This window comes from Rhodanobacter sp. FW104-R8, from assembly GCF_001617365.1.
Taxonomy (GTDB): domain Bacteria; phylum Pseudomonadota; class Gammaproteobacteria; order Xanthomonadales; family Rhodanobacteraceae; genus Rhodanobacter.
In genome coordinates this window covers 1-57,139 of sequence record NZ_LVJR01000008.1, presented here as the reverse complement: position 1 = coordinate 57,139, position 57,139 = coordinate 1, and the positions used below count along the sequence as shown (strand labels likewise).

Annotated in this window: 50 protein-coding genes and 1 tRNA gene (1 of these 51 cut by a window edge); 32 read left to right on the top strand and 19 right to left on the bottom strand. The window is 66.9% G+C overall.

Annotated features, from left to right (window positions below; all coding sequences use genetic code 11):
• Positions 1-187, bottom strand: the 5' portion of a protein-coding gene (flgB, locus tag RHOFW104R8_RS01755) for a flagellar basal body rod protein FlgB (RefSeq protein ID WP_068096573.1). The gene continues 215 nt to the left of window position 1, outside the view; only the first 187 of its 402 coding nucleotides appear in the window; it begins with the start codon at positions 185-187; the stop codon falls past the left edge of the window.
• 169 nt (positions 188-356) lie between these two features.
• Positions 357-1,295: a chemotaxis protein gene (locus RHOFW104R8_RS01750; RefSeq protein ID WP_068096575.1), complete on the bottom strand. Its 939-nt coding sequence runs from the start codon at positions 1,293-1,295 to the stop codon at positions 357-359.
• 195 nt (positions 1,296-1,490) lie between these two features.
• Between RHOFW104R8_RS01750 and RHOFW104R8_RS01745 the strand changes: the two genes are divergently transcribed.
• The 5 genes from RHOFW104R8_RS01745 (at position 1,491) to RHOFW104R8_RS01725 (ending at position 5,776) form a co-directional block, all read left to right on the top strand.
• Complete coding sequence (locus RHOFW104R8_RS01745) at positions 1,491-2,795, top strand: methyl-accepting chemotaxis protein (protein WP_068096577.1); 1,305 nt, start codon at positions 1,491-1,493, stop codon at positions 2,793-2,795.
• Entirely contained in the window at positions 2,792-3,499 is a 708-nt protein-coding gene (gene flgA, locus RHOFW104R8_RS01740) for a flagellar basal body P-ring formation chaperone FlgA (protein WP_082823483.1), read from the top strand. Before RHOFW104R8_RS01745 ends, flgA begins: the two co-directional genes overlap by 4 nt.
• Positions 3,500-3,608: 109 nt before the next feature.
• Positions 3,609-3,932, top strand: a complete 324-nt coding sequence (flgM, locus tag RHOFW104R8_RS01735) for a flagellar biosynthesis anti-sigma factor FlgM (RefSeq protein ID WP_068096579.1) — start codon at positions 3,609-3,611, stop codon at positions 3,930-3,932.
• On the top strand, positions 3,929-4,375 hold the full coding sequence (locus RHOFW104R8_RS01730; protein ID WP_068096580.1) for a flagella synthesis protein FlgN: 447 nt from the start codon (positions 3,929-3,931) through the stop codon (positions 4,373-4,375). Before flgM ends, RHOFW104R8_RS01730 begins: the two co-directional genes overlap by 4 nt.
• A gap of 108 nt (positions 4,376-4,483) precedes the next feature.
• Entirely contained in the window at positions 4,484-5,776 is a 1,293-nt protein-coding gene (locus RHOFW104R8_RS01725) for an EAL and HDOD domain-containing protein (RefSeq protein ID WP_068096581.1), read from the top strand.
• Between the two features lie 42 nt (positions 5,777-5,818).
• On the opposite strand, the gene RHOFW104R8_RS01720 is transcribed toward RHOFW104R8_RS01725, so the two are convergent.
• The 7 genes from RHOFW104R8_RS01720 to rsmD all read right to left on the bottom strand — a co-directional run bounded on the left by RHOFW104R8_RS01720 (position 5,819) and on the right by rsmD (position 11,657).
• A complete protein-coding gene (locus RHOFW104R8_RS01720) occupies positions 5,819-6,853 on the bottom strand; it encodes a TMEM43 family protein (protein ID WP_068096582.1) in 1,035 nt (344 codons plus the stop codon).
• Positions 6,853-7,725, bottom strand: coding sequence for an MBL fold metallo-hydrolase (locus RHOFW104R8_RS01715; protein ID WP_068096584.1), 873 nt, complete (start codon positions 7,723-7,725; stop codon positions 6,853-6,855). The genes RHOFW104R8_RS01720 and RHOFW104R8_RS01715 overlap by 1 nt, the downstream gene beginning before the upstream one ends.
• 167 nt (positions 7,726-7,892) lie before the next feature.
• Positions 7,893-9,632, bottom strand: coding sequence for a gamma-glutamyltransferase (ggt, locus tag RHOFW104R8_RS01710; RefSeq protein ID WP_068096586.1), 1,740 nt, complete (start codon positions 9,630-9,632; stop codon positions 7,893-7,895).
• A complete protein-coding gene (locus RHOFW104R8_RS01705; RefSeq protein ID WP_068096588.1) occupies positions 9,629-9,889 on the bottom strand; it encodes a YfhL family 4Fe-4S dicluster ferredoxin in 261 nt (86 codons plus the stop codon). The genes ggt and RHOFW104R8_RS01705 overlap by 4 nt, the downstream gene beginning before the upstream one ends.
• A gap of 111 nt (positions 9,890-10,000) precedes the next feature.
• Complete coding sequence (locus RHOFW104R8_RS01700; protein WP_068096591.1) at positions 10,001-10,504, bottom strand: hypothetical protein; 504 nt, start codon at positions 10,502-10,504, stop codon at positions 10,001-10,003.
• Positions 10,497-11,048 carry a pantetheine-phosphate adenylyltransferase gene (gene coaD / locus RHOFW104R8_RS01695; protein WP_235604223.1) on the bottom strand — a complete coding sequence of 184 codons (552 nt, stop codon included), beginning with the start codon at positions 11,046-11,048 and terminating at the stop codon, positions 10,497-10,499. The genes RHOFW104R8_RS01700 and coaD overlap by 8 nt, the downstream gene beginning before the upstream one ends.
• Positions 11,049-11,081: 33 nt before the next feature.
• Positions 11,082-11,657 (bottom strand): 16S rRNA (guanine(966)-N(2))-methyltransferase RsmD, encoded by a 576-nt coding sequence (gene rsmD / locus RHOFW104R8_RS01690; RefSeq protein WP_068096594.1) that lies wholly within the window; start codon positions 11,655-11,657, stop codon positions 11,082-11,084.
• A gap of 74 nt (positions 11,658-11,731) precedes the next feature.
• On the opposite strand from rsmD, the gene ftsY reads away from it, so the two are divergent.
• The 8 genes from ftsY (at position 11,732) to RHOFW104R8_RS01655 (ending at position 18,719) form a co-directional block, all read left to right on the top strand.
• Entirely contained in the window at positions 11,732-12,871 is a 1,140-nt protein-coding gene (gene ftsY, locus RHOFW104R8_RS01685) for a signal recognition particle-docking protein FtsY (RefSeq protein WP_068096596.1), read from the top strand.
• Positions 12,872-12,894: 23 nt separating this feature from the next.
• Positions 12,895-13,953 carry an AsmA family protein gene (locus tag RHOFW104R8_RS01680; protein ID WP_068096601.1) on the top strand — a complete coding sequence of 353 codons (1,059 nt, stop codon included), beginning with the start codon at positions 12,895-12,897 and terminating at the stop codon, positions 13,951-13,953.
• Complete coding sequence (gene mutY / locus RHOFW104R8_RS01675) at positions 13,950-15,002, top strand: A/G-specific adenine glycosylase (RefSeq protein WP_068096603.1); 1,053 nt, start codon at positions 13,950-13,952, stop codon at positions 15,000-15,002. The genes RHOFW104R8_RS01680 and mutY overlap by 4 nt, the downstream gene beginning before the upstream one ends.
• A 100-nt stretch (positions 15,003-15,102) precedes the next feature.
• Positions 15,103-15,381 carry an oxidative damage protection protein gene (locus RHOFW104R8_RS01670; protein WP_068096604.1) on the top strand — a complete coding sequence of 93 codons (279 nt, stop codon included), beginning with the start codon at positions 15,103-15,105 and terminating at the stop codon, positions 15,379-15,381.
• An 81-nt stretch (positions 15,382-15,462) separates the two neighbouring features.
• A tRNA-Phe gene (locus RHOFW104R8_RS01665) sits at positions 15,463-15,538 on the top strand.
• A 467-nt stretch (positions 15,539-16,005) separates the two neighbouring features.
• Positions 16,006-17,352 carry an AAA family ATPase gene (locus RHOFW104R8_RS16830; protein WP_161487731.1) on the top strand — a complete coding sequence of 449 codons (1,347 nt, stop codon included), beginning with the start codon at positions 16,006-16,008 and terminating at the stop codon, positions 17,350-17,352.
• Positions 17,353-17,532: 180 nt separating this feature from the next.
• Positions 17,533-17,820, top strand: coding sequence for a hypothetical protein (locus tag RHOFW104R8_RS01660; RefSeq protein ID WP_068096605.1), 288 nt, complete (start codon positions 17,533-17,535; stop codon positions 17,818-17,820).
• Positions 17,817-18,719, top strand: coding sequence for a TIR domain-containing protein (locus RHOFW104R8_RS01655; protein ID WP_235604225.1), 903 nt, complete (start codon positions 17,817-17,819; stop codon positions 18,717-18,719). The genes RHOFW104R8_RS01660 and RHOFW104R8_RS01655 overlap by 4 nt, the downstream gene beginning before the upstream one ends.
• Before the next feature lie 57 nt (positions 18,720-18,776).
• Here the strand turns inward: RHOFW104R8_RS01655 and RHOFW104R8_RS17220 are convergent, their stop codons facing one another.
• Entirely contained in the window at positions 18,777-19,706 is a 930-nt protein-coding gene (locus RHOFW104R8_RS17220) for a competence protein CoiA family protein (protein WP_153021753.1), read from the bottom strand.
• A 48-nt stretch (positions 19,707-19,754) separates the two neighbouring features.
• Positions 19,755-21,161 carry a DUF6035 family protein gene (locus tag RHOFW104R8_RS01650; protein ID WP_068096606.1) on the bottom strand — a complete coding sequence of 469 codons (1,407 nt, stop codon included), beginning with the start codon at positions 21,159-21,161 and terminating at the stop codon, positions 19,755-19,757.
• 431 nt (positions 21,162-21,592) lie between these two features.
• Here RHOFW104R8_RS01650 and RHOFW104R8_RS01645 point away from each other — a divergent pair, with 431 nt between their 5' ends.
• Positions 21,593-22,186, top strand: coding sequence for a hypothetical protein (locus RHOFW104R8_RS01645; RefSeq protein WP_068096608.1), 594 nt, complete (start codon positions 21,593-21,595; stop codon positions 22,184-22,186).
• Positions 22,187-22,279: 93 nt separating this feature from the next.
• Here the strand turns inward: RHOFW104R8_RS01645 and RHOFW104R8_RS17215 are convergent, their stop codons facing one another.
• Together RHOFW104R8_RS17215 and RHOFW104R8_RS17210 are read right to left on the bottom strand one after the other, a co-directional pair.
• Positions 22,280-22,774 (bottom strand): hypothetical protein, encoded by a 495-nt coding sequence (locus RHOFW104R8_RS17215; protein ID WP_153021754.1) that lies wholly within the window; start codon positions 22,772-22,774, stop codon positions 22,280-22,282.
• A 47-nt stretch (positions 22,775-22,821) separates the two neighbouring features.
• The gene (locus RHOFW104R8_RS17210) at positions 22,822-23,316 is read right to left on the bottom strand and encodes a hypothetical protein (protein WP_153021755.1); all 495 of its coding nucleotides are present in this window, start codon (positions 23,314-23,316) and stop codon (positions 22,822-22,824) included.
• A gap of 373 nt (positions 23,317-23,689) precedes the next feature.
• Between RHOFW104R8_RS17210 and RHOFW104R8_RS01640 the strand changes: the two genes are divergently transcribed.
• Positions 23,690-24,349 carry a hypothetical protein gene (locus tag RHOFW104R8_RS01640; RefSeq protein ID WP_068096610.1) on the top strand — a complete coding sequence of 220 codons (660 nt, stop codon included), beginning with the start codon at positions 23,690-23,692 and terminating at the stop codon, positions 24,347-24,349.
• A gap of 343 nt (positions 24,350-24,692) precedes the next feature.
• Here the strand turns inward: RHOFW104R8_RS01640 and RHOFW104R8_RS01635 are convergent, their stop codons facing one another.
• The gene (locus tag RHOFW104R8_RS01635; protein ID WP_068096612.1) at positions 24,693-24,947 is read right to left on the bottom strand and encodes a hypothetical protein; all 255 of its coding nucleotides are present in this window, start codon (positions 24,945-24,947) and stop codon (positions 24,693-24,695) included.
• Positions 24,948-25,443: 496 nt separating this feature from the next.
• On the opposite strand from RHOFW104R8_RS01635, the gene RHOFW104R8_RS01630 reads away from it, so the two are divergent.
• The gene (locus RHOFW104R8_RS01630) at positions 25,444-25,722 is read left to right on the top strand and encodes a hypothetical protein (protein WP_068096614.1); all 279 of its coding nucleotides are present in this window, start codon (positions 25,444-25,446) and stop codon (positions 25,720-25,722) included.
• Between the two features lie 164 nt (positions 25,723-25,886).
• The gene (locus RHOFW104R8_RS01625) at positions 25,887-26,789 is read left to right on the top strand and encodes a LysM domain-containing protein (RefSeq protein WP_235605130.1); all 903 of its coding nucleotides are present in this window, start codon (positions 25,887-25,889) and stop codon (positions 26,787-26,789) included.
• Positions 26,790-26,803: 14 nt separating this feature from the next.
• On the opposite strand, the gene RHOFW104R8_RS01620 is transcribed toward RHOFW104R8_RS01625, so the two are convergent.
• Complete coding sequence (locus RHOFW104R8_RS01620; protein WP_068096620.1) at positions 26,804-28,510, bottom strand: protein kinase domain-containing protein; 1,707 nt, start codon at positions 28,508-28,510, stop codon at positions 26,804-26,806.
• Positions 28,507-29,040 (bottom strand): FHA domain-containing protein, encoded by a 534-nt coding sequence (locus RHOFW104R8_RS01615; protein WP_162840137.1) that lies wholly within the window; start codon positions 29,038-29,040, stop codon positions 28,507-28,509. The genes RHOFW104R8_RS01620 and RHOFW104R8_RS01615 overlap by 4 nt, the downstream gene beginning before the upstream one ends.
• Before the next feature lie 100 nt (positions 29,041-29,140).
• Between RHOFW104R8_RS01615 and RHOFW104R8_RS01610 the strand changes: the two genes are divergently transcribed.
• The 4 genes from RHOFW104R8_RS01610 to arsB are packed head-to-tail and all read left to right on the top strand — an operon-like array spanning position 29,141 to position 31,514.
• Complete coding sequence (locus tag RHOFW104R8_RS01610; RefSeq protein ID WP_068096624.1) at positions 29,141-29,479, top strand: helix-turn-helix transcriptional regulator; 339 nt, start codon at positions 29,141-29,143, stop codon at positions 29,477-29,479.
• Positions 29,476-29,943, top strand: coding sequence for an ArsI/CadI family heavy metal resistance metalloenzyme (locus RHOFW104R8_RS01605; RefSeq protein WP_407071422.1), 468 nt, complete (start codon positions 29,476-29,478; stop codon positions 29,941-29,943). The genes RHOFW104R8_RS01610 and RHOFW104R8_RS01605 overlap by 4 nt, the downstream gene beginning before the upstream one ends.
• Before the next feature lie 7 nt (positions 29,944-29,950).
• Positions 29,951-30,460, top strand: coding sequence for an arsenate reductase ArsC (locus RHOFW104R8_RS01600; RefSeq protein WP_068096626.1), 510 nt, complete (start codon positions 29,951-29,953; stop codon positions 30,458-30,460).
• On the top strand, positions 30,450-31,514 hold the full coding sequence (gene arsB, locus RHOFW104R8_RS01595; protein ID WP_068096632.1) for an ACR3 family arsenite efflux transporter: 1,065 nt from the start codon (positions 30,450-30,452) through the stop codon (positions 31,512-31,514). Before RHOFW104R8_RS01600 ends, arsB begins: the two co-directional genes overlap by 11 nt.
• Positions 31,515-31,789: 275 nt before the next feature.
• On the opposite strand, the gene RHOFW104R8_RS01590 is transcribed toward arsB, so the two are convergent.
• The gene (locus RHOFW104R8_RS01590) at positions 31,790-32,965 is read right to left on the bottom strand and encodes a glycosyltransferase family 9 protein (RefSeq protein ID WP_082823480.1); all 1,176 of its coding nucleotides are present in this window, start codon (positions 32,963-32,965) and stop codon (positions 31,790-31,792) included.
• 208 nt (positions 32,966-33,173) lie between these two features.
• Here RHOFW104R8_RS01590 and RHOFW104R8_RS01585 point away from each other — a divergent pair, with 208 nt between their 5' ends.
• Positions 33,174-33,476, top strand: a complete 303-nt coding sequence (locus RHOFW104R8_RS01585; RefSeq protein WP_068096634.1) for a PepSY domain-containing protein — start codon at positions 33,174-33,176, stop codon at positions 33,474-33,476.
• 130 nt (positions 33,477-33,606) lie between these two features.
• Entirely contained in the window at positions 33,607-35,259 is a 1,653-nt protein-coding gene (locus tag RHOFW104R8_RS01580) for a M28 family metallopeptidase (RefSeq protein ID WP_068096636.1), read from the top strand.
• 94 nt (positions 35,260-35,353) lie between these two features.
• On the opposite strand, the gene RHOFW104R8_RS01575 is transcribed toward RHOFW104R8_RS01580, so the two are convergent.
• The gene (locus tag RHOFW104R8_RS01575; RefSeq protein ID WP_235604229.1) at positions 35,354-36,346 is read right to left on the bottom strand and encodes an esterase family protein; all 993 of its coding nucleotides are present in this window, start codon (positions 36,344-36,346) and stop codon (positions 35,354-35,356) included.
• Between the two features lie 2 nt (positions 36,347-36,348).
• Positions 36,349-37,971: an alpha-glucosidase family protein gene (locus tag RHOFW104R8_RS01570; protein WP_068096640.1), complete on the bottom strand. Its 1,623-nt coding sequence runs from the start codon at positions 37,969-37,971 to the stop codon at positions 36,349-36,351.
• A gap of 433 nt (positions 37,972-38,404) precedes the next feature.
• Here RHOFW104R8_RS01570 and RHOFW104R8_RS01565 point away from each other — a divergent pair, with 433 nt between their 5' ends.
• From RHOFW104R8_RS01565 to RHOFW104R8_RS01525, 9 genes are all read left to right on the top strand, one after another.
• The gene (locus RHOFW104R8_RS01565) at positions 38,405-41,299 is read left to right on the top strand and encodes a TonB-dependent receptor (RefSeq protein WP_068096642.1); all 2,895 of its coding nucleotides are present in this window, start codon (positions 38,405-38,407) and stop codon (positions 41,297-41,299) included.
• Positions 41,300-41,426: 127 nt separating this feature from the next.
• Positions 41,427-43,028: a tryptophan halogenase family protein gene (locus RHOFW104R8_RS01560; protein ID WP_068096645.1), complete on the top strand. Its 1,602-nt coding sequence runs from the start codon at positions 41,427-41,429 to the stop codon at positions 43,026-43,028.
• Between the two features lie 34 nt (positions 43,029-43,062).
• Positions 43,063-44,622, top strand: coding sequence for an alpha-amylase family glycosyl hydrolase (locus tag RHOFW104R8_RS01555; protein ID WP_068096648.1), 1,560 nt, complete (start codon positions 43,063-43,065; stop codon positions 44,620-44,622).
• A 157-nt stretch (positions 44,623-44,779) separates the two neighbouring features.
• Positions 44,780-47,029, top strand: a complete 2,250-nt coding sequence (locus RHOFW104R8_RS01550; protein WP_068096671.1) for a TIM-barrel domain-containing protein — start codon at positions 44,780-44,782, stop codon at positions 47,027-47,029.
• Positions 47,030-47,124: 95 nt separating this feature from the next.
• A complete protein-coding gene (locus RHOFW104R8_RS01545) occupies positions 47,125-49,149 on the top strand; it encodes a glycoside hydrolase family 13 protein (RefSeq protein ID WP_068096655.1) in 2,025 nt (674 codons plus the stop codon).
• 203 nt (positions 49,150-49,352) lie between these two features.
• Entirely contained in the window at positions 49,353-50,909 is a 1,557-nt protein-coding gene (locus RHOFW104R8_RS01540; protein ID WP_068096656.1) for a GH39 family glycosyl hydrolase, read from the top strand.
• Positions 50,910-51,210: 301 nt separating this feature from the next.
• On the top strand, positions 51,211-53,409 hold the full coding sequence (locus RHOFW104R8_RS01535) for a Six-hairpin glycosidase-like protein (RefSeq protein WP_068096657.1): 2,199 nt from the start codon (positions 51,211-51,213) through the stop codon (positions 53,407-53,409).
• Positions 53,406-54,884 (top strand): MFS transporter, encoded by a 1,479-nt coding sequence (locus tag RHOFW104R8_RS01530; RefSeq protein WP_068096659.1) that lies wholly within the window; start codon positions 53,406-53,408, stop codon positions 54,882-54,884. The genes RHOFW104R8_RS01535 and RHOFW104R8_RS01530 overlap by 4 nt, the downstream gene beginning before the upstream one ends.
• Positions 54,885-54,996: 112 nt before the next feature.
• Positions 54,997-56,670 (top strand): alpha-amylase family glycosyl hydrolase, encoded by a 1,674-nt coding sequence (locus tag RHOFW104R8_RS01525; RefSeq protein WP_407071423.1) that lies wholly within the window; start codon positions 54,997-54,999, stop codon positions 56,668-56,670.
• The last annotated feature ends 469 nt before the right edge of the window (positions 56,671-57,139 follow it).

Below are 57,139 nucleotides of genomic sequence, written 5' to 3'. Positions count from 1 at the left end.
TCTGCAGCGGCAGGCCGTCGGGACGGCCGCCGGCGGCGGCCAGCACCTTGCGGAAGTCGATGTCGCGGGCGAGATAGCCCGGCGTATCGGCATTGGCCAGGTTGTTGGCAAGCACCTCGGTACGGCGCTGCCACAGATCCAGCGCCTGGGTGTGGATGCCGAACAGGTTGTCAGGGGTCAGGCTCATCGCTTCGCTCCGCGCGCAGTTGCCGCACGAAAGCTGGCAGCAAATTGCATGCCACCACCTGAAAACCGTTGCCGTGACTGGGCCGGCGGGGCAACCGACGCGGCGCTGCGGGGATCGCGCCGGCGAAAAGACGGTTTGTTGACGCTGCCCGGCGCGCGCTGCGCGGCGGTCAGTCCGCCGGCGCCGGCTCCGGTTCCGGCAGCAGCTCCAGCACGGCCTGCGCCAGCAGGTCCGGCTGGAACTTGGCGACGAAGCGGTCGGCCTTGACCTCCTTCACCATCGCCTCGTTGAAGATGCCGCTGAGCGAGCTGTGCAGCACCACCTTGAGCCGGCGCAGGCTGGGCGCCTCGCGGATCGCGCGGGTCAGCGCATAGCCGTCCAGGCGCGGCATCTCGATGTCGGAGACCACCAGCCGCACCCCGTCGGCCGGATCGCCGGCGGCCAGCTCCTGCAGGCGGTCGAGCGCCTCGCGGCCGTCCTTCGCCACCACGCACTCGATGTCCATCTGCTTGAACAGGCTGACCAGCCGGCGGCGCGCGATCAGCGAATCGTCCGCCACCAGCACGCGCCGCGGCGCCAGCGAGCGTGCGCCGGCGACGCGCTGCATCTGCTCGGACAGCTCGGCCGGCGCGGCGTCGATGCTGGCCAGCACATGCTCCACATCCACCACCGCCAGCAGCAGGCCATCGACCCGGGTCACCGCATTCACCCGCGCGCCGAAGCCCAGCGCGCTGGGCGGCGCCACCAGCGCGTCGCCTTCGCATTGCACCATGCGCTGCAGGTCGGCCACCAGGAATCCCTGCATCGAGCGGCTGAACTCGGTGACCATCAGGTGTGCCGACTCCACGTCGCGCAGCGGCGCATAGCCGAGCGCGGCAGCCAGGTCGATCACCGGGATGGTCTGACCGCGATAGTCGCAGCTGCCCGCCAGCAGCGCGTGCACGCCCGGCATGCGCTCCAGCAGCGGGCGGCGCATCACTTCGCGCACCTTGAACACGTTGATGCCGAACAGCTGCTCGTCGCCCAGCCGGAACAGCAGCATCGCCACCCGGTTGTGGCCGGCCAGCCGGGTATGTCGTTCCACCTTTTCCAGCAGCGTGCCGCCCATGCGGGCTCCTCGATGGCGTACCGCGCGCAGCGGCCCTACGCGCAGGCTATCGGCCGCGATGCGATGCGCTTGAGTGCCGCTGCCGGCCAGCATCGCCCGACCGGGGTGGCATGCGACTTGCTTCCTCAAGTTTCGAGGATTCCTGACGATGCAGCTCCTGCATTCCCGCGCCATAACAAAGGTGATGTCCACCCCATGAGCTTGATCTGGAACCGGCACCTCGCCGCCCTGGTGGAGGCCGCTGCCGCCGGCAACGAAGCACAGGTTGCCGTGCTGCGGCGCAAGTACCCGCGCGCGGCACGGACGTTGGCGCCGTTGCTGGCCCGCGTCGCCGGTCGGCCGCCAGCAGCGGCGGCGTTGCAGACCGTGGAGCAGCAAAGCCTGGTGCTGGGTGCGGTGCAGCAGCTGTCGCGCGAGCAGGCGGCCCTGGAGAAGGCGGCGATCGACAGCCGCGGCAGCGTCGATCGCTTGACGGATGGCAGCGCCGGTATCTCGACGGCCCTGCACCAGGTCGGCGCCGACCTGGACCAGGCCAGCCAGGCCGGGCTGGCCGGCACCGGCACCGTCAGCGAGCTCGACGGGCAACTGCGGCTGCTGCGCAGCGCGCTGGCGGCGATGAGCCGCAACCAGAGCAAGCTGGCCGAGCAGGTGGCGCAGATCCGCAAGCTCACCGGCGTGGTGCAGGAGATCGCCCACCAGACCAACCTGGTGGCGCTGAACGCGGCGATCGAGGCCGCGCGCGCGGGCGAGGCGGGCCGCGGCTTTGCCGTGGTCGCCGACGAGGTCAAGCAGCTGGCGGAGAAAACCACGCTCACCACCACCGAAATCGAAGCCGTCACCGGCTCGATCGGCGACTTCTCGCTGCAGCTGAACGGCGACGTGCAGCATGGCCTGCAGCAGCTGGAACGGGCGCAGGCCGGCGTCGGCCAATCCGGCGCGATCCTGGACCGGGGCGGCACGGCGTTGCGCACGGCCAGCGAGCGCATCCGCAAGCTGCAGCAGGGCCACGATACGCAACATGCGCGCGCCACCGCGGCCCAGGCTGCGCTCGGCGCGCTGCAGCGCCGCGGCAGCGAGGCGCGGCGCCAATCCGAATCGCTGCACCGCGCCGCGCTGCTGGCCCATCGGCTGGCGCTGGACTGGCTCGAAGGCATCAGCGGCAACGACCCGGCCAGCCTCAGCCTGACCGTGCGCGAGGCAGCGCTGAACCTGCGCCAGGCGGCGGAACTGGCCCTGCTCGAACCCGGCGCGCTGGACCGGCGCTGGTTCGATACCCACGCGATCCATCGCAGCATCGGCCGGCTGGCCTCGCTGCACCAGGGCAAGCCGGCCAGCGCCGCCCTGGCCGAGGCCGGCGAGCAGTTGCGTGAGCAGGGCAGCCGCTTCGTCACGCTGCTGTGCGACGGCCAGCTCGACCAGGCCACGCGGTTGTCGCAACAGCTCGAATCCGGCCGCGAAGCCCTGCTCGGGCAACTCGGCGCCCTGCTGGCGGACGCATGAGCGACTGCCGGACCGCCATCCGCCTGCTCTGGCTCGGCGCGCTGTGGTTCGGCGGCGCCCACGCCGCCGCCACCACGCAATCGCCCGACAGCGTGCGCGCCGCGGCCGAACAGGCCGTACGCGCGCACTACGCGCTGCCGGGCAGCCGGATCGTCGTCACCGCGGCGCCGCTCGATCCGCGCCTGCAACTGGCCGCCTGCGCCGAGCCGCTGCGGGCGATCGTCGCCGGCCATGCCGAGGCCGCGCCGCGCATGACGGTACCGGTGCAGTGCCCGCAGCCCGGCGGCTGGATCGTGCGCGTGCCGCTGCAACTGCAGTTGTTCCGCACCGTGCTGGTGACCAACCGCCCGCTGCTGCGCGGCGACGGCCTGGGCGCCGCCGACGTGCACGCCGAGGAGCGCGACGTCACCCGGCTCGGCTACGGCTACCTCGAAAACCTCGACCAGGTGGCCGGCCGCACCCTCAACCGCGCCGTGGCCAGCGGCAGCGTGCTCACCCCCGGTGCGCTCGGCGGACGGCGCATGGTGCGCGCCGGCGACCATGTGCAGATGGTGGCCAGGCTCGGCGGCATCGAGGTGCGCGTGGATGGCGTGGCGCTGGGCAGCGGCGACAACGGCGCCCGCCTGCGGGTGCGCAACGAAAGCTCGGGCAAGGTGGTCGACGCGATGGTCAGCGCCCCCGGCGAGGTGCTCGCGCTGCCATGAGCCGGCCGCTGCCGGACGCCGACACCGCTATAGTCCTTGCCATCCTAAAGTTTCCGCGAATCCGGCCGATCCTTCGGTTACAGGGCCACATCCCAGCGAGAACGGACGCATGAACACGACCATTTCCAACAACGGCCTGCCGAAATTCCCGCAGGCCGCCAATAGCCCGGGCAACGGTCCGGCGACGCCGGCGGGAGCACCGGCGGCTCCCGGCGTACCCGCCGCCAAGGTCGACGATCAGCTCAAGCTGACCGATTCGGCCCTGGCGCTGCAGCAGGCCGCGCGGACGAACGACAGCGCCGCGATCGATCCGCAGCGGGTGGAGCGGGTGCGCCAGGCGCTGGCCGACGGCAGCTACAAGATCGACGCCGGACGCATCGCCGACCGCATGATCTCGCTGGAACAGCAGCTCGGCGGCACGGGCAAGGCATGAACCGGCCGCTGCAGCATGAACTCAACGACGCGCTGGCGGCCGTGCTGGGCGACATGCGGCAGACCGTCGACCGTCTCGTGCATGTGCTCGAAGCCGAGCGTGGCGCACTGGACGGCGGCGACAGCGCGGCGCTGGACCAGGCCGGCGCGCACAAGCAGGCCATCCTGCTGCAACTCGAGCAGCTCGACGCCGAGCGCCGGCAACTGGCGCGCGAACTGCCCGCTGCGAACTCCGCGCTGGAGCCGGCCTGGGCCGGCATCGTGCAGTCGCTGCGCCTCTGCCAGCAGCTCAACCAGCGCAACGGCAAGGCGGTCAACCAGCGGCTGAACCTGGTACGCCAGGCGCTGGCGGTGCTGACCGGACATGCCGGCGAAGGCGGACTCTACGGCCGCACCGGGGAACTTCACGCGAGCCTGCGTTCGCACGCATTGGCCTCGGCATGACACGGCAATGAGCAAGACCGCCGCCGCCTGCCTGTGCAGACGGTCCTCCTACTGACTGCGAAGCGGGCCACGGCATGCTTCAGCGTTAATCGCGACGACTGACTGACCATGAGCATATCCAACGCCTCCCACTCCTCCGCTGCCGCCACCGCCCCCGCTCCCGGCGCGCAAGGCTACGAGGGCGCAAGCGCCGCGCCGCTGCCGGTGCTGCGCGTGCCGATGCTCGACCGCGAACACCAGCTGTTCGCCTACGAGATCGTGTTCCACCGCGAAGCCGGCGACGAGCACACCCTGCTGCAGAACGTGCTGGCGACCATCACCGATGGCGCATTGACCCGGCTGGTACGCGGCAACCGCGCCTTCCTCAACCTGCCGTCCGAATTGCTGCCGGAAGACTCCGACGTGCTGTTGCACCAGCCGCGCCTGGGCGTGGTGCTGCAGCCGTACGCGGCAACCGACGCGCCGCTGATGAAGCGCCTGCAGCAGATGGCGCAGCGCGGCTGCCAGTTCGTGCTCGATGCGTCCGATATCGACCCGGAAAGCACGTTGCCGCTCGAAACGCTGCTGCACATGGTGCAGATAGTGCGGCTGGACGCCAGCCGGCTTTCGCCGGAGTGCCTGAAGGAACGCGCCGAGCGCCTGTACGCGCGGGGCATCCGCGTGATCGCCGGCCAGGTCAACGATCACCAGACCTACGAGCGCTGCCTGGAACTGCCGCTGCAGGCGATCCAGGGGCGCTACCTGCTGGTGCCGCAACCGGTGGCGGTGCCCGTGCTCACCGCCAACCGGCTGAGCATGCTGCGGCTGATGCGGGTGCTGCAGGAAAGCAACCCGGGACCGGTGGAGCTGGGCAACATCATCCGCGACGACGCGGTGCTCAGCTACAAGCTGCTCAGCTGCGTCAACTCGGCCTACTTCGCGCTGCCGCGGCAGCTGAAGTCGGTGCAGCAGGCGGCGATCTTCTTCGGCGTCACGCGCATGCGCAACTGGATCGACACGATGGCGATGTGCGGCATGGACGATCGCCCGCCTGAGCTGCTGCGCGCCGCGCTGATCCGCGCCCACATGTGCGAGAAGCTGGCCGACGGCATGCCGCCCGGCCATGCGGAGATGGCCTTCACCGTCGGCCTGTTCTCGCTGCTGGACACGCTGATGTGCGCGCCGATGGAATTCCTGCTGACCCATCTGCGGCTGGTGCCGGAGATCAGCGACGCACTGACCGGCCGCGGCGGGCCGTTCGCGCCGCTGCTGCAGCAGATCCTCGCCTGGGAAGCCGGCGAGCTGACCAGCGAGCATGTCATGCCACAGCGCATCCAGCGGATGGCCGCGATCTACCTGGGCGCCACGCAGTGGGCCGACCAGGTCTACGCCAACGCCAGCGGGAAGGCGGGCGCCGAGTAACGGCCGCGCGTCGCCGTTCCCCGCGCACCCGCCAGCGCCGGCTCAGCGCCCGCGCCGCAGCCGCCACCCGGTGACCGCTGCGCCGCACGCCGCCAGCGCCAGCCATACGCACGCAGCCCATGCGTCGTCGCCCAGCCACAACACGCCGGCCACGATGCCCACGACCAGGGCACCCAGGCCCAGCGCGAGCCATCCGTCGGGTCGATGGCGCTGCGTGGCGAGCAGCAGGAAGGCACCCAGCGAGGCCAGCAGCACGGCGAGGATCTGCCGGACCCACACGAACTCCGGGGGCACCGGCAGGTCCGGGAAGACGTCCAGCACCGGCACGTCGCCGACCTGCACCATGTAGCCCTTGCCGTCGGCGGCATCGGTCGCCGCCACCAGCCGGTCGCCGTCCAGGCGGCCGACGACGGTCAATTGCTGCAGCGGCACGGCCGACCAGCTCACCCGCACGTCGCCGAGCCGCGGATCGCCCGGCCGCGCACTGGTCACCAGGTAATCCTGGTAGCGACTGAAGCTGGCCGCGAGGTTTTCCGGCAGGGCCGCCGCATCCGGCTCGACCCGCTGCGTGCCGGGCAGCGCATGCAACAACACCGGATCGAGCTTGAAGCCGCCCAGTCGCACCAGGCCGGCGTCGAACTGCCTGCCGCCGATCGGGAAGCTCTGCGGGTTCGCGTGCCCCTTCGGATCCTCGAAACGGCTGGCATCGACCAGCCGATCGACCCAGTCCAGCTCGTAGTGCACGTTGCCGCCGAAGCGCACCTCGCGCCACTGGAACATCTCCACCTGGCGCACCAGCACCGGCGTGTCCACGCGCTGGTTGAACTCCGGGTCGTGCGGCGCTTCCACCACTTTCGGCGTGCCGACCACGCGCACCATGCGGCCGTGCCGGCCGGCCGGCGAATGCGCGTCCGCACCGAGGTCGATCACCTCGCCGCCATGCTGGCTGGCCACCGCGCGGTAGTGGAGCAGGCCGCGCGCGGTCATCGCCGCCAGCCCGATGCCGGCGAGCACCAGCAACGTGCCGACGACGTTCAGCCCCAGGCCGCGCATGGCTCTTCCCCTGCGTCCGCTCATCAGGCCGCTCCCGCCAGGCCCGACGGCGGCATGCCGCGCAGGACGCGCTGCTCGTCGGCGGTGCCGAAGCGGCCGCGCTCGTCGCGCGTCACCCGCGCCAGCGCGCAATCGTGGTCGTGGGTGAAGAACAACCGCACGCCGCGCGCCAGCTTGTCTTCCAGGAACACGCGCTTCTCGTCGATCAGCTTCTCCGGCCAGCGGTCGTAGCCCATGGTGATCGGCAGGTGCACCCAGAAGCGGCCCGGGATCAGGTCGGCGCAGAACACCACGCCGCCGACTTCGGCCAGCATCAGGCCCGGCGTGTGGCCGTCCGAAAAGAAGAAGCGCACCGACTCGCCCAGCGTCCGCGAATGTTCGCCCTCGATCAGCTCCAGCCGGCCGCTCGCTTCCAGCAACGGCTGCAGTTCCGGCACGAACGAGGCGCGGTCGCGCGGGTGCGGCTGCAGCGCACGACGCCAGTGCTCCGCACCCACCACGAATTGCGCGTTCGGGAACAGCAGCCGCGGCGGCTGGCCCTCCTCCCATGCCGCCAGCAGACCGCCGGCATGGTCGAAGTGCAGGTGCGACAGCACCACCACGTCGATGTCCTCGTGGGAAAGCCCTACCTCGGCCAGCGAATCCAGCAGCACGTGCCGTGACTCGACCACGCCGTAGCGCTCGCGCAGCGCCGGCTCGAAGAACGCGCCGATGCCCGTCTCGAACAGCACGTTGCGCCCGCCCAGATCCTTCACCAGCAAACAGCGGCAGGCCAGCGGAATCCGGTTCTCGGCATCCGGCGCGATCCAGCGCGACCACAGCGCTTTGGGAGCGTTGCCGAACATGGCGCCGCCGTCCAGTTGCTGCGAGTTGCCGAGCAGGGACCAGAGTTCCATCTCAGATACCTCGCGTTGCCGACGGATTCACCGGGAGCGAATCCGGACGCCGCAGGCGGCCCCGCGCAGCGCGCGGGGTGAGGCCCACGGATGGGCCGAACCACATCGCACCGCCGTCCAACTGCTGCGAATTGCCGAGAAGCGAGAACAGTTCCATGGCGTGACCTTTACTGCACCTTGCCCAGCCCGGACGGCCGGCGCGGGTCGCTGGCGGCATCCAGCGTGTTGGCCTTGCGGTCCCAGGTCACCACGTTCATGAAGCCCCACGACTCGCGCGGCTTGAGCGTGTAGCCCATCTTGGTCAGCGCATCGCCGGTGGCGGCGTCGAAGCTGCCCTCTTCCACGTTCACCACGTCCGGCAGGTACTGGTGATGGAAGCGCTTGTGCGCGGCGATCTGCTGCGCGCTCTCGCCGTCGATGAAGTGCAGGATGCCTTCCAGCACCTGGGTGATGATCGTCGAGCCGCCGGGCGAGCCGATCACCGCGGTGCGGTCGGCGCCGATCACGATGCTGGGCGACATCGACGACAGCATGCGCTTGCCCGGCGCCGGCGCGTTCGCCGTGCTGCCGAGCAGGCCGTACACGTTGGGCTTGTTCGGCACCAGCGCGAAGTCGTCCATCTCGTCGTTCAGCAGCACGCCGGTGCCCGCGGCAACGAAGCCGGAACCCATCGTGTAGTTCACCGTGGAGGTCACCGCGGCCATGTTGCCGTCGGCGTCGATGATGGAGAAATGGGTGGTGTGCATGCCCGGCTCGGGCGCCTCGGCGCGCGGCAGCATCGACGACGGCGTGGCCTTGTCAGGCAGGATGCCCTGGCGCAGGCCGGCGGCGTAGTGCGGCGACAGCAGCATGTCCAGCGGCATCTGCACGAAATCCGGATCGCCCAGGTAATCGTTGTGGTCGCGGAACGCGCGGCGCATCGCCTCGACGATGTAGTGCACGCGCGTGGCGGCATCCATCTTCGTCAGGTCGTAGCCGGACAGGATGTTGAGGATCTCGGCGATCGCCACGCCGCCGGACGACGGCGGCGGTGCGGTGACGATCTTGTAGCCGCGATAGTCCACGCTGATCGGCGTGCGCTCCTTGGCCTGGTAGCCCGCCAGGTCGGCCAGCGTCCAGTTGCCGCCGGCCGCGCGCACCGCATCGACCAGCTTCTTCGCCGTCTCGCCGCGGTAGAAACCGTCGTGGCCGTGCGCGGCCAGTTGCTCCAGCGTGCGCGCCTGGTCCGGATCGCGCCAGATCGCGCCCTCTGCCGGCGGCTTGCCGCCCGGCAGGTACTTGGCGGCCGAGGCGGGCCAGCGCTCGAGATCCTTCTGCGTGCCGGCAATCGCGCCGCGCAGGCGCTCGTCCGGCTTGAAGCCGTCGCGGGCGATGCGGATCGCCGGCGCAAGCGACTGCGCGAGCGGCAGGCGCCCGTAGCGACTGGACAGCAGCACCAGCCCGGCCGGCTGGCCGGGGATGCCGGCCGACAGCGGCCCGCGCAACGCGGTATCGCGGTTAGGGCTGCCGTCCGGGTTGAGGTAATCCTTGGGATTCACCGCGGCCGGCGCGGTCTCGCGCGCGTCGATGAAGATGTTGCGGCCGTCCTTCGCCCGGTGCAGCACGGCCATGAAGCCACCGCCGGTGCCGGAACTCTCCGGCTCCACGATCGACAGCGTGGCCGCCACCGCCACCGCCGCGTCGAACGCATTGCCGCCCTTGGCCAGCACTTCGAGGCCGGCTTCGGTGGCATGGAAATTCGCGCTGGCGACGGCCGCATGGCCAGGACGCGGTGACGCGGCGTGGGCTGCCGCGGCCGGAGCCGTCTTCGGCGCACCGTCGGCGGCGAACGCGCTGCCGCCGACCAGCAGCAGGCTCAGCGACAAAACGCCCGACAACGGCCGGCGCCAGTTCACGGAAAACCTCATGCCGCGGACTCCTTCGCCATCAGCTGGCGGTATTTGAGTTCAAGCTGCTCGGGCGATTCGGCGTGATCGGGGTCGCCGATGATGCATTCGACCGGGCACACCGCCACGCACTGAGGTTCGTCATGATGACCGACGCACTCGGTGCACAATGCCGGATCGATCACGTAAAACTCCTCGCCCAGCGAAATCGCCTTGTTTGGGCAGGCCGGCTCGCAGACGTCGCAGTTGACGCAGGTATCGAGGATTTTCAGGGACATGGGAGCAAGCGAGGAGTGAATGAAGAGGAGTGAGAAGCGAGAGAGGGCAAGAACTCGCCGCACACCCGGCTTTCTCTCACTCCTCACTCATCAACTACTCACTCCTGTTTCTTACATCGCGACGAAGCGGACCGTGGCGCCGGTGGGCTTCAGCACGTCGTCCACGCGCTGCTGGTCGGCCGGGGCGCCGATGAACAGGACGATCACGTCCTTGAACGAGCCGGGCTTGGCATCCTTGAACGCCGCGATGACCAGGTCGGCCGTCTTCGCCGAATCCTGGCCGGCGAACACCAGCATGTTGCCCGGCAGCACGCCGCGCGCCACGGCATCCTGCACGTTCGACAACTGGCGGCCGCGGCCGGCCACGGCCTCCTCGGAATCGCCCGCCGGCACCAGGTACGGGTACGGACGGTCGGCCTTCATGCCCTGCATGTTGTTCTGCACGATCTGGCCGAAGTAGGCGTTCCACGCCTTGCTGTCGTTCGGATCGGTCGGCTTGGTCGCCTGCTGGCTGGCCTGCTGGCCGGCCTGCTCGGCGGCTTGATGCTTGCCGCAGGCGCTCAGGGCGAGGCTGGCAGTCAGTGCGACGGCAGCAATGAGAGCGAACTTACGCATGGTTATCACCTTCCGTTTCGGGTTGCTTGTTGGAGCCGGTCCGGCCCTTCTGCCAGCGCTGCCGCATGGCCTGTTGTACCGCCGGATGCACGAAACCGGAGATATCGCCGCCTAGACGGCCGATCTCGCGCACCAGCGAGGAGGAGATGAAGCTGTATTGCTCGGCCGGCGTCAGGAACAGCGTCTCGGCCTGCGGGATCAGGTGCCGGTTCATGCTGGCCAGCTGGAACTCGTATTCGAAATCGGACACCGCGCGCAGGCCGCGGATGATCACGCCCGCGCCGATCTGCTGGATGAAGGTGGCCAGCAGGCAGTCGAAACCGCGCACCTCCACATTCGGCAGGTCGGCCAGCGCCAGCCGCGCCAGGGTGATCCGCTCGGCCATGCTGAAACCCGGGCCCTTGCTGGAGCTGTCGGCCACCGCCACCACCACGCGGTCGAACAACGGCGCCGCGCGTGCCACCAGATCGGTGTGGCCGTTGGTGATCGGATCGAAGGTGCCCGGGTAGACGGCCAGGCGCGGGTTGCCCAAAGCTTTGCTCACAGGTGGGGACACAGCAGCTGAATTGACCCTAGCTTAACGGAAGGCGCGCCGATAGAGCGCAAAACGCACCTCGCCGGCGTGGCCTTCGCGATGCAACCGCCAGGACGGCGGCAAGGCCGGCACGTGGTCGCGTGGCGACTCCACATAGATCCACGCCTGCGCAGCCAGCCAGCCGCCCTGCTCCAGCTGCCCGGCCAGCGCCGGCCACAGGTCCAGCGCGAACGGGGGGTCGAAGAAGGCCAGGTCGTACGGTTGCGCCGTGCCCTGCAGGAACAGCCCCGCATCCAGCTCCGCCACCTGGCCGCCCGGGGCCTTGAGCCGCGCCAGGTTCGCGCGCAGCGCCTGCGCCGCGCGGGCGTCGCGTTCCACGAACTGCACGCCGGCGGCGCCGCGCGACAGCGCCTCGATGCCGAGCGCGCCGGTGCCGGCGCACAGGTCCAGGCAGCGCGCGCCGTCGAGCACCGGCGCCAGCCAGTTGAACAGGGTCTCGCGCACCCGCTCGGGCGTCGGCCGCAGGCCCGGAAGATCCGGCACCTCCAGCCGTGAATTGCGCAGGCTGCCGCCGATGATGCGGACCCGCCCCGGCCCGGCCTTGCGCCCGCCGTTCATGCCGCCGCGCCCTCAGCGGGCGGTACAGGTTGGAGTGTTAGCATGCCGCCCATTGTCTTTGAATCGCCGCCGCAATGCTCAAGTTCTGGAAGAAAAAGCCCACCGAAAAGGATGCCGGGCAGCCTGCCGCAAAGGCCCCGGCGGCCGATGCCGTCGCGCCCGAAGGGGACGAGGCGACGCTGCACGAGGCGCTGGCGGAAATCCCCGCGCCCGCCGATACCCGGCCCGGCCACGAACGCTTCGTGGCGCCGGCCGGGGAACCCGCCGCGGCACCGGCCCCAGCCAGGCGCAGCTGGCGCGAGCGGCTCGCCGGCAATGCGTTCTCGCGCGGCCTCGGCGCGCTGTTCATGCGCCACCCGAAGCTCGACGACGACCTGCTCGACGAGCTGGAAACCACCCTGATCACCGCCGACGTCGGCATCGAGGCCAGCACCGAGCTGGTCGAGAACCTGCGCAGGCGCATGCACCGGCGCGAGTTCGCCGACGCGCAGGCGCTGCTGGCCGCGCTGCGCCAGGCGCTGGTCGCCCTGCTCAAGCCGGTCGAGCAACCGCTGGAGGTGCGCGGCAAACAGCCGTTCGTGGTGCTGGTGGTCGGCATCAACGGCGCCGGCAAGACCACCACGATCGGCAAACTGGCCCGCCGCTGGCGCGACGAACGGCGCGCGGTGATGTTGGCCGCCGGCGACACCTTCCGCGCCGCCGCGGTCGAGCAGCTGAAGACCTGGGGCGAGCGCAACCAGGTGCCGGTGATCTCGCAGGGCCAGGACGCCGACGCCGCCAGCGTGATCTTCGACGCGCTGCAGGCGGCACGCTCGCGCGGCACCGACGTGCTGGTCGCCGACACCGCCGGCCGATTGCACACCCAGGGCGGCCTGATGGACGAGCTGGGCAAGATCGCCCGCGTGCTGAAGAAACTCGACGCCGACGCGCCGCACGAGGTGCTGATGGTGATCGACGGCACCACCGGCCAGAACGCGGTCAGCCAGGTGCGCCAGTTCCGCCAGATCGTCGGCGTCACCGGCCTGGTGGTGACCAAGCTCGACGGCACCGCCAAGGGCGGCGTGGTGTTCGCGCTGGCGCGCGAATTCGGCCTGCCGATCCGCTTCGTCGGCCTGGGCGAGAGCGCCACCGACTTGCGCGTGTTCGAAGCCGAGGCGTTCGTCGACGGCCTGCTCCCGGCCAGCCTCGGCGGCGAGGCGCCGGGCCATGACTGAACCGCGCTGGCGAGGCTGAGCGGATGTCGCGCCGCCTGCGGTTGACCTTGCTGCTCCTTGGCGGCCTCGCGCTGGCGGCGGTGCTGGCCGCGGTGGTCGCGGTCTACCTGCTGCTGCAACCCGAGCGCTTCACCCGCATGCTGCAGACCCAGGCGCGCAGCGCGGGGCTCGAATTGAACCTGTCCAGCCCGGCCAGCCCCACCCTGTTCCCGCGCCCGGCGCTGGACCTGAACGGCATCACGCTCAACGCCGCGGGCGCCAGCGCGCCGATCCTGCTGGCCGCGCGCGGCCAGCTCGTGCTGCCCTGGCATACCCTGTTCGGCGGCCCCACGGTGATCTCGCAACTGCAGATCGACTCGCCACGGGTCGACCTCGACGCACTGCAGGAATGGCTAGCCGCGCTGCCCTCGCACCCCGTGGGCTCGCCGCCGAACATCCCGCGCATCGATACCGGCGTCGACATCAACCACGGCAGCGTGGTGCGCGGCAACGCCGTGCTGCTCGACAACGTCTCGCTCGAAGCCGGCCGGCTGATCTCCGGCCAGCCGTTCCCGCTCAACCTGTCCGCCACCACCGCGGCGCACACGCCGCTGCAGTTGCGGCTGTCCGCCACGCCGCGCATCGAAGGCAGCACGCTGCAACTGGACAACGTCAGCCTGCACCTGGCCCAAGGCGGCACGACCACGCTGACGCTCGCCGGCAATGCGCGTTGGCACGGCGCCGCCGATGCCGCCGCCAACCTCGCCGGCCGGCTCGACCAGGCCAAGGCCGGCCAATACGACATCTCGCTGCGGCTGACCCCGGCCAACCAGAACGACCCGCTGCTGCTCGCGCTGAAGCTCGACGGCCCCGCCAACCACGCCGACCTGCACCTGCCGCCGCTGGCGCTGGCCCATTGGTGGAGCCAGCTGAGCGATCCGCAAGGGCCGCAGCTGAGCATGCCGTCGGGCAACGGCCACGCGGAAATCGCCCGGGTCGACGTGGGCAGCGTCGCCATCGAAGGCCTGACCATCCGTGCCGGCGATGCCGCACCGGCGCCCGCCGGCACCACGGCGAAACCCGCCACCGGCAAACAGCCATGAGTGCAACCCTGGCCCCCCGCCTGCTGCGCTGGTTCGACCGGCACGGCCGCAAGAGCCTGCCCTGGCAACACGCATTCGACGACGGCCGGCGCGACGCCTATCGCGTGTGGTTGTCCGAGGTGATGCTGCAGCAGACCCAGGTGGCCACCGTGGTCGGCTACTTCGAGCGCTTCGTCGCCGCGCTGCCCACGCTGCGCGCGCTCGCCGCCGCCGACGAGGACACCGTGCTGGCGCTGTGGTCCGGCCTCGGCTACTACCGCCGCGCGCGCTTCCTGCACCGCGCCGCGCAACTCTGCGTGGAACGCCACGGTGGCGAACTGCCGCGCGACTTCGACGCGCTCGCCGCGCTGCCCGGCATCGGCCGCTCCACCGCCGGCGCGATCCTGGCGCAGGCGCACGGCCTGCGCTTTCCCATCCTCGACGGCAACGTCAAGCGCGTGCTGGCGCGCTACCATGGCATCCACGGCCATCCCGGCGAAAGCGCGGTGGAGAAGCAGCTGTGGCAGCACGCCGAGGCACATACCCCGGCCACACGCGTCGCCGACTACACCCAGGCGATCATGGATCTCGGTGCAACGCTATGTACGCGCTCGCGCCCGCGCTGCGAGGACTGTCCGCTGGCCACCGGTTGCATTGCCCGTCGCGACGGCCTCACCGCGCAACTGCCCGGCCGCAAGCCGGCGAAATCCATTCCCGCCCGCGCCACCGTGATGCTGATCCTGCGTGACCGCCAGGGCCGCGTGCTGCTGGAACGGCGCGGCCCGCAAGGCGTGTGGTCCGGCCTGTGGAGCCTGCCCGAGGCGGCCGATCCGGACGGTGCCTGGCGCGTCGCGCAGCAGCATGCGCGGATCGACGACGCCCGGGCGCTCGCCTCGTTCACCCACGTGTTCAGCCACTACCGCTTGAATATCGAGCCGCTGCTGTTCGACCGCGCGACAGCGCAGCACCGCATCGCCGATAATCCGCAGTCGCGCTGGTGCAGCGCCGACGAACTGGCCGCATTGGGGCTACCCGCCCCGGTCCGCACCCTGCTCCAGAGCATCCTGTAGGAGCGCACCCTGTGCGCGATGCTTTGATGTCGATCGGAGCGAAGAGCATCGCGCACAGGGTGCGCTCCAACCGATACCCGTGAAGCCCCGAGGAAACCCCATGACCCGTACCGTCCACTGCGCCAAGCTCGGCATCGACGCCGAAGGCCTCGACTTCGCCCCCTGGCCCGGCCCGCTCGGCCAGCGCATCTACGCCGGGATATCCAGGTCCGCCTGGCAGCAATGGCTGGCCCACCAGACCACGCTGATCAACGAATACCGGCTCAATCCGCTCGACCCGAAGGCGCGCAAATACCTCGGCGAACAGATGGAAAAATTCCTGTTCGGCGGCGACGTCGACCAGGCCGCCGGCTTCACCCCGCCCGACCCGGAGTCTTGACGAAAAGCCGTGCATTCGGTCTAATGCGCGGCTCCACGCATCGTCGACGGCCCCGTGGCTGTTACCGATCGCCAGCTTCCCGGCCGGGTAGCTCAGTTGGTAGAGCAGGGGATTGAAAATCCCCGTGTCGGCGGTTCGATTCCGTCCCCGGCCACCATTTTTGTTGGTATATCAAAGACTTAGCCCACTCTTCGAAATTGCGAAAAGTGGGCTTTTCTTTCGTGGGTTACGTTTGGGTAACGGCCAGCGCGAGGAATTGGCGGTTTTATTTGGCTCGACGAATAAACTCCCCTGCTCGACGAAAGCTCGACGAATGGGGGGAGCCATGCAAGCGGGCGTTCGGACACTTGCCAACGATGCGTTTAGACATCCATTTCGTGGTTTCCGTCAGAAAACCCTGACACCCTTCATCACCCTACCCTGATGGGCTACAGGCTACACCGCGGGCACACTGTCCGTGTCTGGGAAGTCTGGGCGCCGTGGAGGCCTCCACATCAAGGATGACCGACGCACCAGACCACGCCACCTCTTCATGGGGTGGCGTTTTCGATTCAAGCTTCTGTTCACGCCCGTTACCCGCTATATGCTGACGGGGTTGGGGGTCTAACTACCAGGAGCGCCGCCTTGATTCCAGGAATTCACGATCTATCCAAAGCTCAATTTGCGGATGCGTTGGGAAGAGTTACATCACATTCCAGACCAATCGACAAGGTGAGTCACCTCAAAGGTCGGGAAACACAAGTCAGCGCCGTCGAACAAGCAATCTATGCAGCGGGACGGCATGTTTTCATTTTTGGAGAGCGTGGTGTTGGAAAGACATCACTTGCAAAAACAGCTGGTCGTGCGGTGGTGGAAACCGATAATTTCAAACAGTTTGGCTGTGCCACGGACACGACATTCGACGCTCTGATGAGGCAGGTCATCCAAGAATTTGCACCACGGCAACTCGCAGCGGTCCAAAAGTCCAGAAGCTTAGGCTTTGACAAAATCATCAAGCTCGGCTCAGGTCGGCAAGAGTCATATGTTGCACAGGATGAAATTACGGTCTCTTGGGCCGCGAACGTCTTAGCGTGCCTGGATGATGACGGTCGCAACACCATCCGCGTGGTTGTCATTGACGAAGTGGATCGGCTTGCATCCGTCGAAACACGTCGAAACTTTGCAGAACTCGTCAAACTTCTGGGGGATCGAGGAGCCCTCATTACATTTGTTTTCACAGGTGTCGGAACTGACTTAGAATCTATTCTTGGCTCGCACCCATCATCGTTTCGACAGTTCACCCAGGTGAAGTTGGAACGCATTGAGTATCAGCCTGCACTCGATATCGTTGACGATGCATTGTTGCGCTTTGGCTTGAGTTGGGAACTGGAACCCACACGAACCGCACGGTTTCGTATTGCAAGCATCGCCAATGGATTTCCTTACTACGTGCACCTGCTGGTCGAAAAGCTCATGTATGCCGTCTACCATGACCGTGACGCCACAGAAATTACGTTGGAGCATTTGCAACAAGCCATCACCACGGCGGTTGAGGAAGCGCAAGTAGAAATTCGCAAGTCCTATGATCTTGCCACCCGTGGTCGGAGCGACACCTACAAGTTGGCAACGTGGGCTACAGCAGATTCATGGGACTTGGAACGCACAACCAGTCAGATTTTTCGATCCTATATCGCACTGAGCGAAAAACTTGATGCTCCAAGCATCGTGCAAAAACAGCTTCTCCAATTGCTGGCAGCGTTGAAGCGTCCGAAATACGGCCCCATCCTCTCCAAGGGCTTTCGTCAAGGCCAGTATCAATTTTCGGAGAACATCGTCCGTGGCTATGTGCGTCTGTGCGCATCGGCTGAAGGCATTGAACTACAAGACTTGTGTCCTAGTATGTCCACTCCCGTCGCACATGCGCATGCGAAACAAAGGCGTTACATCGACCCACGTCGGTTGGGCGGTGAGCCCTCAACATTGAGGCGCTGACATCGTAGCGTGCCGTTCCCGACGGCGTATACGAGCATTGCACTGGAAAGTCCGGGCACATCAATGATGATCGGACACCTCACAAGTAACCATATCTCGTCTCCTGCGACGAACTTGTGGGAGCCTCTTTAGAGAGTTGGTTCAGCAAAGCAACTTAGACTCACTCATCCGGAGCCGCGCATGTTCAAAATCGAGGGACTCGAAAAATTAACTCGCCAGTTGAGTGAAGCCGAGAAGGCAATCGCATCAATAGACGGTGACTTGGGCTCGGTCAACTTCAACCCCAACGATCCAGAAAGCATTGAGCGAGCCATTATTGAGGTCGAGAACCTCGTGGACTCCAAGCTTCACGACTATGCGGACAACCCGCTTGTCACGCAATTGGCCGAACAGATGAAAGAGCAACTTAGGGAGACCATCATCGGCAAAGCTTCCGAAGCACGTATCGAGGGCAGCGAAGAGCCGTGATAGAGACCGACAGCCTATTCGGGCAAATCAATAACGCAGTTTTGGATCTTCAAGCTTCGGAACTCCAGTCTTTCGAGAGACCGCTAAAAAACTTAGCGCGACTACTCAATGACACCAGTCTTGAGGAGATCAATCATGCCTTGGTAGAGGGTCTAGACCTCAAGACCTTCTTGGAAGAAAGTGAACAAACTGGAGGCAGTTTCGTGGGCAGCCAGACTTTGGCGTGGCCAGAAGATCAACGAGCCTATCTTGGACTTGCCTGGCAGCTACTCCAGGATCTCGGTAGCAACCCGGACAGAGCTCTCGACTTCGGCCATACCTTTTTCTACTCGGGCCGAAAGATCATTGCTGGCCTACACTCGATGGTGCGCCAACTCATCATCCCTTTTGTGCGCGACTACAAGAGCTATGTCATGGCATATAACAGGCCGAGGAGTCGATCTGTGGTTGAGCGTTCAAACCGCATTTTCATAGTTCACGGCCACGACGGCGAGGCGCGGGAATCAGTCGCCCGGTTCATCGAACGTCTCGGCCTCGTGCCCGTCGTTCTACATGAACAAGCCAACCGCGGCCGCACCATCATTGAAAAGGTTGAAGCAAATAGTGATGTCGGCTTTGCGATTGTGTTACTGACCCCGGACGACGAAGGCAAGATGAAGGACGCGGCTGCCTTCGAACCTCGGGCACGTCAAAACGTGCTGCTTGAGTTGGGCTATTTTCTTGGGCGGCTTGGGCGAGAGCGCGTTTGCGCCCTAAAAAAAGGACTCGTTGAGATCCCGAGTGATTTTGCTGGCGTCGTGTGGGAGCCGATGACTGACGGTCCAGGGTGGAAGCAGTCTATTGGCAAAGAACTAGAAGCCGCCGGCTATGCTATCGACTGGAACAAGGTAATGGCTTGAGCCATGGGCATTTCCTCGTTCAATGTCTTACTTACCCGAGACGAAGCTTCGAATGCATCAGCGAGCGCGGATGCGCGTGACCATGAACCTGCTATTACACTGCGGACAGCGCTCAATGCCGCCCATCGACAGACCCCATTTGAACTCACACTTCACGCAGTGAAAGAGTGGCACTTCCCCCGGCGGAGCCGTGATCAGCTCATATGAGCGCCCGACTGTGGCTGGCGCAGCAACCGGCTGCTGGGCACGAAATGAGTGCGAAGTCGGGATCACATTTGGCCTGCGCGACACTTGTTCCGCAAACTCAGTTCGCGCACGTTCTTGTGCATCAGCGTAATCCGGATGGTAGATCCACCGCTTCGCGGATAAATCACTTCCCAGTAAAGCGGACAGAATTTGGCGAGGCGTTCGGGGGTCACCAGCCACTGTCGCAAACATTGGGGCGAGCGAGGGGATGTTGATCGCGATGACCCCGGCACATGGAGCCGAAGGCGCCTTGAGCGCATCAGGGACCGGGCGACCACCATAGGTGAAATAGACAACGAAAGGCGCCCCGTCCACCTCAGTCAGCACATCGACCAAGGCCCCCGCAAAGGTTGCGTCAATCTTGCCGACAGGCAGGTCAACGGCTCTCTCAGGAGCCACTGAAAAAGTTTTCTGCTGGCTTTCTGAAAGACAATCTGTATCACCAAACAGGTTGCCATTGCACTCCGGAATGCTCATTCGCGAATTGAATCGCAGCAGCTGGCGCGCCATGAGCCGGACGGAAACATCCCACGAAAAGTCGCAGCGAGTCTGCGTCGAACCGTATTCAGCGCGGCCAACATGAGCAAAATGCCATGCCTTGATGTTGCCCTTTCGGGCGATGAGCGCGGTCGAACATGACGGACAGACACAACCGCAGGCCAAGCCAGAGGAAACGTCTGCGACGTCAACAATCTCGTCATCTGCGGCGCGCAAGGCAAAGGGAATGAGCGTTTGATCCACTGTTCTGCTTCCTGAGAAATTCACCCTCACATTCCGACACCGCCACTTTCAAGGCGCCCTTTCTTCAGCCAGCACATCCCTGGGCTCCCTCACCAAGTTGTCAGCGATCTCAGGAAAGAGAAACACTAACAAAGCATCAAAGCGACGATCTGGAGCCACGGCAGGATCGCCATCGAGCCACCACCGTTTGTAGTCCTTCGTCTTGTTCCTCCATTTACGCCTCGGCGCAGGGTCATGATCAACCATATGTTGGGCGCGGTCGTAGGCCCCAAGCATCAGTCGAAACACCCACAACGTTTGTGGTTGCTGTTCGAACAGATGATGGCCGAGCTTCACCAAGTCCCTATGCTTAGTGCCAACAGGTTTCTCAAGCTTGGCGGAATAAGCGGCTTGAAGTAGGTAGCGTAACCCTCCCATTTCACTGGGCTGCTCTGGCAAGTCCAAGTCAAATTTCCCGAAAGCGTGGATTAACCGAGTCCATTCCTTCTGCGTATCAGGGTAAGGAACCGCATCGCACTCGTAGGCTACGAAGCACGATTCAAACGCGTTGCGCAACGGAGCGTTGGCCAGGATTAGTCGTTTCCGTTCCGCATCAATCTTCGCTGCATCTGCATCAAAGAAGAAGGCTCGCTGACTTGGCAAATCGAATGTGATCTCATCGAAACGAACCATTTTTCGCTCAGGCACCCAGTGAATTCCTCCATGTTCGATCACGGGTCGATGCCAATGGGCCTGTAGCATCAACGCATCGCAATCCAGGGATGCCTGCAAGGTCTCTTCGCCAGCCAGAAAAATGTTTCGGTTGTTGTTGTAGAAGACATCTTGTTGGGTCATACGAGCGTCTTGAGCATCAAAAGACTTGAACACCCAGAAGAGAAGTCCACCCTCCTTCAGGTAAAAATTGCGACGTTCCGCCATTACCCTCAAAAACGTAGTGGAAAGCTGCACCTCGAAAGCAACCGGCAATTGACCATCGTAGATGGCGCACACATCAGGTCGGCGGCGCTCGTTCTTCTCCGACCCTTTCCACGTCTGCTCAATTTGAACCCGAGAGAACCTTGGATCTCGCTGCAGGCTCTCGGCGATGATTGCCTTCATGCGCCTGTGCGCTTCGCTCTCCCGCTGACCGTGAAACTTGATCGCATTGATTTGATCTTCGCTCAATGCACCGCGGGTGATTGCGGGGCAACTTCCATCTTCTCGTGTGTGCCTAAAGTGGAGCTTCTTGCGATTCATTTGCGCAATGAGATAGACGGGCGCATTACACAACGCGCATAGAAAGCGCTCCTTGCCCGCTGCAATGGCTTGGCTCGACCTCATACGGGTCTGCATCGCAAGTTCCCAATCGGAACCAATGAGCTGAGCTGCGGTGAAGTAGTCACCCGTGCGTTCGTCCATGATGTCGTCGATCTCTGGACTATCGACGGCGAATGTTGGGTTGTAGGTTGCTGCCATGGTCTCCTCCTAGCCTCATCTATACATCGGCGGAGTCGCACCGGTCGAGACTTTAACCTGACCCACCTGGCGGCGCCTCAAATCCCCCTCACCCGCCTCCCTGCGGGCATTTCCCCGAACAGCTAACCTACACGGGATAAAAGCCTCTTTTTCGATCCCCTCGCCGCCGCTACAGTTCGGCCATGAAGCGCCCCCGCCCCCGGTGCCCGAATCCCGCTTGCGTCCACCACATGGACCCGCCTGCGGGTTTCTATCGGAAGAAAGGCTATCGCCGGGCCAAGCACAACCACCAACCCGTGCCTCGCTACCAATGTAAGGCGTGCGGAAAGTATTTCTGCGGCACGCAAACCCTGCCCTCTCAAGGCCACCATCGGCCCGAGTTGAACCATCAGGTATTGGCCCTGGCCGTGTCTGGGGTTTCATTACGACGCATGGCCGCCCTGCTGGGGTGTAGCCGACGCACCATTGACCGGAAAGTGCTTCATCTGGCCGAGCAGGCCCAGAAGCATCATGCCAAACACCTTCAGAGCCTGCGGACGGCCTATGTCATGTTCGACGAACTGGAGACCTTCATCCACGGGCGATGGGCCCAGGTCTCGGTGCCGGTGGTGGTAAGGGTGAAAACGGGTGAGGTGCTGGCGTTCGGCGTCGCCAAACTATCCAGCAGCATGTCCAAGGGCCAGGCGAGGGGCTGGAATGTGGACACGCGGGCCCAGGTGGTTCCGGCTGTTTTGAAGTCCGTGGCGAGCGTGTTGAAGCCAGGGGCGACCTTGGCTACCGATGGAGAGTCGTCGTATCCGAAATGGATGGGGAGAACCTTGCCGGGCGTCCAGCACAAGCGGACGGTGGGCGTGAAAGGACCTGGCTACGACCCTTTGTTTGCGATCAACGTTGCGTTCGCGAAGATGAGGAACGACTTGGCGCGGCTGGGAAGGAAAACCTGGACGACCACGAAAACCATCAGGGGTTTAGAGAACCATCTGTGGTTGTGGGTGGCGTGGACGAATGGGTATGACCTGAAATGAGAAGCCGCAACCGGTGTTTGAGGCTTCTGAGTGCGGAAAAGTGAGCGGTAGCACACTCAAAAGTGTTGGCTGGCGCCTTGTCATAATCAAACCTTACCAAATACTTATTATCCATCCGCATAACCTAGCCAACGCGATAGCCCCGCCATAAATAGCACCAACCAAACCCGCTGCCAGCACCGTGGCGATGACGCTCTTAATGATTTCTCCAGCCCAGCCTTTCATGCCTAAAAACTTGTCTTGGGATTCGATTTTTTGACCGAGCTGTTCAAGGCATGATTTGATCATTACGTTATACCGAGTTGACGCTCCATCCTCTATTTCCTTGGCGAGCCGAATATCGAGCATTACCTGGCAGATTTTATCGGCTTTGTCTCGGAACGCGCCAACTGTCGCATCCGAAATTAGCCCATCAATATAGGCGTTCACCGCTTCGTCAGAGGGCGGGACTTGATGGTTGGCTTGGTGTTCTTCCAGCCACTTTTTTAGTTGCTCGGTATAAAGACCGTAGGCAATGGCGCCAACAACATCCTCACTTCCTTTGAAATAAGCAAGATATCCGCGGCCAAATTTCTTGGCAGCGTTCACTGACGCTGGACCTCCATGCGGTGGTGTTGGCTCCGCCGTTTCCGACATTACTTCGCGCCCCGTTCCTGCGCCTCAACCAGCCGCCTCGCTTGGGCAAAGTCGGCGTTGATTTCATCTTGGGTCCAACGAGGGCGGCTGCGAACATAGTCCACGATGTCTTTGGGGAAATCTTCCAGTTTTTGCGCGCCGTAAAACCTTCCCCTGTGCTCATCCGAAGGCCGCGGCGACTGAATGGTGTTTTGCATAGTGGTGTGTCCTTGGGGGTGGTTAGCAATTTTCAGGTCTGTATTTGCTATACCTGTATTGATCCTTCCAGACCTGAGCCACGTGTCAATTCGAAACCGCGGCAAAAAATGAAATAACCGATAGAAGGATCTGACTAAAACCAATATTTGCGTTTTAGTCAGCAGTTTGTGGGTAGGCACGAAAAGGCCTGTTTGTGGGTAGGCACGTTTATGAGGGAGCGCGTCCCGATGGTTGGCCTGGTCGGGGGCTGCTTGGGGTGGGTTGAGGCGCTGCGAAGGGAGGCAGGTAGGTTTCATGGGTTCTCCTGAAATGGGATTGGTCGAGTGATGGAATCTCCTTACACTCCACCCTATGTCGCCATTCGAAGTCGTCAAGGGGGATCCGGAAACTTTCTCCCCCTATTTCCGAAACTGCCGGCCTTTCTGAAACGCCAGCACCTGTTTTGACTATCGACTAGCTGTCCGATCGCCTCGAATTGTTGAAACAGCAATAGGCCGCAGCTCTGCGCACCCTGCCGGCTTGCCGGACAATCCGCCGACCCCGTAACGCGGGTTACAGCGGCTTGTAACAGGTGCGAACGGAGCCTGTTGCCGCCGGAACTACCTCTGCCTCTTGAAATGCTTCACCCTCATCCCAAGGTGCATTGATAGCGGGAGACAAGGGGAACCCATGACCGACGACACCGACCAGCCTGACGATAAGGCGCTGCGACAGCAGATGTTCGACGCATATGCGGCCGAACAACTCACCCGTGAAAGGGCCAACTCCGACAAATACGACAATACGATCCTGACGTATTCCACGGGGGCGCTGGCTCTGTCTCTGACCTTTATCAAGGATGTTGTCCCACTCGCATCGGCCCATTCCATCTGGACCCTCAAAGCGTCATGGGTATTTTTGGCGCTCTCGTTGCTGGTGATGCTTGCGTCCTTCCATATTGGGCAGACGGCCAACCGGAAACGCGTTGAGTTCGCCCGCGAGTATTACATCGACAAGATAGAAACCTCCCACAACAAGAAAGACTGGGCGGAAAAATCTCTCTCCTGGCTCAACCTTTTCGCTGGCGCCGCTTTCTTCATCGGCGTCATTTTCACAACCGCCTTTGTCTGGACCAATGTTCAGGAGCACTCCGCGATGTCTGATAAAAAGACCACGAGCACAACCGCACACGCGACAGATGCGATGCCATCCGCGTTGATGCAAAAGATCCAAGCAACCCCTCTGACTAAGGGCACGCCGAGCGCAAACATGGCGGCTGTTCCGTCGTCATCGGCAGCACAACAACCTGCACCCCCACCCACCCCTACGCCTTCCAAGCAGACCAAATAACCGCACTCGGTTAGTGTCACGCTTGCCCGATCCATCGTCGCGCAACTCCACATTCAGGGGCATCAACCATGGCCGATAACAAGACCACGTCGCCGGGCAATCCTTCGACCTTTAAGGAGGCCACGCCGTCGGCAAACATGCAGCAGATCACGGGTACGCCTGGGCTAGGGTTAGAAGGCATGGCGTCGGCTCTCATGCAGCCGGTCGTTTCGGCCACGGTGACTAAGGGTATGCCGAGTGCAAGCATGGCGGCTGTTCCCGCACCGGCACCGGCGCCAGCACCAGCACCAGCTCCGGCACCCTCCGATCCGAAAAAGTGAGGGCGTCACGCAGCGCCGCGTGATCACATGCCAAGACCGTGACCGATTGACGGCGCACGGCTTGGCGCATGCGTCGGCACCGCCGCCGCCACCACCATCGCGGGCTGTGCTTCCTTAGCCCACGCCATCAAGTCCCGCATAACATCCAACGCGTTGCGCTGCACGTCCAGCCGCCCGATGGCGTAGCCCTTGAGCGCGTCGATGTCCTCTGCCGAACCGGCCAGGTGATAGGTGCCGGCGGTGTTCGTCTTATGGCATGTGGCGCGTCCAGACAGCACCTAGAAACCCGGAGATGCGATCCCCTAGGCCTGCGGGACTGGCCTGTTGGCGGTCATCGGCGGCACCCGACATGTGGGTCCAAAAGCGCCAGGTCGAAACCCCTTCCGCCGTTCCCTCATTTTTCGTCCCCTGCTCGCCGAACGTTCGACGGAAACGATCACGAAAAATCTTTGGGTTACGTTTGGGTAACGGCAAACCGTGCCTTTCTGTGCCGCCTGGTGCCGGAGGGTGCCTCAGCAACCCTTATGCCAAGCCAATCACGTCGCGGCCTGGCGCCATTCGTTTCGTCGTGTCAAACGTTGAAAATCCCCGTGTCGGCGGTTCGATTCCGTCCCCGCCACCATTGCACGCGACGACTCGGCCCACCCCTCGCGGTGGGCTTTGTCTTTCTCTCCTTCTCGTGTTCCACCTGGCGTGCGGAACTGCTGATCCGTCACCCCACTGTCTGTGGCCCGCGTGCGAAAATCAGCCTCTCGTCGATACGTCGTGCAGGCCATGACCTCCCAGAAATACGATTTCCGCCAGTTCCAGGAAGAGCTCGCGACGCTTGAACGCAAGATGGAGAAACAGACGCCGGCCAAGACGCTTGGCAAGAAGGCCGCGGCGGCGCAGCGGCTTGCGATGGCACGGGAGGAATTCCTGGTGTTGCGCCAGCGGCACGGGCTGAGCGTCGCCGACGTGGTGGCGTTCTTTCCCGAGGAAGAGGGCATCGCCTACCTGCAACAGCTGATCGCCGCGGCGCAGGCGAAGCCGCGGCGCCCGCGCAAGGCATGACGACGCGGACAGGATTCGCGGACGCGGGGCCGCGCCGATCAGGCCGGCTATACTTCCACCATGCAATGGAGCGGCCTGCCCCGGGGGGCACCGCGCTAAAGAACGAGCGGACGATGACCATGCCAACCGATCTCCATGGACTGCCCACGATGCGGCGGACTGACATGGCGGACACGATGCGTTCGAGTTACCCGGGCCGGCGCCGCGCGATGTGGGCCGGCGTGCTGCTGGCCGCACTGGGTGCGGGCGGCTGTTCCTCGATGGGCAGCCGCTCCTCGGTCGTGGTCGCCCCGGCGCAGTCGACGGCGACGACGGAGTCGTCGGCAACCGCGTCCAGCGAATCTTCGCTGGCGGCAATCATCCGCAACCAGCTCCAGCTCGGGCACTACGATACCGGCGAGAAGGCGCTGCGCCAGCACCTGCGGCAGCACCCGGGCGACCGCGCGGCGCAGGGCATGCTGCGCCAGCTCACCGTCGATCCCGAACAGATGCTCGGTAGCCGCTGGCATGCACACATCGTGCAGGCGGGCGAGTCCTACAGCACGCTGGCCGAACGCTATCTCGGCGACGCGAACCTGTTCCTGATCCTGGCCCGCTACAACGGTTCGGCCAACCCCTCGCTGTTGCGCGTCGGCCAGACGCTTCGCATACCGGCACCCGCGGAAGGTGCTGCGCCGGCGGCCGTGGCTGCGGCCGATGCCGCCGCACCCGTCGCCCCGGCATCGCCGCCACCGGGCGCCGAATCCGCCGCGGCGAAGGCGCGCCGGCTGCAGGACGAGAGCGTGGCCCTGCTCGACCAGGGGCGCAAACAGCAGGCACTCGCCCGTCTCGGCGAGGCGCTGGCGATCGAACCGCGCCTGAAGCCGTCCGGCACCAAGGCGGCGACGCTGCGCAGCCAGTTGCTGGATTCGTACCACGAGCGGGCCATCGTGCTGTACCGCGACCAGCAGCTGGACCCGGCCATCGCGCTGTGGGACCGCGTGCTGGCGATCGCGCCGGACTACGAGCCGGCCGTGATCTACCGGGCGCGGGCGCGCGAGCTGAAGCATCGGCTCGAACAGTACTGAGCCACGTCGGTCCGTCAGCCGGCGCCGCCCTCGTCCGGCGTCACCGGCATGATGCGCGTCGGGCGCGAAACGTCGGCCTCCACGGCTGGTGCAGGCGCGGTCTTCCCGGCGCGGCGCTGGCGCGATTGCAGCGTGCTGTTCATCAGGTTGAAGGTGGCGAACAGCCGGCCGATCTCGTCCCTCCGCGTCAGCCGAATACGGTGGCCGAAGTCGCCGCGCGCCACCCGCAACAGCGCATCGCGCACCAGGTCCAGCGTGATCAGCGGCCGGCGGAACAGCCAGTAGGCCGCGCCGATGACGGCGGCCAGGGTCAGCAGAAGCACCACGACGATCACCCACAGGGTGGTTCTCTGCGCGGCGCGCAACGCGGCGTCGCCGATGCCCAGGCGCAACTCGCCCACCGTCTTGGCCTGGTAGCGGATCGGCACATCGAACAACAGCATCGCGCTCTGACCCGGGTCGCCAGGGTCCCGGCTGAGATAGCTGCGGATATCGTCCTCGCGCGGCAGGTAGGCCTGTCCACCTGGCTCAGGCAACGGGTGACCGACCTCCTCCTGGCGGGTGCTGGCCACGACGTCGCCGCGCCGGTCGGCGATGGCCAGGTAGTGGATCTGCTGGTTGCGCGAGATGTCGCCGACCAGCGCACGGGTGGCGGCGGTGTCGCCGAGCAGCAGGTTCTCGGCCGACTCGCCGGCGACCATGCGCCCCATCGAACTGCCGAAGTCCAGGGCCACGCCGGTCACTGCGGCGCTCTGCTTGGTGTAGATCGTGGCCAGCCCCAGCACCAGCACCAGGCTCAGGATGGCACCCAGGCTGCTGGCCCAGCGCAGCCGCAATGAAATGATGCGGGTGGCCAGCGGATTTTCGCGCTCGCGCTCGTACTCGCGGGCTGCCAGGCGCAGGTCGTCGACCACCTCCGCGCCACGCTGGTAGCGCGCGCCCGCCGTGGGTTCCAGCAGGGTGCGCACGATGTTCATCAATATCGAGGGCGTGGCCGGGTCGCGCGGCCGGACCGGCGGATGCGGCGAGCGCAGGCGCTTCCTGAGCAGTTGCTGCAGGTTCCCGAGGTCCGGCCACGGCAGCTTGCCGGTGACCAGCCAGTACAGCACCACGCCCAGCGAGAACAGGTCGCTGCGCGCGTCGGCCCGCTCGCCACGCAGGCGCTCGGGTGCCATGTAGGCCGGCGTGCCGCCGATTTCCGCGGACAATCCGTTGCCGTCCGGTGGCGAGCCGCGGCGTTCGGCGATGCCGAAGTCGCTGATCTTGGCATAGTTCCAGCCATCGGCCAGCATGATGTTTTCGGGCTTGATGTCGTGGTGGACGATGCCACGGGCATGTGCATAGTCGAGCGCGGAGGCAAGCTGGCCGGCCAGCTCGAAGACCGCCGGCAGCGGCGGAAATCCTTCGCGGCTGACCTTGCCGGCGAGCGTCTCGCCCGAGAGGCGTTCCATCGCGATGTAGGAGCGGCCGTCCACAGTCTCGCCCACGTCGAAGATCGTGACGATGTGCGGATGGGTCAGGTGTCCCGCCGCGCGCGCCTCGACCAGGAAGCGGCTCCGGTAGGCGGGGTCGGCGGCGATCTCGCGATGCAGGCACTTGATCGCCACCTTGCGCTCGATGCCCGGGTCGAAGCCGGCATAGACGACCGCCATCGCGCCTTTGCCGAGGATGCCCTCGATGCGGTAACGGCCGACGCTTGCCGGGGTGGCGTCCTCGCTCACGGCGACCCTAGCAGCCACCAGGCGAGCGCGCCGAACACGGCCAGCAGCAGGGCGGCGCCGGCGATCCAGCGCCAGGATGCGTCGATCCGCTTGCCGTGCTCGCGGGTAAGGAACACGAACTCGACCTGGCCCAGCCTGACGTGGTCGCCATGCCGCAGGACCACCTCGTGGATGCGCCGGTCGTTCACGAACGTACCGTTGGTGGACAGCGTGTTCATGATGACGCAGTGGCCCTGCTGGTTGGTGATCCAGGCGTGGCAACCGGATACGCTCAGGTCGTCGACGACGATCTCGTTGTCGATCCGGCGGCCAATGGTATGCCGGCCCGGGCGAAGCACGAAGCGGCGCCCCACGATGCCATGGCTGCTGCCTTCCAGTACCGGTTCGTGCACGCTGATCCGGCCCCCCTCCCCCTCCTGCATCTCGCTGGCGTATTGCCGCAATGCCTCGGTGGAAAAAATCCGGGTGCCCTGCGGCCCCGGCGATCGCTCGCCGGACTGGCTGGACGGTGCTTGACCACGATTGCTCATCGAAACCTCGAACTCCTAATCAGGCGGCACTATAACCAACTGGCAGGCAACCTTCGCATCGGTTGTTGACATTCATATTTATTTTCGTAATTCTAGAAATATGGAATCAATAGATGCCCTCGCCTGCCTCAACGCGCTTGCCCAGGAGCACCGCCTGAACCTGTTCCGCCTGCTGGTGCAGGCGGGCGATGAAGGGATGGCGGTGGGCGAACTGGCCGCCGCGACCGGGCTGGCTGGCGCGACGCTGACGAACCACCTGCACATCCTGCGGCGCGCCGGCCTGGTCGGCGACGAGCGGCGCGGACGGGTGATCCAGTGCCGCGCGAACTATCTGCAGATGAACGGCCTGCTCGGCTTCCTCACCGAAAGCTGCTGCGCAGGCTCCGCCGCCGCCGGCTGCGCGCCGGCCAAAACCTGTCGGCCCACCGAGAGAAAATGATAAAACGCTTCCACGTGCACGTGAACGTCGACCAGCTCGACCGCAGCATCCGTTTCTACACCACGCTGCTCAGCGTTGCCCCGAGCGTGCTGAAGCCGGACTACGCGAAGTGGATGCTGGACGATCCGCGCGTCAATTTCGCCATCTCGCAGCGCGGCCGCAAGGCGGGCGTGGACCATCTCGGCCTGCAGGCCGGGGACGACGCCGAACTCGCCGCGATCGGCGCGCGGCTGCAGGCGGCCGACGCCGTCACGCTGGCCGAGCGCGCCACCACGTGCTGCTACGCGCGCTCGGACAAGTTCTGGGCGGAGGACCCGCAGGGCGTGCGCTGGGAAAGTTTCCGCACCCATGGCGAAGCCACCACCTACACCGGCGCACCGCAGCCCGACGGGGCCGCGTGCTGCGGCACCGCAGCCTCCGCCGGTTCCTCCACGTCGTGCGGCCCGGCCGCGAACTGCTGCTGAGACGGGCATGCACACTCCACCGTACAACGTGCTGTTCCTGTGCACCGGCAACTCCGCGCGCAGCGTGATGGCCGAGGCCCTGCTCAACGTGCTCGGCAACGGCCGGTTCAGGGCCTTCAGCGCCGGCAGCTTTCCCAGCGGCAAGGTGCAGCCGATCGCCGCCGAACTGGCGCAGGCCTTCGGCTACCACGCGCCGCTGCGCAGCAAGAGCTGGGACGAGTTCGCGCAGCCGGGCTCGCCGGCGATCGACATCGTGATCACCGTCTGCGACAACGCCGCCGGCGAGGTCTGCCCGGTCTGGCCCGGCCAGCCGGTCACCGCGCACTGGGGCGTACCCGACCCGGTGGCGGCCGACGGCGGCGAGGAAGCGCGCCGGCGTGCGTTCCAGTCGGCCTGGCTGATGCTGCGCCGGCACATCGACCTGCTGCTGGCGTTGCCGCTGGAGAAACTCGACCGGCTCGCCATGCAGCAGCGGCTGCGCACCATTGGCCGGACGGCGGCGGCGGATGAACGCTGAGATCGCGGCGCCGGCACCGGCGCAACTCGGCTTCTTCGCGAGCTACCTGAGCGTCTGGGTGGCACTGTGCATCATCGCCGGCATCGCGCTGGGGCATACCTCGCCGGCGGCGTTCGAGGCGCTGGCGGCGATCGAGCTGCAGCACGTCAACCTGCCGGTCGCCGCGCTGGTGTGGCTGATGATCGTGCCGATGCTGCTGAAGGTCGACTTCGCGCAGCTGGCCGGCGTGCGGCGCCAGGCGCGCGGCATCGGCATCACCCTGCTGGTGAACTGGGCGATCAAGCCGTTCTCGATGGCGCTGCTGGGCTGGCTGTTCGTCCGCCACGTATTCGCCGCGTGGCTGCCGGCGGAACAGCACGACGCCTACATCGCGGGCCTGATCCTGCTGGCCGCGGCACCGTGCACGGCGATGGTGTTCGTGTGGTCGCGGCTGTGCGGCGGCGAACCGAATTTCACGCTGGCCCAGGTAGCGCTCAACGACACCATCATGATCGTCGCGTTCGCGCCGATCGTGGCCCTGCTGCTGGGCGTGGCGTCGATCCGGGTGCCATGGGGCACGCTGCTGCTGTCGGTGCTGCTGTACATCGTGGTGCCGGTGGTCGTGGCCCAACTCTGGCGCGGGTGGCTGCTGCGCCGGCGCGGGCCGCACGCACTGGAAGCGGTGCTGCGGCGCATCGACCCATGGTCGACCGCCGCGCTGCTGGCCACGCTGGTGCTGCTGTTCGGCTTCCAGGGCGAGGCGATCCTGGCGCAGCCGCTGGTCATCGCGCTGCTGGCGGTGCCGATCGTGATCCAGGTGTACCTCAACGCCGGCATCGCCTACGGCCTCGGCCGCTGGCTCAAGGTGCCGCATTGCGTGGCCGGCCCGGCCGCGCTGATCGGCGCCAGCAACTTCTTCGAACTGGCGGTGGCGGCGGCGATCGGCCTCTTCGGCCTGCGCTCGGGCGCGGCGCTGGCCACCGTGGTCGGCGTGCTGGTCGAGGTGCCGGTGATGCTTTCGGTGGTGCACATCGTCAATCGCAGCGCCGGCTGGTTCGATCGCCGGCATGGCTGATCCGGCGCGGCGCAGTCGACGGCCACCCGCGCGACCCGCAGATGATGGCGAGGCCGTTTCTCGATGGCACTACCCGCGATGAAACCCGCGAAATGCCGGGCAATGGATTGCGTATGCGCACGTGCGCGCCCCGGATTTGCGCGGCGGCATGCGGAAGGCCAAGGCCGACGATTCCGCCGGCAACCGCGTCAGGCTGAGGGTCGCACCCCGCAGCGGCAAGGTGATCGGCATCGATTAGCCCGCCGACTCATCCGCGGGATGAAAAGGCCACACCGTCACGCATCGACCGGCACCGATGGCACGGCGGGCAGCGGCTGCGCAAGGGGCACCACCCGGCCGAGCCAGTCGGCCGCCATGCCGGCGACCTCGCTCGCGCTCATGCCATGGGTATCGATGGCCCCATTGAGCCCGCCGTAGGGCGCATATTTCGACGGCTGGGTGACGGAGAACAGGCCCAGCGTCGGCGTTCCGCTGGCGGCTGCCAGATGCATCACGCCGCAATCGGCGCTGATGAAGCCGTCCATGTTCGCCACCATCGAGGCAAGGCGACGCAGATCGCGCGTGTAGTACGGGGCGAAGACCCCGCCGAGTTGCGACCTTCCGTGTTCCGCCAGCACGTCGACGATCAGCACGTCCGGCCGCTTCTCCGTCAGCGCGCCGGCGAACTGCCGCCACCAATCCTCGCCGTAACACTTGGCGCCGGTGGCATTGGCGAATATGCCGACGATCGTGCGCCCGGCCGGCCGCGGCGGCGCCGCACCGAGTATGTTCGCCAACGCCCGCCGGGCCTGCTGCTTCTCGCTGTCCGACAAGTCCAGATTGAGCGGTGGGCAGGGGTGGTCCAATTCCAGCCCCCGGGCCGCGCGCAACAGGAATACGCCTCGCTGGCCCAGGTGTTCGGGACAAGGCAGGCCGTGCCATGCCGACCCGGGGTTTGCCTCGGGATCGGGGAACCCCAGCTTGAAGCGGGCCTTGACCGTCAGCAGCAGCAACCGGCCCGACTGCGAGCCCTGGCAGGTGTCGATGGCCAGGTCGTAGGAATTCCGCTGCAGTTCCCGCAGCAATGCCCTCGTCCGCCAGAGGTGCTGCGCGATCTTCCGCGGCAGGCTGAATATCCGGCGGACCTGGAAGCGGTTCGCGAACAGGCTGCTGGCCGCCTCGCCGCCGACGACCAGGTCGATTTCGGCACCCGGATAAAGCGCCTCGACCTCCGCAAGCAGCGGGCTCACCAGGATCGCATTGCCAAGCCGATGGTTGGGCCGGCAGATCAGGATGCGGTGGATCCCCCGCGCCGGCAACTTGCCCGGCTCGCACAGCTGGCGCTCGACAGCCGCGAACAGGCGCCCCAGAAACAACGAAACGACCCGGCGCCGAAAGGCATCCCGCCACCGCGTGGCGATATGCGGGGGAGCAGGTGCAGCATCTTGCGGAAGCGCGGCGGACGGAACCATTCGGGCATACCAGGCCCCCGATGGGGGGATGACGCCATAGTAGCCGGATTCGCTTAGCCAGCCCTAAGATGCGCCGGCCGGCGGCGGCTTCGGGAAGTCCCGGCACCGCACGCCTGAATGCCGGCCATCGGTCCATAAGCCCACGCTAAGCGGACTGCGGTAAAAAGGTCGTGCGGCGATGTCCGCCGCTCCTCCTACGGGAATCGACATGAAGAAGCTCCTCTGCATGCTTGCCTCCGCCGGCCTGGCCGCGGGCGCCTTCGCCGCCGGCGCCACGCCCGCCACCACGACGGAGGCGCAAGCCAGGGTCAAGTTGCCGCAGGCGCGCGAAATCGCGCTCAAGGCCTTTCCGGGAAAGATCGTCAAGGAAGAATTGGAAAAGGAGCAGGGCGGCAGCGGCCTGCGCTATTCGTTCGACATCGCGAACGGCAAGGCCACCCATGAGGTCGGCATCGATGCAGTGACCGGCAAGCTCCTGGAAAACTCCGTCGAGGGCAAGGACAGCGATTGACGGCGCGCCCGGCGCCCGTCCGGGTGCCGGGCGGACCCGCCGCACGGCGCCGTCGCCGATTCGCGAATGGACCGGCACGAGCGGACTGACTACTATCGGCGGACCCTTCATCCCCGACTGGTGACCGCCCGTGAAGCGACTGCTCCTCTGCGCCCTGATCATGTCTGCCTGCGCCGCCGCGCAGGCGACCGATGCCCCGACCTTCAGCCCCGAGCGCCTGTCGGCCGACGTGAAGACACTCTCCTCGGATGCGTTCGAGGGCCGCGGCCCGGCCACGCCGGCCGAGACGAAGACCATCGACTACGTGGTGGCGCAGATGAAGGCCGCCGGCCTGCAGCCCGGCGGCGACCTCAAGGACGGCAAGCGCAGCTGGACCCAGGCGGTGCCGCTGCTGCGCAGCGAGATCGTCGGCGCGCCGAAGCTCACGCTCGCCCTCGGCGACAAGCACGAAGCGCTGACCCAGGGCGAGCAGATCGCGGTGCGCGCGCCGATGGACGGCTCCACCTCGGTGGCGATCGCCGACGCGCCACTGGTGTTCGTCGGCTACGGCGTCGAGGCGCCGGAGCGGCACTGGGACGATTTCAAGGGCGTCGACCTGCACGGCAAGATCGCGGTGGTGCTGATCAACGACCCGGATTTCGAGACCGGCGTGGGCGACTTCGGCGGCAAGGCGATGACCTACTACGGCCGCTGGACCTACAAGTACGAGGAAGCCGCGCGCAAGGGCGCGCTGGGCGTGCTGATCGTGCACGAGACCGCGCCGGCCTCGTACGGCTGGGCCACGGTGAAGAATTCCAACACCAACACGATGTTCGATATCGTGCGCGACCAGCCCTCGGCCATGCATCCGCAGCTGGAAGCGTGGATCCAGCGCGACTTGGCGGTCGCGATGTTCAAGCACGCCGGGCTGGACTTCGACGCGCTGAAGAAGCAGGCGCAGACGCGGGCGTTCAAGCCGGTGACGCTGAAGGGTGAGAGCCTGTCGGCCAGCTTCAAGGTCGACAAGAGCGTGATCACCTCGCACAACATCGTCGGCCGCATCGAGGGCAGCAAGCACCCGGAGCAGACGGTGATCTACAGCGCGCACTGGGATCACCTCGGCGTCGGCCAGCCCGACGCGAAGGGCGACCGCATCTACAACGGCGCGGTCGACAACGCCACCGGCACCGCGGCACTGATCGAGCTGGGCCGCGCATTTGCACACGCACCGCGGCCCGAGCGCTCGGTGGTGTTCCTCAACGTCACCGCCGAGGAGAAGGGCCTGCTCGGCTCCGAGTACTACGCCGCCAACCCGCTGTACCCGCTGGCCACCACCGCCGGCGTGCTCAACATGGACGCGCTCGACCCGCACGGCCCCGCGCGCAACTTCACCATTTCCGGCAGCGCCAAGCTGGGCCTGCTGGACGACCTGATCGCCGACGCGAAGCAGTACGGCATGAGCTACACCGCCGACCCGAAGCCGGAGGCCGGCCACTTCTTCCGCTCCGATCACTTCTCGTTCGCCAAGCGCGGCGTGCCGGCGATCTCGTTCGGCTCCGGCAACGACTGGGTCAACGGCGGCCTGAAGGCCGGCAAGGCGGCCGAGGACGAATACGTCGTCAAGCACTACCACCAGCCGTCCGACGAATGGCAGGCCAGCTGGTCGTTCACCGGCATGGCGCGCGACCTGCAGCTGCTCTACGCCGTGGGCAGCCAGCTGGCGAATTCCGGCCAGTGGCCGGACTGGAGCAAGGACTCCGAATTCCGCGGCATCCGCGACGCCAGCGCCGCCGAGCGGAAATAGGTTCGCGGTCTGTCATCTGCATGTAGGAGCCCGCTGGCGGGCGATGCTCTTGCTCTGAATCTCCGGAGCAGAAGCATCGCCCGCCAGCGGGCTCCTACAACGGTTTTTGCCGGGGCCGGGCGTAGGCCCAGCGCAGGAACAGCGGCAGCATCCGTTTCCATGACGCCTGGTTGTGCTGGCCGCCAGGCAACAGGAACAGCGAGGCATCCGCCCTGCGCGACGGATGTCCCGCGTAGTCCAGGTTGATCGAATAGCCGAGCTGCTTCAGGCCACGCGCGCGAAAGCCGTCGGCGCCGCGATAGCCTTCGAGCAGGTCCTGCACGTCATCGATCGTATCGTTGATGCCGTCGCCGTCGCGGTCCGCGGTTTCCTCCGTCGTACCCGCCGCGAACCAGAATTTCAGGCCCGCGCGCCCGGGCCCATGATCGACCATCGCCTGCGCCAGCCGCGTGTGCTGGATCGCAGTGGCGCTGCTGCGGTCTGCAGCCAGCCAGAACGAGGGCGAGAAGGCGCCGACCCGGCCGAACACCTCCGGGTACTGCCAGCCGAGGTTGAACGCGTTCAGCGCGCCGAGCGACCAGCCCAGCACCGTGCGCCCGCGCGCGGTGCGGTGCGTGCGGTAGTGCGCGTCGACATACGGCACCAGCACGGTGGCGACCCAGGCGGAATAGTCCTGCGCGCACGTGCCGATCGGGCCGATCCGCGAACCGCCGACGAGGCTGCGTGCGCCGGCGCGATCGGACAGGCCGTAGCCGCTGGCGCGGTCGTCGAGCATGCGGATCGCCACCACGATGACCGGCTCGATCGCCCGCTCGCGGTACAGTCGCGCCAGCGTCGGCTGCAGTCCCACCGCGGCCATGTCCTGGCCGTCGTTCGCGTACAGCACCGGGTAGCGGCGGCCGGACGCGCCCGCGTAGCCGGGCGGCAGGTAGACCGCCACCTTGATCCGCTCCGGCGCGAACGCCGGCGCGTCGAGCTGCAGTTGCACCGGTGCGTCATCGGCGGCGGGAGCATCCGCCGCGGACGCGCTACCGGCGACCAGCAACCCACAGAGCAGCAGCCACGGCAGGGCGACGAGGCGAAGCACCGTCACGCCACGCTGGCAAACCACGCGCCGTGGCCGGGCAGATGCAGGCGGTGGCCGTCGAGCCGCCCGGCCACCAGGCCGTGGCCTTCCAGCGGCTGCGGCTTGCCGAGCGCCGCGGGCAAGTCGATCGCGACGTCGGCGTCGGCCAGGTTGAACGCCACCAGCACGGTCTGCCCGGCCAGGCGGCGGGTGAACGCCAGCACCGGCTCGGCGGTATCGACGAAGGCGATGTCGCCACAGCGCAGCGCCGGCTGCGACTTGCGCCAGTGCATGAAGCTGCGGAAGCCGTTCAGCACCGAATGAGGGTCGGCCTCCTGCCGGCTCACCGCCAGCGCGCGATGTTCCGCGGGCACCGGCAGCCACGGCATGCCGCGGCTGAAGCCGGCCTGCGCATCGGCGTCGCTCCACGGCATCGGCGTGCGGCAACCGTCACGGCCCTTGAACTGCGGCCAGAACGCGATGCCGTAGGGATCCTGCAGCGCTTCGTAGGGCAGTTCGGCCTCGGTCAGGCCCAGCTCCTCGCCCTGGTAGACGCACACCGAGCCGCGCAGCGAACACACCATCGCGGTGAGCAGGTTGGCCAGTTGCGCCGACGGCCGGCCCCTGCCCCAGCGGGTCAGCACGCGCTCGACGTCGTGGTTGGAGATCGCCCAGCACGGCCAGCCGTCGGTCATCTGCGCTTCCAGCGCCTGCACCGTGCCGCGGATGTGCGCCACGCTGAAATCGTCGGTCAGCAGCTCGAAGCTGTAGCCCATGTGCAGGCGGCCGGGACGGGTGTAGTCGGCCATCGTCGCCAGCGAATCCTCCGAGGAGATCTCGCCCAGCGTGGCCGCGTCGTGGTAGCGGTCCGTCAGTGCGCGCAGCTCGCCGAGGAAGGCCAGGTTCTCCGGCCGCGTGTTGTTGTAGTAGTGGTACTGGAACGCGTAGGGATTGTCCGGGCTGAAGCCGCGGCCGACGCGCTTGTCCTTCGGCTTGGGCGGGTTGTCGCGCAGCTCGCGGTCGTGGAAGCAGAAGTTGATCGCGTCCAGGCGGAAGCCGTCCACGCCCTTGTCCAGCCAGAAGCGCACGCTGTCGAGGATCGCCGCGCGCACCTGCGGGTTGTGGAAGTTCAGGTCCGGCTGCGAGGTCAGGAAGTTGTGCAGGTAGTACTGGCCGCGACGCGGCTCCCATTGCCAGGCCGAGCCGCCGAACAGCGACAGCCAGTTGTTGGGCGCGCTGCCGTCATCCTTCGCGTCGGCCCACACGTACCAGTCGGCCTTCGGGTTGTCGCGGCTCTCGCGACTCTCCCGGAACCATGCGTGCTCGGCGGAGGTGTGGCTGAGCACCTGGTCGATCATCACTTTCAGGCCCAGCGCGTGCGCCTTCGCCAGCAGCCGGTCGAAGTCGGCCAGCGTGCCGAACAGCGGATCGACGTCGCGATAGTCGGCGATGTCGTAGCCGAAGTCGGCCATCGGCGAGCGGAAGAACGGGGCGATCCAGATCGCGTCCACGCCGAGGCTGGCCACGTAGTCGAGCCGCTCGATGATGCCCGGCAGGTCGCCCACGCCATCGCCGTTGGTATCCAGGAAACTGCGCGGATAGATCTGATAGGTGACGGCGCCGCGCCACCAGGGTGCATCGGTCATTTGAGCGTGTCCCCACGACATGATGCGGGCGCGTTCCATCGCCCGTCGTTGAATGCGGATCAGCTTAGCCGCAGCCCCGTTGCGACCTGCACGGATGTGCATACGTATTCATTCGTGCTGCAGGTGCGACATGTTGCGCATGCGGAGCGATCGGCCGCAGTGCATACGTCACGGGCGCATGTCAAGTTGCACCACGGTTCGCGCCGCCAGGACCTTCTCCGTACACCCGCCATGTTGCAGTGCCATAAACGCTGGATGGCACCTGGCATGAATACGTATGCAGGAAATGCTTCGCTGCGGAAACCCCGGCCTACCATGCATGCACGTCGCCGAAAACCTCGGCGGCGCACCTGCCGACGGTCGTCGCCGACGGAAGCGCGGGGAACCCATCGACCGAGATCGACGGCGACACACCTTTGTGGGAGGGGATTACATGGTTCTGAAACATAACGTGCTGGCGATGGCGATCGCATCGGTGTGCCTGGGCATGTGCGCCACGGCCTACGCCGGTACCGCGCCCTCGGCCAGCCAGCCGCAGGACACGCAGCAGCAGGCCCAGCCGTCGTCGACCGACAAGGCCGGCAAGGACAGCAAGGACACCGACGGCAAGCGCAAGACGCAGATGCAGGCGGTCGAGGTCAACGGCTTCATCAGCAGCATCGAGAACTCCACCGCGCTCAAGCGCAACGCCAGCACCATCGTCGAGGCCGTATCGGCCGAGCAGGTCGGCAAGCTGCCCGGCGTGAGCATCGCCGACACCCTCGGCCGCCTGCCCGGCCTCGCCGTGCAGACCGTGAGCGGCCGGCCACAGGTGCTGACCATCCACGGCCTGGGCCCGGACTTCTCCACCGCGCTGGTCAACGGCGGCCAGCAGGTCAGCACGTCCAACAACCGCGACGTGCAGTTCGACCAGTACCCGTCGAGCTGGTTCGACAACGTGGTGGTGCACCTGAGCCCGTCGGCCAACCTGATCGGCCAGGGCCTGGCCGGCACCGTCGACATGCACACCATCCGTCCGCTGGAGAAGAGCGGCCCCGAAGCCGCGGTGAACGCCCACTACATCTGGAACGACATGTCCCAGCTGTCGAGCGGCCACGGCGTCAGCGACAAGGGCTACAACCTCAACGGCGTGTGGGTGAACCAGTTCGCCGACCACACCCTGGGCGTCACCCTGGGCGTGGACCTGGAGTCCAATCCCTCGCAGATCCAGCACCAGCAGCCGTGGGGCTACCCGAGCGACAACAGCGGCGACGCGGTGATCGGCGGCGCGAAGAACTTCGGCATCTCCGACTCGATGAAGCGCAACGGCGTGCTGGCCACCGTGCAGTGGCAGCCGAACGAGCACTACACCGGCACCATCGACCTCACCTACGACAACTTCAAGGAAGTGCAGCAGGCGAAGGGCATGGAGTTCCCGCTGTGGTGGAGCTCCGCGAAGCTGCTGCCGGGCGCCGTCGCCCAGAACGGCTTCGTGCAGAGCGGCACCTACGGCAACGTCAAGCCGGTCATCCGCAACGACTACAACCGCACCAGCGCCCGGGTCTATAACTTCAACTGGGAGAACAAGTTCACGATCAACGAGAACTGGACGGCCAACCTCGACGCGAACTACTCGCGCGCCACCCGCCGCGACATCAACCTCGAGAGCTACTCCGGCACCGGCTACGGCTCGACCGGCGCCACCGACACCCTCGGCTTCGTCGAGCGCAGCAACGGCCTGCTCTACCTCAACCCGTCGCTGAACTACACCAACGGCGTCGTGCTGACCGACCCGCAGGGCTGGGGCGGCGGCAACGACGTGGTGCAGGCCGGCTTCATCAACGCGCCCCGTACCATCGACTATCTCGCCAACCTGCGCCTGAGCATACAGCGCGACTTCACCAGCGGCCCGTTCTCCAGCATGGAGTTCGGCGTGGAACGCGGCGTGCGCAACAAGACCTACCACATCGACCAGAGCTTCCTGACCCTGGGCGGCGGCACCATCAGCGGCGGCAACGCGGTGAAGACCGCCGCGTTCACCGGCAGCAGCTGCGACCCGCTGTCGTGGATGGGGGTGGCTTCGCAACTTTGCTACAACCCGTTCGACCTGATCGGCAACGGCACCCTGCAGCAGGTGCCGACCTTCGGCTCGTCGCTCTCGATGCCGCCGAACTGGAAGGTGCGCGAGAACAACCTCACCCCGTACCTGCAGTTCAACCTCGACACCCACCTGGGTGACGTCAGCCTGCGCGGCAACTTCGGCGTCCAGGCGGCGCACACCTCGCAGCGCGCGGTGGGCGAGCGCGTGGCGCCGGGAAGCGCGATCACCGGCAACGCGATCACGCTGCTCCCGGTGACCGGCAGCACCAGCTTCACCCGCTACCTGCCCAGCGCCAACCTGATCTTCGGCTTCACCGACAACGACGACCTGCGCGTCAGCGCCGCACGCACCATGGCCCGTCCGCGCATGGACCAGATGAACGCCAGCCTCGGGGTGAGCGGCAACATCACGCACCTGCCGAACACCGACCCGAACCAGGCGTACTTCAGCGCCTCGGGCGGCAACGCCAAGCTGCTGCCGACCATGGCCGACAACTACAACATCAGCTACGAGCACTACTTCTCGGGCGGGTCGGGCTACCAGTGCAACGCCAACGACTCGAAGACCTCGGACCTGTGCCGCAGCGGCGCCGGCTACGTCGCGGTATCGGGCTACTTCCTCGAGCTGCGTGACTACATCAACCCGAACGCGGCCTACCTGTACGACTTCAGCTCGTTCCTGCCGTTCGGCCTGACCCCGGCGCAGCTGGCGCAGCTGGGCACCACCAAGGGCATCGTCTCCGGTCCGACCAACGACGGCCACGGCTACGTGAAGGGCGCCCAGGTGACCTTGAACCTGCCGTTCAACCTGGTCACGCCGACGCTCGACGGCTTCGGCATGATCCTCACCGGCAACCGCACCAAGAGCTCGCTGGTCTACGCCGGCAACAGCAACCCGCTCACCGTGCCGGGCCTGTCGAAGTGGGTCGCCAACGGCACGCTGTACTACCAGCACAACGGCTTCGAGGCCCGCATCAGCGACAGCTACCGTTCGAGCTTCCTGGGCGAGGTGTCGGGCATCAGCGCCTCGCGCATCGAACAGACCATCAAGGGCGGCAGCACCTATGACGCCCAGGTCAGCTACACGTTCGACAGCGGCAGCCTGAAGGGCCTGACCTTCATCGTGCAGGGCTCCAACCTGTCCAACAAGATCTTTACCACTTACCAGAACAACGACCCCCGCCAGGTGCTGACGTGGGAGCGTTACGGCCGCCGCTACGATATCGGCGTCTCGTACAAGTTCCAGTAAGCCGTATCGACATTACCTCCCCATGGTGCCCCGCTGTGTTTTTTCCAGCGGGGCTTTTTTTTCATGATGCGTGCGGCTGCAGCGACGGCGGCGCGGCAGCATCGACAGGGTGCCGAGGAACGATGACATGAACGACTCCCGCATCCGCCAGGTGGTGATCGTCGGCGGCGGCACCGCCGGCTGGATGGCCGCGGCGCTGCTCGCCCAGGCTCTCGGAGCGGGCGTTGCCATGCGCCTGGTCGAATCGGCCGAGATCGGCACCGTCGGCGTGGGCGAGGCCACCATTCCGCAGATCCGCCACATCAACCGCTTCCTCGGCATCGACGAGGACGAGTTGCTGCGCTTCGTCCACGGCACCTACAAGCTGGGCGTGCAGCTCAACGGCTTCACCCGCCTCGGCGATTCCTACCTGCATGCCTTCGGCGACCTCGGCCTGCCGCTGGGGCTGACGCCGTTCCACCATTACTGGCTGCGCGCCGTGCAGGGACGCACCAGTGCCGCGAGCGCAGGCGACGGCAGGGATGCCGGAGATAGAGCAATGCCGGGAGCAATTGCCGAATGCGCAGGAGCGGCCGGCCGCGCGGACGCGCCGGACCTGTGGGCGTATTCGCTCAACGCCGCGGCCGCCGCGGAAAACCGCTTCGCGCCGCTGGAGAAGATCCCGGACAGCCCGCTCGGCGGCCTGCGCTACGCCTACCACTTCGACGCCACGCGCTACGCCCAGTACCTGCGCGAGCGCATCGCGCCGGGCGCGGTGCAGCGCATCGAGGGCAAGGTGACGGAAGTACGCCTGCGCGAGGGCGACGGCTTCATCGAATCGCTGCGGCTGGACAGCGGCGAGATCGTCGAGGGCGACTTCTTCATCGACTGCTCCGGCTTCCGCGGCCTGCTGATCGAGGGCGCGCTGAACACCGGCTACGAGAACTGGCAGCACTGGCTGCCCTGCGACCGCGCGCTGGCGGTGGCCAGCGCCCCGGGTGGCCCGATGCGACCGTACACCCAGGCCAGCGCGCGCACGGCCGGCTGGCAGTGGCGCATCCCGCTGCGCCATCGCACGGGCAACGGCCACGTGTACTGCAGCCGCTTCATCAGCGACGACGAAGCCGCCGCCCAGCTGCTGGCAAACCTGGAAACCGAGCCGCTGGGCGACCCGCGCCCGCTGCGCTTCGTCACCGGCATGCGCCGGCTGGCGTGGAACCGCAACTGCCTCGCGCTGGGCCTGGCCGCCGGCTTCATGGAGCCGCTGGAATCGACCAGCATCCACCTGGTGCAGTCCGGCATCAGCCGCCTGCTGGCGATGTTCCCCGACCGCCATTGCGACAGCGCGCTGGTGGATGAGTACAACCGCCAGACGCGCTTCGAGTACGAGCACGTGCGCGACTTCCTGATCCTGCACTACAAGGCCACCGAGCGCACCGACACGCCGTTCTGGCGGCAGTGCGGCGCGATGGAGATCCCGCCGTCGCTGGCACGCCGCATCGAGCTGTTCCGCCGCACCGGCATGGTCTTCCGCGAAGGCGAGGAGCTGTTCGCCGAGACCGGCTGGGTACAGGTGCTGCTGGGCCAGCGCATCGAACCGGAACACCACCACCCGCTGGCCGACGCGTTGAGCGACGCGCAGCTGGAGGGTTTCCTCGCCGACATCCGCACCCTGGTCGGCCGCGCCAAGAACACGCTGCCGCCGCACCACGCATTCGTGGCGCGCGCGGCCGGCAGCCTCGTCACATGAACGCCGCGGCGTTTCGCCGTGGCCGGAGCCAGCCATGATCCGATGCCTCGCCTCGTCCCTGCTGTTCGCCCTGCTCGCCGCGCAGCCCGCGCTGGGCAGCCCCGCGCCGGCCGCCACCGCGCCCGCCGCCGCCGCGACATCGGCCCCCTCCGGCGTGTGGTACGAGATCTTCGTGCGCAGCTGGTACGACACCGACGGCGACGGCACCGGCGACCTGAACGGCGTCAGCGCGAAGCTCGACTACCTCCAGTCGCTCGGCGTCAGCGGCATCTGGCTGATGCCGATCAACCCCTCGCCGAGCTACCACGGCTACGACATCACCGACTACTACGCCATCAACCCGCAATACGGCACGATGGCCGACTTCGAGCGCCTGCTGCGCGAGGCGCACCAGCGCGGCATCAAGGTGATCATCGACCTGGTGATCAACCACACCAGCGACCGGCACCCCTGGTTCCAGGCTGCCCGCGATCCCGCCGATCCGCATCACGACTGGTACAGCTGGGCCGGCCCGCACACTGACCTGCAGGCCGAGGACGCCGCCGGCCCGCAGGCCTGGCACGCGCTCGGCACGGCACATTACCTGGGCGACTTCTCCAGCAACATGCCGGACCTCGACTACGACACGCCGGCGGTGCGCCGGGAGATGGTCAAGGTCGGCCAGTACTGGCTGAAGAAAGGCGTCGACGGCTTCCGCCTCGACGCCGCCCAGCACATCTACTACGACTTCAAGGCGGACGCGAACAACCCGCTCACGCTCAAGAAGAACCTCGCCTGGTGGTCCGAATTCCGCCGGGGCCTGGATGCGGTCGCCCCCGGGGCCTATGTCGTCGGCGAGGTGACCCGCGACTCCGCCGACGAACTGGCGCCGTACTTCAAGCCGCTCGACGCGGCGTTCGACTTCCCGCTGGCGACGCGGCTGATCGACAGCGCGAGGCACGAGCGCGCCGGCGATCTCGGCGCGCTGCTCGCGCACACCGATGCCGCCTACCGCAAGGTCGCCGGCAAATCCGGCGTGGACGCGCCGTTCCTGTCCAACCACGACCAGGAGCGCGTGATGAGCCAGCTCGACGGCAACCCGCAGCACATGCGGATGGCCGCCGCGATGCTGCTCACCCTGCCCGGCCACCCGTTCGTCTACTACGGCGAGGAGCTGGGCATGCGCGGCAAGAAGCCCGACCCCGACCTGCGCGAGCCGATGCGCTGGCACCGCGACCCGCACGGTGAGGGCGAGACGCGCTGGAAAGCCTTCAGCGCCGGCGACGGCCCCGCCGTCTCGGTGGAAGCCGAGCAGCAGGCGGACGGCTCGCTGCTGCACTACTACACCATGCTGATCGGCTGGCGCCGCGAGATCGGCGCGCTGCGCGACGGCACGCTCACCGCGCACCCGCTGGCCAATCCGCACATCGCCGCCTGGCAGCTCGACGACGCCGGCAGCCACGTGCTGGTGCTGCACAACCTGTCGGGCCAGCCGCAGCAGCTGCCGCTGGGCGACGCGCGCTACCGCCAGCTGCTGCGGTACAGCCGCCCCGGCACCGTGCTGCAACGCGGACGCCTCTCGCTGCCGCCGTACGCCAGCGCCATCCTGGATTGAAGCCGTGACCCACAAGGAGCCCGCCGTGACCATTCCGTCCGCCCGCACCGCAAAACCCGGCCCGAGCCTGGCCGCCTGGCTATGGCTCGGCCTCGCCTTCGCCCCGGCCGGCGGCATCGCCGCGACCGCCCCCGCGCAAACTGCACAGGCACCCCGCATGGCACAACCGGCCGACCACGCCATCACGATCGACTTCGGCGCCGACCGCTGGGAGGTCCGCTTCGTCGCACCGGGCGTCGTGCGCATCCGCTCCATGCGCCATGGCCAGTCCGGCGAGTCCGCGCTGGTACTCGACCCCGCGCGCACGCCGCCGCCCTTCGCCGAAGCGCAGGGCACGCAGGCCGCCGATGGCGCGAGCCTCGCCTCCGCCGCCGCCTCGGTCCACTGGGATCGCCAGCGCCACCTGCTGCGGATCGACGACGCGCGGCAGCGCACGCTGCTCGGCATCGATGCCGACGCTCTGCGCCACGGCAAGCTGCAGGCACGACACGACGCGGGCGATGCGCTGTACGGCATCGGCGGCTACAACGCGACGCAAGATGCCTCCACCGGCCTGCTGCGCAGCGGCCGGCAGGTGGCCACCGCCGGCGAGCAGGGCCATGCCGGCGCGCCGTTCGTGTGGAGTACCGCCGGCTACGGCGTGCTGCTGGACAGCGACGGCGCCACGTTCACCCTGCGACCCGGCGCGATCGACGCCAGCGGCCCGCGCCAGGATATGGACGTCTATATCCTGCTCGGCACGCCCGCCCGGATCTTCGGCGCGCTGGCCGAACTCAGCGGCCGCACGCCGCTGTTCCCGAAGTGGGCGATGGGCTTCACCAACAGCCAGTGGGGCATCGACGAGAAAGAACTGCTGCAGATCGTCGACACCTACCGCGCGAAGCACATCCCGCTGGACAACTTCACCCTCGACTTCGATTGGAAGGCCTGGGGCGAGGACGACTACGGCGAGTTCCGCTGGAACGCCAGCAAGTTCCCGGACGGACCCGACGGCAAGCTCAAGGCGATGCTCGACGCACGCGGCGTCCACCTCACCGGCATCATGAAGCCACGCGTGCACCTCGACACCGTGGAGGGACGCCAGGCCACCGCCCGCGACCTGTGGCGCCCCGACGAGAAGGCCGCGCCGGACTACTTCTCGCACAAGCCGGCGAAGGACATCGACTTCGACAAGCCGGCGGCGCGCGCGTGGTTCTTCAACGACGCGCTGAAGCACTCGTTCGCCACCGGCATCGTCGGCTGGTGGAACGACGAGGCCGACAACACGCCCAGCGACACGCAGTTCCTCAACATGCAACGCACGCTGTACGACGGCCAGCGCGCCATCTCCAACCTGCGCGTGTGGTCGATCAACCGCAACTTCTGGCTGGGCTCGCAGCGCTACGCCTACGGCCTGTGGTCCGGCGACATCCCCACCGGCTTCGCCAGCATGGCCGGCCAGCGCGCGCGCATGCTCAGCGCGGTCAACGTGGGCGCGATGCAGTGGGGCATGGACGGCGGTGGCTTCAAAAACGGCACGCCGACGCCGGAGAACTACGCGCGCTGGGTCGAGTTCGGCGCGTTCACGCCGATCTTCCGCGTGCACGGCGAGCTGGGCCAGAAGCGCCAGCCGTGGGTATACGGCCCGGTCGCCGAGAAGGCCGCCACCGACGCGATCCGCCTGCGCCAGGCGCTGATCCCGTACATCTACAGCTACGAACACACGCGCCGCGCCACCGGCGTGGGCCTGGTGCGCCCGCTGCTGTTCGACTGGCCGCACGACCCGAACGTGCGCAACGACGTCGACAGCTGGCTGTTCGGCGACTGGCTGCTGGTGTCGCCGGTGGTCGTGCAGGGCCAGACCGCGAAGGACGTCTACCTGCCCGCCGGGCGCTGGATCGACTGGTCCAGCGGCAAGGCCTGGGAGGGCGGCCGCACCGTGCGCCTGGCGATCGACGGCAAGGGCTGGGGCGACATCCCGCTGTTCATCCGCGACGGCGCGATCATCCCCATGCAGCCGCCGATGGACTACGTCGGCGAGCGGCCGCTGACCCAGCTCGACGTCGACGTGTTCCCCGCCGCGCAGCGCAGCACGTTCGACTATTACGACGACGACGGCACCACCTACGGCTACGAGCACGGCGCGTACTTCCTGCAACCGCTGTCGGCGCAGCGCCATGGCGACACCGTGCAGCTGGAACTCGGCGCCGCGACCGGCAGCTTCAAGCCGGCGCTGCGCTTCTACCTGCTGAAGATCCACGGCAGCGCGGCCACCGGCGCCAGCGGCAAGCTGCCGGCGTTCGACAGCCTCGACGCCCTCCAGCGCAGCGGCGGCGAAGGCTGGGCCCGCGGCCACGACCGCTACGGCGACGTCACCTGGGTGCGCGTGGCCGCGGCGCGCGCCGCGCAGATCACGCTCACCCGCTAGGCCCGACCGGCCCGTTCCAGAGTTTCCTGAAGGCGCAAGAACCCCGGCATGCCCGCGCGGCATGCCGGATCCACCCAACCGCGGAGGAATGTTCGATGGGCAATCAAGGCAACACGAAACACGGTTCGCGACCCACCCTGGCGTGCGCACTCGCCGTCGCATTGGGGCTCTATGCACTGCCGGCCATCCACGAGCAGGCGCGGGCCGCCAGCAACGACAACAACGTGGAATGGAACGGCCTGTTCCACGACCAGGGCCCGCTGTACGACAGCAACCCCGAGCCGACCGCGACCCAGGCCGTCACGCTCACCCTGCGCACCTTCAAGAGCGACATCACCAGCGCCAACATCAAGTACTACGACAGCGCCGACGGCGCGTACCACTGGGTGGCCATGCACTGGACCGCCAACGACGCCACCGGCACCTTCGACCTCTGGCAGGGCACGGTGCCGGCCAGCGCGTCGGAGAAGTACTACCGGCTGCAGATCAACGACGGCACCGCCACCGCCTGGTACAACGCGGCGGGCATCTCCTCATCCGAGCCGTCCTCGGGCGACTTCTACATCATCCCCGGCTTCAAGACGCCGGCCTGGATGAAGAACGGCGTGATGTACCAGATCTTCCCCGACCGCTTCTACAACGGCGACGGCAGCAACGACGTGACCAACGGCCAGTACACCTATGCCGGCTGCGCCACCGAGAAGCATGCCTGGGGCAGCAGCGTGTTCTCCAACGCGAGCGGCTGCAACAGCACGGTGTTCTTCGGCGGCGACCTGGCCGGCATCGACCAGAAGCTCGGCTACATCAAGAACACGATCGGCGCCGACATCGTCTATCTCAACCCGGTCTTCCGTTCCCCGACCAACCACAAGTACGACACCGAGGACTACGCCACGGTCGATCCCGCGTTCGGCAGCAACACGCTGCTGCAGACGCTGGCCGCCGACATCCACGGCACCGCCAACGGGCCGAAGGGCTACCTGGTCCTCGACGGCGTGTTCAACCACACCGGCGACACCCACCAGTGGTTCGACAAGTACAACTGGTGGACCACCACCGGCGCCTACGAGTCCACCGGCAGCCCGTGGTACGGCTACTACACCTTCCAGACCTGGCCCAACGCCTACTCCGCCTTCTTCGGCATCCCCAGCATGCCCAAGTTGGACTACGGCGCCAGCGGCTCGGCGGTGCGCAACGCGATCTACGGCAGCGGCACCTCGGTGGTGCAGACCTACCTGAAACCGCCCTACAACATCGACGGCTGGCGCCTCGACGCGGCGCAATACCTGGACGCCGGCGGCAACAACGGCAGCGACACCACCAACCACCAGATCATGGCCGAACTGCGCAACGCGGTGAAATCGGTCAACCCCAACGCCGACATCCTCGGCGAGTTCTGGGGCAACGCCGGCCCATGGACCGGCGGCGGCGACCAGTGGGACGGCGCGATGAACTACGACGGCTTCATGCAGCCGGTGTCGGAGTGGATCACCGGCAAGGACTACAACGGCAACGCCGCCTCGATCCCCTCCAGCCAGTTCGACAGCTGGCTGCACGGCACCCGGGCCAACTACCCGACCAACGTGCAGCAGGTCATGAGCAACGGGCTGGGCAGCCACGACGTCACCCGCTTCGGCAACCGCGCCGGCGGCGACATCTGGAAGACCTACCTGGCGCTGTTCTTCCAGATGACCTACGTGGGCACGCCCACGATCTACTACGGCGACGAGTACGGCATGCAGGGCGGCGCCGACCCGGACAACCGGCGCACCTTCGACTGGACCGTCGGCACGCCGACCAACAGCGCGGTGGCGCTGACCCAGCAGCTGGTCGCCATCCGCAACGGCTATCCGGCGCTGCGCACCGGCTCGTTCATGACCCTGCTGACCGACGACACCAACAAGCTGTTTGCCTACGGCCGCTTCGACGCGACCAACCGCATCGCCGTGGCGCTGAACAACGACAGCGTGGCGCATACCGTCAGCGTGCCGGTGTGGCAGTTGAGCGTGACCAACGGCAGCACGCTCACCGAACTGGTCTCCGGCACGAAGTACACCGTGCAGAACGGCCAGGTCAGCGTGACGGTGAACGGCCACTACGGGGCGATCCTGGCGCAATAAGCCGGTTCCGCGGCGACGGCGGGGCGAGCATGCCCTGCCGCCGCCGCCCGCGCTGGAACCCGTGGACACCATCGGCAAACCGCTGGACTCGGCCTGCGGCGTGTAGGAAACTGCGCCTCGATGTAAACGTTTACATCCTGGCCACCGCCGGCCTCGCCCGGCCCGCTCCCCGCGCCACTCCACGCGCCGAACAGGACCCCGCCATGACTCTTTCCGCACAGTTACGAAACCTGGCCCTGGGCGTCTGCGCCGCCGCCCTGCTGCTCACCGGCGCGGCCAGCGCCGCGCCGCCCGCGGCGGCCGCCACCCGGCTGCAGGTCGATGCCAATGCCAAGGGCACGGCCTTCCCGCATTTCTGGGAACAGATGCTGGGCTCCGGCCGCGCCTCGCTGGCCCTGCGCGACGACTACCGCAAGAACCTGGATACCGTGCACCAGGCCACCGGCGTCGGCTACATCCGCTTCCACGGTATCCTCGACCACGACGTGGGCCTGGTGCAGCGCGATGCTCAGGGGAAGATCTCCTACAACTTCTCCTATATCGACCAGATCTACGACGGCCTGCTCGAACACGGCTTCAAGCCGTTCGTGGAACTCGGCTTCATGCCGCCGGAACTCACCTCCGATCCGGCCGCGCTGCAGGAGTTCTGGTACCACCCGAACGTCGCGCCGCCGAAGGACTATGCCGAGTGGGACGCGATGATCGGCGCGCTGGCCAGGCACCTGGTCGAGCGCTACGGCATCGACGAGGTGGCCAGCTGGTACTTCGAGGTATGGAACGAGCCGAACATCGGCTTCTGGGCCGGCAGGCCTGCCCAGGCCACCTATTTCACCCTGTACGACCACACCGCGCGCGCGCTCAAGGCGGTCAGCCCGCGCCTCCGCGTGGGCGGCCCGTCCACCGCGCAGGCCGCGTGGGCCACCGACTTCCTCGCGCACACGCACAAGAACAACGTGCCGGTCGACTTCGTCAGCACGCACGTCTACGGCGACGACACCGCCGACAACGTGTTCCACACCAGCGAGAAGATCCCGCGCGCGGACATGGTCTGCCGCTCGGTCGACAAGGTGCACAAGGAGATCGCCGCCTCGCCGTACCCGCACCTGCCGCTGATCTTCAGCGAGTACAACGCCAGCTACGCCAACCTGCCCAACGTCACCGACACCGTGTTCATGGGCCCGTGGCTCGCCAACACCATCCGCGAGTGCGCCGGCAAGGTCGAGGCGATGAGCTACTGGTCGTTCTCCGACGTGTTCGAGGAACAGGGCATCGTGCGCAACCCGTTCTATGGCGGCTTCGGCCTGATCGCCGCCAACCGCATCGCCAAGCCCGCGTTCAACGCGTTCGCGGTGCTGCACAAGCTCGGCGACCAGCGGCTCGCGGCGGACACGGACTCCGCCCTGGTCACCCGCCGCGCCGACGGCACCGTCGTCATCGCACTGTGGAACTACGCGCCGCCCGTCGGCGACACCGCCAGCTACACGCCGGGCAAGCCGGCCGGCGCGCCGAAACGCTTCGATATCGCCGTCAGACACCTGCCCGCCGCCGCCCGCGCCACCGTCTGGCGCGTGGACGAAACCCACGGCAATGCCGTCGCCGCGTTCGACCGCATGGGCCGCCCCGATTCCCCCAGCCGCGCGCAGATCGCGCAGTTGCGCGCGGCCGGCGCGCTGGCCGCGCCGGAGACGATGGACCTGCGCGACGGCAGGCTCGAACTCGACGTGCCGCCGCAAGGGCTGGTGGTGATCGAGCTGCGCTGAGGTCCGCGGGACGCCCGGGAGCGCGGCCCGGCCGCCGCGCTCCCGCACTCGCCGCCCCTCCGCGCGGCGCATGAATACGTATGCAAGGGTATGGTTGCTGCAGCGCGACGCTGCCTACCATGCAACGGGAGGCACGCCGTCGGCCTGCACCATCGCGGTCGCCGCGGCGGCGCGCGGGGAGCACCATGGCGCGACGAGCCCGGATGTGCCCTGCCCGCCCGGGCTTGTCCGGGGCACCCGACAGCTGGAGGATCAGGCCGATGAAACACACCATCCACGCCGTGCGACGCGCGGTGCGTTCATGCTGAGCGTGCTGCTGACGGCCGCCCTGGCCTCCGCCACGGCGGCGCCGGCCTGGCGCGACGGAGTGGACTGGCACGGCGTGCACGTCGCCATCAGCCGCGATGCACAGCAGCGCTACACGCTGGCGTGGCCCTACGGCCAGCGCGTGATCGCGGCGCAGCCGCTGCGCACGGAAACCGCCAGCACGCTGTTCGACGGCCTGTTCGCGATGGCGCAGGACGACCTCGCGCAGGATTCGGTCAGCGCGATCCGCGACGGCGCCTTCGACCATGGCCAGCCGATTCCCTGCCACTGCTTCGAGACCGGCCTGAAGTGGCCGTACGTGTGGACGCGCGACCTCTCGTACGCGATCGACCTCGGCCTGTGGCGCTTCGACGCCGCGCGCGCGCGCAACGGCCTGGCGTTCAAGCTGTCCGACGTGCGCGTGCGCGCCGCGCCGCAGGGCAAGTACGTGATGCAGGACACCGGCTCCGGCGGCAGCTGGCCGATCAGCACCGACCGCGTGGTGTGGTTCCTCGGCGCGCAGCACCTGCTGGGCGACCGGGCATTCGCCGCCGACGTGTACGCCGCGCTGGGCGACACGCTGGCGCAGGACCGCCAGTACGCCTTCGATCCGGCGTTCGGCCTGTACCGCGGCGAAACCTCCTTCATGGACTGGCGCGAGCAGAGCTATCCGGCCTGGACCTTCGACGAGGTCACCTTCATCGGCCAGTCGTTCGCCCTGTCCACCAACGTGCTGCACTACCAGGCGCTGGCGATGGCCGCGACGATGGCCCGCCAGCACGGTGACGCCGGGGCCGCCGGCAACTATGCAGCGCAGGCGAAGGCGCTCAAGGCCGCCATCAACGCACACTTCTGGCGCGCCGACCGCGGCATGTACATGAGCTTCCTCGGCGGCGACGGCACGCCCAACGACACCTACGACCTGCTCGGCATCGCGCTGGCGGTCACCAGCGGCGTGGCGGACGGCGCGCGCGCCTCCGCAACGCTGGCGAACTACCCGACCTGGCCCGCCGGCAGCCCGGTGATGTGGCCCGAGCGCAGGGACCAGCCGATCTACCACAACCGCGCCATCTGGCCGTTCGTCAGCGCCTACGCGCTGCGCGCCGCGCGCGAGGTGGAGCAGCCCGCGCGCATCGCCCACGAGATCGCGTCGGTGATGCGCGGCGCCGCGCTGTACGGCTCCAACATGGAGAACTACGAGCTGCTCACCCAGGGCCAGCACGTGGACGAGGGCAAGCTCAGCGGGCCGGTGGTGAATTCGCCGCGCCAGCTGTGGTCGGTCGCCGCGTACCTCGCCGTGGTCACCGAGGGCGTGTTCGGCCTGAACGAGGACGGCACCGTGCAGCCGAAGCTGCCGACGTCGCTGGTGCCGATGCTGTTCGGCGACCGCACCGCCATCTCGCTCACCCTGCCCGACCGCTCCATCACGCTGGAGCTGCCGAAGCAGCGCCACGGCAACCTGCTGGTCGCCGACCGCGTGGCGACCCGGGGCGCGGCGACCACCGTGACGCTGAAGGCGGTCACCGTGGAAGACGCCCCGCTGCGCATCGACGCGCCGCTGTACGCCGCCGAGGCGCCGCCCGCGCCCACGCTCACCGCCGACGGCGACCACTGGAAGGTGCGGGCGGACGGCAAGGTGCAGCTGTACGTGAACGGCCGGCGCGCGCAGGCGATCGACGGCAGCGGCACGCTGCCGAAGAACGGCGCGCTCGCCTGCGTCAGCGCCACGCGCGTGTCGGCGGACGGCCTCGAATCGCTGCACAGCCCCGCAACCTGCGCCGGCGAGTACGCCCCGCTCACCGGCGCGTGGCCGCGCACGTGGGCGGCGCCGGCCGACGGCCGCTATCGGGTGTCGCTGGACTACGTGAACGACCACGGCCCGATCAACACCGGCATCACCGCCGCGGTGAAGATGCTGGCCGTCGCCTGCGACGGCAGCGCCGAACAGCGCCTGCCCATCGTGATGCCGCACGGCGTGCGCCAGCAGCGCTCGACCTGGGGCGAGTTCGCCGCCCGGGCCGGCGCCCGTTGCCGCTTTACGCTGGAGGACGGCTTCAACATGAGCTACCTCGGCCACTTTGCCCACTACACCGGCGGCGTCGGCGGCAGCGACGGCCCGCTCAACGCCGCCGACGTGCGCGGCCTCGTCATCGCGCCGCTGGGCGCCAGCACCGCCAGGGGCACCACGCCATGAGCAAGGCCAAACCCGAGCTGTCGTTCTGGCAGATCTGGCACATGTGCTTCGGCTTCCTCGGCATCCAGTTCGGCTTCGCGCTGCAGAACGCCAACGTCAGCCGCATCTTCCAGACGCTGGGCGCGAACGTGGACCAGATCCCGGTGCTGTGGATCGCCGCGCCGTTCACCGGATTGATCGTGCAGCCGGTCATCGGCTACTTCTCCGACCGCACCTGGAACCGCTTCGGCCGGCGCCGGCCGTACTTCTTCGCCGGCGCGGTGCTGGCCACGCTCGCGCTGCTGGCGATGCCCAACTCGCCCACGCTGTGGATCGCGGCCGGACTGCTGTGGATCATGGATGCCTCGTTCAACGTGTCGATGGAGCCATTCCGCGCCTTCGTCGGCGACCAGCTGCCGCCGTCGCAGCGGCCGCTGGGCTACGCGATGCAGAGCGTCTTCATCGGCGTGGGCGCGGTGGTCGCCTCGTTCCTGCCCTACGTGCTCACCCACCTCGGCGTGGCCAACACGGCGCCGGCCGGCGAGGTGCCGCACTCGGTGAAGTACGCCTTCTACGCCGGCGCGGCGGTGCTGCTGGGCGCGATGCTGTGGACCATCCTCGGCACCCGCGAGTACCCGCCGGAGCAGCTGGAGTCGTTCTCCGACAACCGCGTCGAGGAAGCGCCCGGCAGCGTGGCCGGCGCGTGGAAGATCGGCATGCTGATGCTGGTGCTGGGGCTGGTGCTGCTGGGCCTGATCCGGCGTTTCGCGCTGGAGAAGGAGCTATACCTGCTGGCCGGCGGGCTAGCCGGCTTCGGCGCGCTGTTCGTGTGGCTCAGCCGCAGCCGCAGCGACGGCGCGCTGCGCCACATCATGGGCGACCTGCACGGCATGCCGCTGCCGATGCGCCGGCTCAACTGGGTGCAGTTCTTCTCCTGGTTCGCGATGTTCGCCATGTGGATCAACACCACCGCGGCGGTGTCACAGACCTTCTACGGCTCCAGCGACACCACCTCGGTCGCCTACAACGAGGGCGCCAACTGGGCCGGCGTGCTGATGGGCACCTACAACGGCGTGGGCGTACTCGCCGCCATCGCGATCCCGCTGCTGGTGCGCGCCTGCGGGCTGCGCCTGAGCCACCTGGTCAACCTGTGGCTGGGCGGGCTGGGCCTGCTCTCGTTCCTGCTGATCCACGACCCGCGCTGGCTGATCGCGTCGATGGTGGGCGTGGGCTTCGCCTGGGCGTCGATCCTCTCGCTGCCCTACGCGATGCTGTCGGACAACCTGCCCGCGGCGAAGATGGGCATCTACATGGGCATCTTCAATTTCTTCATCGTGATCCCGCAACTGCTCGCCGCCAGCGTGCTGGGCGTGCTGCTGAAGCTGTTCTTCCACAACCAGCCGATCTGGGCGCTGGGCCTGGGCGGCGTGAGCCTGCTCGTCGCCGGCCTGTGCACGCTGCGCGTGCCCGAACCCGCCACCACCCCACCCCCGTAGGAGCCCGCTCGCGGGCGATGCTCTTTTTCGGGAAACAGGGAACGTGAAAAGCATCGCCCGCGAGCGGGCTCCTACCAAAATCCGGACGCGTCAGGTCGAGGGAAACACGATGATGAAGAACATGGCTGCCGCATTGGCACTGGCCCTGGTCGCGGGCCTGGCTCACGCCGCCACACCGCCCGACTTCGTCGGCACCAACGCGCCGATGGCTTCGAACGCGATCTACTTCGTGATGACCGACCGCTTCGTCAACGGCGACCCGTCGAACGACCACCGCGACCAGGGCAGCGCGCACCGCACCTTCGACATCCCGGTGCCCGGCGCGCCCAAGGGCGAAAGCGCAAACATCGGCTACCTCGGCGGCGACTTCAAGGGCGTGCTGGACAACGCCGGCTACATCCGCGGCATGGGCTTCGGCGCGGTGTGGATCACCCCGATCGTGGACAACCCCGACGAGGCGTTCACTGGCGGGGATCCGGTGACGTGGGGCTCGAAGTTCACCGACCGCGGCAAGACCGGCTACCACGGCTACTGGGGCGTCAACTTCTACAAGCTCGACGAACACCTGCCCAGCAAGGGCCTCGACTTCCGCCAGTTCACCGCGGCGATGCACCAGGCCGGGCTGAAGGTGGTGCAGGACATCGTGGTCAACCACGGCTCGCCCGCCTTCAGCATGCCAGTGCGGCAGCCGCAGTACGGCCAGATCTTCGACAAGGACGGCAGGCTGGTCGCCGACCAGCAGAACCTGCCGCCGTACCGGCTCGATCCGGTGCGCAACCCGCTGCACCGCTTCTACCACGCCTACGACGACCTGGTGCAACTGTCCAACAACGACGACCAGAGCCCGGCCGTGCTCGACTACTTCGTGGGCGCCTACGACCAGTGGATCGGCGAGGGCGCCGATGCCTTCCGCATCGACACCATCAGCCACATGTCTACCGCGTTCTGGAAGCAGTTCAGCGCGCGCATCCGCGCGAAGCACCCCGGCTTCTTCATGTTCGGCGAGGCGTTCGACTACAGCCCCGACAACATCGGCCAGTACACCTGGCCGCAGAACGGCGGCATCAGCGTGCTCGACTTCCCGCTGCGCGGCCGCCTCGGCGACGTGTTCGAACACCCGGACAGCGACTACGCCCACCTGCTCGACCGCCTCTACCTCACCAACGGGCCGTACCAGAACCCGTACGAGCTGGTCACGTTCTACGACAACCACGACATGGCGCGCCTGAACGCCACCGACGCCGGCTTCATCGACGCCAACAACTTCCTGTTCACCGCCCGCGGCATCCCTGCCATCTACTACGGCTCCGAAACCGGCTTCGAGCGCGGCAAGGCCGAACACCAGGGCAACCGCAACTACTACGGCCAGCAGCGCATCGACGCGGCACCGAAAAGCCCGATCTACCGGCAGCTCAAGCGCATCGCCCAACTGCGCGAACGCACCCCCGCCCTGCAACGCGGCCTGATGCTGCCGCTGCGCTTCGCCGGCAACCAGGCCGCGTTCTATCGCGTCTACCAGAAAGGCGACGCGCACCAGATCGCGCTGGTGCTGCTCAACAAGGGCGACACTGCCGCACCGTTCGACATTAGCGACTACCTGCAGGCAGGCCGCTGGATGCCGGCGCTCGGCGGCAGCGCGATCGACGTGCCTGAAGACGGCCACCTGCGCACCAGCGTCGCCGCGCACGACGTGCAGGTCTGGCTGCTGGATGCCACGGCCACCCGCCCCGATCTGGTCGCCGAACTCACCCGACTGATGGAAGAACGCGGGCACCCGGAACGCTGACCGCGCCGCCAGGCACGGCCGGCGTCGCCGGAAAGTCCTCCACCTCCAGGGCACCCATTCCACGCGAACGCCGGTTCATCCGCCAGGATGAACCGGCGTATCCATCCCCGCAGATAGTCCCGATGCGCAAGCTGCCGTCTTCAGGCCGCAAACATCATCAAACCTCGTCCGGAAGACGTGGCGCAGACACACCCGAACCAGCGACCGTTATCACCGACGATGGTGGGGGATAAGGCATAGCGCCTCGATCCGTGAGATATGCAAAGGCCCTCCTCGCCCCTCCGCATCACGACAACCATCCGGCAAGCCCTTGTCCACCCGCGGGATTTGCCCGCTTGACGACCGATGGTCGAAAGCTGAACATCGAGTGCATATGCCCCGAAGTGGGGTCTATTAAGCGTTCGGCATCGAGAGCGGCGGACACGTTTCAGGGGAAAGTCCCTGCGTAAGACAGCGGAGCATCCGGATT

Coding starts and splice junctions, on each gene's coding strand:
- RHOFW104R8_RS01650 (WP_068096606.1), bottom strand. CDS start 21,161: ATGGCAGCAACCTACAACCCAACATTCGCCGTCGATAGTCCAGAGATC.
- arsB (WP_068096632.1), top strand. CDS start 30,450: ATGAACGCTGAGATCGCGGCGCCGGCACCGGCGCAACTCGGCTTCTTC.
- RHOFW104R8_RS01715 (WP_068096584.1), bottom strand. CDS start 7,725: ATGGAACTCTGGTCCCTGCTCGGCAACTCGCAGCAACTGGACGGCGGC.
- RHOFW104R8_RS01585 (WP_068096634.1), top strand. CDS start 33,174: ATGAAGAAGCTCCTCTGCATGCTTGCCTCCGCCGGCCTGGCCGCGGGC.
- RHOFW104R8_RS01545 (WP_068096655.1), top strand. CDS start 47,125: ATGGGCAATCAAGGCAACACGAAACACGGTTCGCGACCCACCCTGGCG.
- RHOFW104R8_RS01550 (WP_068096671.1), top strand. CDS start 44,780: ATGGCACAACCGGCCGACCACGCCATCACGATCGACTTCGGCGCCGAC.
- ggt (WP_068096586.1), bottom strand. CDS start 9,632: ATGAGGTTTTCCGTGAACTGGCGCCGGCCGTTGTCGGGCGTTTTGTCG.
- RHOFW104R8_RS01600 (WP_068096626.1), top strand. CDS start 29,951: ATGCACACTCCACCGTACAACGTGCTGTTCCTGTGCACCGGCAACTCC.
- rsmD (WP_068096594.1), bottom strand. CDS start 11,657: ATGAACGGCGGGCGCAAGGCCGGGCCGGGGCGGGTCCGCATCATCGGC.
- flgM (WP_068096579.1), top strand. CDS start 3,609: ATGAACACGACCATTTCCAACAACGGCCTGCCGAAATTCCCGCAGGCC.
- RHOFW104R8_RS01745 (WP_068096577.1), top strand. CDS start 1,491: ATGAGCTTGATCTGGAACCGGCACCTCGCCGCCCTGGTGGAGGCCGCT.
- RHOFW104R8_RS01525 (WP_407071423.1), top strand. CDS start 54,997: ATGAAGAACATGGCTGCCGCATTGGCACTGGCCCTGGTCGCGGGCCTG.
- RHOFW104R8_RS01535 (WP_068096657.1), top strand. CDS start 51,211: ATGCTGAGCGTGCTGCTGACGGCCGCCCTGGCCTCCGCCACGGCGGCG.
- RHOFW104R8_RS01560 (WP_068096645.1), top strand. CDS start 41,427: ATGAACGACTCCCGCATCCGCCAGGTGGTGATCGTCGGCGGCGGCACC.
- RHOFW104R8_RS17210 (WP_153021755.1), bottom strand. CDS start 23,316: ATGAAACCTACCTGCCTCCCTTCGCAGCGCCTCAACCCACCCCAAGCA.
- RHOFW104R8_RS01725 (WP_068096581.1), top strand. CDS start 4,484: ATGAGCATATCCAACGCCTCCCACTCCTCCGCTGCCGCCACCGCCCCC.
- flgA (WP_082823483.1), top strand. CDS start 2,792: ATGAGCGACTGCCGGACCGCCATCCGCCTGCTCTGGCTCGGCGCGCTG.
- RHOFW104R8_RS01625 (WP_235605130.1), top strand. CDS start 25,887: ATGGCGGACACGATGCGTTCGAGTTACCCGGGCCGGCGCCGCGCGATG.
- RHOFW104R8_RS01730 (WP_068096580.1), top strand. CDS start 3,929: ATGAACCGGCCGCTGCAGCATGAACTCAACGACGCGCTGGCGGCCGTG.
- RHOFW104R8_RS01705 (WP_068096588.1), bottom strand. CDS start 9,889: ATGTCCCTGAAAATCCTCGATACCTGCGTCAACTGCGACGTCTGCGAG.
- RHOFW104R8_RS01750 (WP_068096575.1), bottom strand. CDS start 1,295: ATGGGCGGCACGCTGCTGGAAAAGGTGGAACGACATACCCGGCTGGCC.
- mutY (WP_068096603.1), top strand. CDS start 13,950: ATGAGTGCAACCCTGGCCCCCCGCCTGCTGCGCTGGTTCGACCGGCAC.
- RHOFW104R8_RS01645 (WP_068096608.1), top strand. CDS start 21,593: ATGGCCGCCCTGCTGGGGTGTAGCCGACGCACCATTGACCGGAAAGTG.
- RHOFW104R8_RS01590 (WP_082823480.1), bottom strand. CDS start 32,965: ATGGTTCCGTCCGCCGCGCTTCCGCAAGATGCTGCACCTGCTCCCCCG.
- RHOFW104R8_RS01605 (WP_407071422.1), top strand. CDS start 29,476: ATGATAAAACGCTTCCACGTGCACGTGAACGTCGACCAGCTCGACCGC.
- RHOFW104R8_RS01630 (WP_068096614.1), top strand. CDS start 25,444: ATGACCTCCCAGAAATACGATTTCCGCCAGTTCCAGGAAGAGCTCGCG.
- RHOFW104R8_RS01640 (WP_068096610.1), top strand. CDS start 23,690: ATGACCGACGACACCGACCAGCCTGACGATAAGGCGCTGCGACAGCAG.
- RHOFW104R8_RS01700 (WP_068096591.1), bottom strand. CDS start 10,504: ATGCGTAAGTTCGCTCTCATTGCTGCCGTCGCACTGACTGCCAGCCTC.
- RHOFW104R8_RS01680 (WP_068096601.1), top strand. CDS start 12,895: ATGTCGCGCCGCCTGCGGTTGACCTTGCTGCTCCTTGGCGGCCTCGCG.
- RHOFW104R8_RS01660 (WP_068096605.1), top strand. CDS start 17,533: ATGTTCAAAATCGAGGGACTCGAAAAATTAACTCGCCAGTTGAGTGAA.
- RHOFW104R8_RS01530 (WP_068096659.1), top strand. CDS start 53,406: ATGAGCAAGGCCAAACCCGAGCTGTCGTTCTGGCAGATCTGGCACATG.
- RHOFW104R8_RS01555 (WP_068096648.1), top strand. CDS start 43,063: ATGATCCGATGCCTCGCCTCGTCCCTGCTGTTCGCCCTGCTCGCCGCG.
- RHOFW104R8_RS01570 (WP_068096640.1), bottom strand. CDS start 37,971: ATGACCGATGCACCCTGGTGGCGCGGCGCCGTCACCTATCAGATCTAT.
- ftsY (WP_068096596.1), top strand. CDS start 11,732: ATGCTCAAGTTCTGGAAGAAAAAGCCCACCGAAAAGGATGCCGGGCAG.
- RHOFW104R8_RS01540 (WP_068096656.1), top strand. CDS start 49,353: ATGACTCTTTCCGCACAGTTACGAAACCTGGCCCTGGGCGTCTGCGCC.
- RHOFW104R8_RS01720 (WP_068096582.1), bottom strand. CDS start 6,853: ATGAGCGGACGCAGGGGAAGAGCCATGCGCGGCCTGGGGCTGAACGTC.
- RHOFW104R8_RS01610 (WP_068096624.1), top strand. CDS start 29,141: ATGGAATCAATAGATGCCCTCGCCTGCCTCAACGCGCTTGCCCAGGAG.
- RHOFW104R8_RS01615 (WP_162840137.1), bottom strand. CDS start 29,040: ATGAGCAATCGTGGTCAAGCACCGTCCAGCCAGTCCGGCGAGCGATCG.
- RHOFW104R8_RS01565 (WP_068096642.1), top strand. CDS start 38,405: ATGGTTCTGAAACATAACGTGCTGGCGATGGCGATCGCATCGGTGTGC.
- RHOFW104R8_RS01670 (WP_068096604.1), top strand. CDS start 15,103: ATGACCCGTACCGTCCACTGCGCCAAGCTCGGCATCGACGCCGAAGGC.